The organism is Micromonospora sp. ABR4_055, assembly GCF_056160425.1.
The window spans coordinates 1-50,174 of sequence record NZ_JBSWXD010000025.1 but is presented as its reverse complement, the minus strand read 5'-3'; the positions used below and the strand labels follow the sequence as shown (position 1 = coordinate 50,174).

46 protein-coding genes and 1 pseudogene are annotated in these 50,174 nt (G+C 71.3%); 24 read left to right on the top strand and 23 right to left on the bottom strand.

Annotated elements, in window-relative coordinates; all coding sequences use genetic code 11:
• Nucleotides 1-1,050 (top strand): IS110 family RNA-guided transposase (locus ACXAHD_RS09185; RefSeq protein ID WP_475049760.1); only part of this gene is annotated, 1,050 nt, incomplete at its 5' end.
• Between the two features lie 53 nt (nt 1,051-1,103).
• On the opposite strand, the gene ACXAHD_RS09180 is transcribed toward ACXAHD_RS09185, so the two are convergent.
• The 7 genes from ACXAHD_RS09180 to ACXAHD_RS09150 are packed head-to-tail and all read right to left on the bottom strand — an operon-like array spanning nt 1,104 to nt 7,562.
• A complete protein-coding gene (locus ACXAHD_RS09180) occupies nt 1,104-1,970 on the bottom strand; it encodes a type II secretion system F family protein (RefSeq protein WP_289213661.1) in 867 nt (288 codons plus the stop codon).
• Nucleotides 1,970-2,872 carry a type II secretion system F family protein gene (locus ACXAHD_RS09175; RefSeq protein WP_475049765.1) on the bottom strand — a complete coding sequence of 301 codons (903 nt, stop codon included), beginning with the start codon at nt 2,870-2,872 and terminating at the stop codon, nt 1,970-1,972. The genes ACXAHD_RS09180 and ACXAHD_RS09175 overlap by 1 nt, the downstream gene beginning before the upstream one ends.
• Nucleotides 2,873-2,874: 2 nt before the next feature.
• Nucleotides 2,875-4,665: a TadA family conjugal transfer-associated ATPase gene (locus tag ACXAHD_RS09170; RefSeq protein WP_289211700.1), complete on the bottom strand. Its 1,791-nt coding sequence runs from the start codon at nt 4,663-4,665 to the stop codon at nt 2,875-2,877.
• Nucleotides 4,655-5,455: a CpaE/TadZ family protein gene (locus ACXAHD_RS09165; protein WP_281552293.1), complete on the bottom strand. Its 801-nt coding sequence runs from the start codon at nt 5,453-5,455 to the stop codon at nt 4,655-4,657. The genes ACXAHD_RS09170 and ACXAHD_RS09165 overlap by 11 nt, the downstream gene beginning before the upstream one ends.
• A gap of 3 nt (nt 5,456-5,458) precedes the next feature.
• Nucleotides 5,459-6,112 carry an SAF domain-containing protein gene (locus ACXAHD_RS09160; RefSeq protein WP_289211701.1) on the bottom strand — a complete coding sequence of 218 codons (654 nt, stop codon included), beginning with the start codon at nt 6,110-6,112 and terminating at the stop codon, nt 5,459-5,461.
• Nucleotides 6,109-7,041, bottom strand: a complete 933-nt coding sequence (locus ACXAHD_RS09155; RefSeq protein WP_289211702.1) for a hypothetical protein — start codon at nt 7,039-7,041, stop codon at nt 6,109-6,111. Before ACXAHD_RS09155 ends, ACXAHD_RS09160 begins: the two co-directional genes overlap by 4 nt.
• Nucleotides 7,035-7,562, bottom strand: coding sequence for a hypothetical protein (locus ACXAHD_RS09150; RefSeq protein WP_281555763.1), 528 nt, complete (start codon nt 7,560-7,562; stop codon nt 7,035-7,037). Before ACXAHD_RS09150 ends, ACXAHD_RS09155 begins: the two co-directional genes overlap by 7 nt.
• Before the next feature lie 619 nt (nt 7,563-8,181).
• On the opposite strand from ACXAHD_RS09150, the gene ACXAHD_RS09145 reads away from it, so the two are divergent.
• Nucleotides 8,182-9,024, top strand: a complete 843-nt coding sequence (locus tag ACXAHD_RS09145) for a prepilin peptidase (protein WP_281552296.1) — start codon at nt 8,182-8,184, stop codon at nt 9,022-9,024.
• A gap of 18 nt (nt 9,025-9,042) precedes the next feature.
• Here ACXAHD_RS09145 and ACXAHD_RS09140 read toward each other — a convergent pair whose 3' ends face one another.
• The 4 genes from ACXAHD_RS09140 to ACXAHD_RS09125 form a co-directional block, all read right to left on the bottom strand.
• A complete protein-coding gene (locus ACXAHD_RS09140) occupies nt 9,043-9,411 on the bottom strand; it encodes a hypothetical protein (RefSeq protein WP_281552297.1) in 369 nt (122 codons plus the stop codon).
• Nucleotides 9,412-9,456: 45 nt separating this feature from the next.
• Nucleotides 9,457-10,764 carry a helix-turn-helix transcriptional regulator gene (locus ACXAHD_RS09135; protein WP_281552298.1) on the bottom strand — a complete coding sequence of 436 codons (1,308 nt, stop codon included), beginning with the start codon at nt 10,762-10,764 and terminating at the stop codon, nt 9,457-9,459.
• A 129-nt stretch (nt 10,765-10,893) separates the two neighbouring features.
• Nucleotides 10,894-11,256: a type II toxin-antitoxin system VapC family toxin gene (locus ACXAHD_RS09130; RefSeq protein WP_289211703.1), complete on the bottom strand. Its 363-nt coding sequence runs from the start codon at nt 11,254-11,256 to the stop codon at nt 10,894-10,896.
• A 26-nt stretch (nt 11,257-11,282) separates the two neighbouring features.
• Nucleotides 11,283-11,528: a hypothetical protein gene (locus ACXAHD_RS09125; protein ID WP_416593363.1), complete on the bottom strand. Its 246-nt coding sequence runs from the start codon at nt 11,526-11,528 to the stop codon at nt 11,283-11,285.
• 115 nt (nt 11,529-11,643) lie between these two features.
• On the opposite strand from ACXAHD_RS09125, the gene fdhD reads away from it, so the two are divergent.
• The gene (fdhD, locus tag ACXAHD_RS09120; RefSeq protein ID WP_289211704.1) at nt 11,644-12,492 is read left to right on the top strand and encodes a formate dehydrogenase accessory sulfurtransferase FdhD; all 849 of its coding nucleotides are present in this window, start codon (nt 11,644-11,646) and stop codon (nt 12,490-12,492) included.
• A gap of 539 nt (nt 12,493-13,031) precedes the next feature.
• Nucleotides 13,032-13,550 carry a hypothetical protein gene (locus tag ACXAHD_RS09115; protein ID WP_281552302.1) on the top strand — a complete coding sequence of 173 codons (519 nt, stop codon included), beginning with the start codon at nt 13,032-13,034 and terminating at the stop codon, nt 13,548-13,550.
• Between the two features lie 158 nt (nt 13,551-13,708).
• Here ACXAHD_RS09115 and ACXAHD_RS09110 read toward each other — a convergent pair whose 3' ends face one another.
• Entirely contained in the window at nt 13,709-14,863 is a 1,155-nt protein-coding gene (locus tag ACXAHD_RS09110) for a DUF4192 domain-containing protein (RefSeq protein ID WP_289211705.1), read from the bottom strand.
• Nucleotides 14,864-15,038: 175 nt separating this feature from the next.
• Between ACXAHD_RS09110 and ACXAHD_RS09105 the strand changes: the two genes are divergently transcribed.
• The 10 genes and pseudogenes from ACXAHD_RS09105 to ACXAHD_RS09060 all read left to right on the top strand — a co-directional run.
• Nucleotides 15,039-15,932: a fructosamine kinase family protein gene (locus ACXAHD_RS09105; protein WP_281552304.1), complete on the top strand. Its 894-nt coding sequence runs from the start codon at nt 15,039-15,041 to the stop codon at nt 15,930-15,932.
• 25 nt (nt 15,933-15,957) lie between these two features.
• Nucleotides 15,958-16,992 (top strand): GTP 3',8-cyclase MoaA, encoded by a 1,035-nt coding sequence (gene moaA, locus ACXAHD_RS09100; protein ID WP_289211706.1) that lies wholly within the window; start codon nt 15,958-15,960, stop codon nt 16,990-16,992.
• 38 nt (nt 16,993-17,030) lie between these two features.
• Complete coding sequence (locus ACXAHD_RS09095) at nt 17,031-17,270, top strand: MoaD/ThiS family protein (RefSeq protein WP_475049752.1); 240 nt, start codon at nt 17,031-17,033, stop codon at nt 17,268-17,270.
• A gap of 14 nt (nt 17,271-17,284) precedes the next feature.
• Nucleotides 17,285-18,568, top strand: coding sequence for a metallophosphoesterase (locus ACXAHD_RS09090; protein WP_281552306.1), 1,284 nt, complete (start codon nt 17,285-17,287; stop codon nt 18,566-18,568).
• 99 nt (nt 18,569-18,667) lie between these two features.
• The gene (locus ACXAHD_RS09085) at nt 18,668-21,991 is read left to right on the top strand and encodes a UvrD-helicase domain-containing protein (RefSeq protein ID WP_475049749.1); all 3,324 of its coding nucleotides are present in this window, start codon (nt 18,668-18,670) and stop codon (nt 21,989-21,991) included.
• Nucleotides 21,992-22,187: 196 nt separating this feature from the next.
• Nucleotides 22,188-23,153, top strand: a complete 966-nt coding sequence (locus ACXAHD_RS09080; protein ID WP_281552308.1) for an LppU/SCO3897 family protein — start codon at nt 22,188-22,190, stop codon at nt 23,151-23,153.
• A 145-nt stretch (nt 23,154-23,298) separates the two neighbouring features.
• Nucleotides 23,299-24,069: an LppU/SCO3897 family protein gene (locus ACXAHD_RS09075; RefSeq protein ID WP_281552309.1), complete on the top strand. Its 771-nt coding sequence runs from the start codon at nt 23,299-23,301 to the stop codon at nt 24,067-24,069.
• 189 nt (nt 24,070-24,258) lie between these two features.
• Complete coding sequence (locus tag ACXAHD_RS09070; protein WP_281552310.1) at nt 24,259-25,563, top strand: ATP-binding protein; 1,305 nt, start codon at nt 24,259-24,261, stop codon at nt 25,561-25,563.
• Between the two features lie 91 nt (nt 25,564-25,654).
• Nucleotides 25,655-26,221 (top strand): DoxX family protein, encoded by a 567-nt coding sequence (locus tag ACXAHD_RS09065; RefSeq protein ID WP_281552311.1) that lies wholly within the window; start codon nt 25,655-25,657, stop codon nt 26,219-26,221.
• 247 nt (nt 26,222-26,468) lie between these two features.
• A pseudogene (locus tag ACXAHD_RS09060) lies at nt 26,469-27,953 on the top strand (glycosyltransferase 87 family protein); the annotation flags it as partial.
• 52 nt (nt 27,954-28,005) lie between these two features.
• On the opposite strand, the gene ACXAHD_RS09055 reads toward ACXAHD_RS09060, so the two are convergent.
• From ACXAHD_RS09055 to moaC, 4 genes are all read right to left on the bottom strand, one after another.
• Nucleotides 28,006-28,413 (bottom strand): molybdenum cofactor biosynthesis protein MoaE, encoded by a 408-nt coding sequence (locus tag ACXAHD_RS09055; protein WP_289213663.1) that lies wholly within the window; start codon nt 28,411-28,413, stop codon nt 28,006-28,008.
• 26 nt (nt 28,414-28,439) lie between these two features.
• Nucleotides 28,440-29,702 (bottom strand): molybdopterin molybdotransferase MoeA, encoded by a 1,263-nt coding sequence (locus ACXAHD_RS09050; protein WP_475049744.1) that lies wholly within the window; start codon nt 29,700-29,702, stop codon nt 28,440-28,442.
• 73 nt (nt 29,703-29,775) lie between these two features.
• On the bottom strand, nt 29,776-30,282 hold the full coding sequence (locus ACXAHD_RS09045) for a MogA/MoaB family molybdenum cofactor biosynthesis protein (protein WP_281555766.1): 507 nt from the start codon (nt 30,280-30,282) through the stop codon (nt 29,776-29,778).
• Nucleotides 30,255-30,746, bottom strand: a complete 492-nt coding sequence (gene moaC, locus ACXAHD_RS09040; RefSeq protein WP_289211707.1) for a cyclic pyranopterin monophosphate synthase MoaC — start codon at nt 30,744-30,746, stop codon at nt 30,255-30,257. The genes ACXAHD_RS09045 and moaC overlap by 28 nt, the downstream gene beginning before the upstream one ends.
• 483 nt (nt 30,747-31,229) lie before the next feature.
• Between moaC and ACXAHD_RS09035 the strand changes: the two genes are divergently transcribed.
• From ACXAHD_RS09035 to ACXAHD_RS09010, 6 genes are all read left to right on the top strand, one after another.
• A complete protein-coding gene (locus ACXAHD_RS09035; protein ID WP_475049740.1) occupies nt 31,230-33,764 on the top strand; it encodes a putative bifunctional diguanylate cyclase/phosphodiesterase in 2,535 nt (844 codons plus the stop codon).
• Nucleotides 33,765-33,876: 112 nt separating this feature from the next.
• Entirely contained in the window at nt 33,877-35,226 is a 1,350-nt protein-coding gene (locus ACXAHD_RS09030) for a glycosyltransferase 87 family protein (RefSeq protein WP_475049762.1), read from the top strand.
• Complete coding sequence (locus tag ACXAHD_RS09025) at nt 35,223-35,648, top strand: fluoride efflux transporter FluC (protein WP_475049737.1); 426 nt, start codon at nt 35,223-35,225, stop codon at nt 35,646-35,648. Before ACXAHD_RS09030 ends, ACXAHD_RS09025 begins: the two co-directional genes overlap by 4 nt.
• 28 nt (nt 35,649-35,676) lie before the next feature.
• Nucleotides 35,677-36,048 carry a fluoride efflux transporter FluC gene (locus tag ACXAHD_RS09020; RefSeq protein WP_281552315.1) on the top strand — a complete coding sequence of 124 codons (372 nt, stop codon included), beginning with the start codon at nt 35,677-35,679 and terminating at the stop codon, nt 36,046-36,048.
• Between the two features lie 97 nt (nt 36,049-36,145).
• A complete protein-coding gene (locus ACXAHD_RS09015) occupies nt 36,146-36,778 on the top strand; it encodes a phosphoribosyltransferase (protein WP_475049733.1) in 633 nt (210 codons plus the stop codon).
• 25 nt (nt 36,779-36,803) lie between these two features.
• Nucleotides 36,804-37,172 carry a TFIIB-type zinc ribbon-containing protein gene (locus ACXAHD_RS09010; protein WP_281552317.1) on the top strand — a complete coding sequence of 123 codons (369 nt, stop codon included), beginning with the start codon at nt 36,804-36,806 and terminating at the stop codon, nt 37,170-37,172.
• Between the two features lie 83 nt (nt 37,173-37,255).
• Here the strand turns inward: ACXAHD_RS09010 and dnaB are convergent, their stop codons facing one another.
• A complete protein-coding gene (gene dnaB / locus ACXAHD_RS09005) occupies nt 37,256-39,598 on the bottom strand; it encodes a replicative DNA helicase (RefSeq protein WP_475049729.1) in 2,343 nt (780 codons plus the stop codon).
• 430 nt (nt 39,599-40,028) lie between these two features.
• On the opposite strand from dnaB, the gene ACXAHD_RS09000 reads away from it, so the two are divergent.
• Together ACXAHD_RS09000 and ACXAHD_RS08995 are read left to right on the top strand one after the other, a co-directional pair.
• Nucleotides 40,029-41,984 (top strand): hypothetical protein, encoded by a 1,956-nt coding sequence (locus tag ACXAHD_RS09000; protein WP_475049726.1) that lies wholly within the window; start codon nt 40,029-40,031, stop codon nt 41,982-41,984.
• An 80-nt stretch (nt 41,985-42,064) separates the two neighbouring features.
• Entirely contained in the window at nt 42,065-43,327 is a 1,263-nt protein-coding gene (locus tag ACXAHD_RS08995) for a hypothetical protein (RefSeq protein WP_475049723.1), read from the top strand.
• A 71-nt stretch (nt 43,328-43,398) separates the two neighbouring features.
• Here the strand turns inward: ACXAHD_RS08995 and rplI are convergent, their stop codons facing one another.
• From rplI to ACXAHD_RS08970, 5 genes are all read right to left on the bottom strand, one after another.
• Nucleotides 43,399-43,848 (bottom strand): 50S ribosomal protein L9, encoded by a 450-nt coding sequence (gene rplI, locus ACXAHD_RS08990; protein WP_281552321.1) that lies wholly within the window; start codon nt 43,846-43,848, stop codon nt 43,399-43,401.
• Nucleotides 43,849-43,862: 14 nt separating this feature from the next.
• Nucleotides 43,863-44,102 carry a 30S ribosomal protein S18 gene (gene rpsR, locus ACXAHD_RS08985; RefSeq protein WP_091551811.1) on the bottom strand — a complete coding sequence of 80 codons (240 nt, stop codon included), beginning with the start codon at nt 44,100-44,102 and terminating at the stop codon, nt 43,863-43,865.
• Nucleotides 44,103-44,145: 43 nt separating this feature from the next.
• On the bottom strand, nt 44,146-44,679 hold the full coding sequence (locus ACXAHD_RS08980) for a single-stranded DNA-binding protein (protein ID WP_281552322.1): 534 nt from the start codon (nt 44,677-44,679) through the stop codon (nt 44,146-44,148).
• A gap of 82 nt (nt 44,680-44,761) precedes the next feature.
• The gene (rpsF, locus tag ACXAHD_RS08975) at nt 44,762-45,052 is read right to left on the bottom strand and encodes a 30S ribosomal protein S6 (protein ID WP_123606670.1); all 291 of its coding nucleotides are present in this window, start codon (nt 45,050-45,052) and stop codon (nt 44,762-44,764) included.
• A 242-nt stretch (nt 45,053-45,294) separates the two neighbouring features.
• Nucleotides 45,295-45,552 carry a hypothetical protein gene (locus tag ACXAHD_RS08970; RefSeq protein WP_281552323.1) on the bottom strand — a complete coding sequence of 86 codons (258 nt, stop codon included), beginning with the start codon at nt 45,550-45,552 and terminating at the stop codon, nt 45,295-45,297.
• A 152-nt stretch (nt 45,553-45,704) separates the two neighbouring features.
• On the opposite strand from ACXAHD_RS08970, the gene ACXAHD_RS08965 reads away from it, so the two are divergent.
• Both ACXAHD_RS08965 and ACXAHD_RS08960 read left to right on the top strand, forming a co-directional pair.
• Nucleotides 45,705-46,496: a deoxyribonuclease IV gene (locus ACXAHD_RS08965; RefSeq protein ID WP_281552324.1), complete on the top strand. Its 792-nt coding sequence runs from the start codon at nt 45,705-45,707 to the stop codon at nt 46,494-46,496.
• Complete coding sequence (locus ACXAHD_RS08960; RefSeq protein ID WP_281552325.1) at nt 46,493-48,505, top strand: procyclic acidic repetitive family protein; 2,013 nt, start codon at nt 46,493-46,495, stop codon at nt 48,503-48,505. The genes ACXAHD_RS08965 and ACXAHD_RS08960 overlap by 4 nt, the downstream gene beginning before the upstream one ends.
• Here ACXAHD_RS08960 and ACXAHD_RS08955 read toward each other — a convergent pair.
• Nucleotides 48,440-50,068, bottom strand: a complete 1,629-nt coding sequence (locus ACXAHD_RS08955; protein ID WP_281552326.1) for a glycosyltransferase family 87 protein — start codon at nt 50,066-50,068, stop codon at nt 48,440-48,442. The genes ACXAHD_RS08960 and ACXAHD_RS08955 overlap by 66 nt on opposite strands.
• Nucleotides 50,069-50,174 lie beyond the last annotated feature (106 nt).

The following is a 50,174-nucleotide window of genomic DNA, read 5'->3' as shown; positions in this document are numbered from 1 at the left end:
AAGATCGGTATCGAGACCGATCGGGGCCCGTGGGTGCAGGCGCTGGTCGCCGCCGGGTACACGGTGTACCCGGTCAACCCGTTGCAGGCGGCCCGCTACCGGGAACGTCTGGCGGTGTCCCGGGCCAAGAGCGACGCCGCCGACGCGCACATGCTGGCCGACATGGTGCGCACCGACTCGCACCAACTGAGCCCGATGGCCGGAGACTCGGCGGACGCCGAGGCGGTCAAGGTCGTCACCCGGATGCACAAGACGCTGATCTGGGAACGCACCCGTGCTGTGCAGCGGCTGCGGCACGCGCTGCGGGAGTACTTCCCTGCGGCGTTGGAGGCGTTCGAGGACCTCGACGCCGCTGACACCCTGCAACTCCTCGCGAAGGCCCCTGATCCGGCCAGCGCCGCCCGGCTGAGTATCAGCCAGATCAGCGCCGCTCTCAAACGGGCCCGGCGCCGTGACGTCGCGGCCAAGGCCGCGTCGATCCAGGCGGTGCTGCGTGCCGAGCACCTCGGCCAGCCGGCCGTGGTCACCACCGCCTACGCCGCGTCGGTGCGCGCCCTGGTCGCCCTGCTGGTCACTCTCAACGAGCAGGTCAAGGCCCTGCAAGGGCAGGTGGAGGACCATTTTGGCCGGCACCCGGACGCTGAGATCATCCTGTCCCAGCCCGGACTGGGTGCCGTCCTCGGCGCCCGGGTGCTCGCCGAGTTCGGTGACGACCACGACCGCTACGCCACCGCGAAGGCCCGGAAGAACTACGCCGCGACCAGCCCGATCACCCGCGCGTCCGGGAAGAAGAGGACCGTCGCGGCCCGGTTCGTCCACAACGACCGGCTCATCGACGCCCTGATGACCCAGGCGTTCTCCGCGTTGAAGGCCTCGCCGGGTGCCCGCGCCTACTACGACCGGCAACGTGCCCGCGGCGCCAGCTACAACGCCGCGCTGCGCCAACTCGCCAACCGGCTCGTCGGCATCCTGCACGGATGCCTGAAGACCGGCACCGTCTACGACGAGGCGACCGCGTGGTCGCATCACCTCAGCAAGGCTGCTGCTTGACATTCAAGCTCCTGGGATGTCTTTCGGGGGTCTGGCCGATGGCCGCCGGGCGGTCAGATCCGGGCCAGGAAGGGATAGAGGACGAATCCGATCAGGACGAAAACCAGGAATGCTCCCGGGATGTCGAGCCGGCCGGTGACCGCCTCCGCCCGAGCCAGGTTGTCGGTCCTGATCTGGTCGCGCAACGAGTCGGCGCGGCTCCGCAACGTCTCGTGCACCTGGGCACCTTCGGTGCCCGACGACTGCATGATCGATCCGACGTCACCGAGCTCCGGTACGCCGATCTGGTCGGACAGGTCCCGCAACTCGTCCCAGGGTGAATGCATCTGCAGCTGGGCCAGCCGCAGCGCCTCCCGGATCCGTTCGAAGACCCAGCCGTCGCACACCTTCGCCGCCCGCTCCAACGCCTGCACCGGCCCGTGCGCGGCGGACAGCTGCAACGCGACGAGGTCCAGATAGGTGCAGACCGCCCGGCTGAACTCCCGCCGGGCCTGCCGGGCCTTGCTGACCACGTCCTGGTGGGCGATCAGCGCGGCCGCCGTCGCCAGCACCAGGCCGGCGGCCACCGGTACGGCGACCGGCAGGTCGATGCCGACCACGCCGAGCGCCATGCCCAGCACCGGTGGCGCGACCAGCCCGATCAACGCCGACAGCAGCAGCGACAGGGCGTACTGCTCCGGGGTCCGGCCGAGCAGGGCGAGTTCCTTGTGCGGTGGCCGCAGCCACCGGACCACGCCGGTCAGCCAGGCCAGATCGCTGTCGGCGGCGACCACACCCGGCCGGCCCTGGGTGTGGTGCAGCCGGCGCAACGCCGGCGAGAGGGCCGGCGTGGCCGGGCTGGTCTCCCGCAGCAGCAGGAACAACCCGAGGCCGACCAGCGCTCCACTGACCACCGCGACGGTCAACTGCCAGTTGAGGATCATGACAGCACCTCGTCGGGGTCCGGGGCGGCGAGGAACCGGGCCGGTCGGGGCGGAATGCTCATCTGCCGCACCCAGACGAGCAGCGCGACGAACAGGCCGCCCAGCGCGACCATGACCAGTTGGCCGGTCGGCGTGCCGTACGGCGCCATGTAGTCCGGGTTGACCAGCCCGTACCCGAGGACCAGCAGGGTCATCACGGTCAGGAACCGCACCGCGAACCGGGGCTGGGTGCGTTTGGCCTCCACCTCGCGGCGAGTGGCGACCTCGGCGGCGGCCGCGTTCGCGATCGACCCCAGGACGTCACCGAGCCGCTCGCCCCGGTCGGTGAGGTGCAGGATCAACGCCGCCACGACCTGGTCGCAGACCGGGTCGCCGATCTCGTCGGCGAACGTCAGCAGCGCGGTCCGGCCCAGCCAGCCGGCCTGTAGCCGGGACGCCAGATCCCGTACCTCCGGGTTGATCTGCTCAGGAGCGGTGCTGACCGTGCCGATGATTGCCTGCTGCAGGCCCTGGCCGGTGCCGGAGACATCCTTGAGTCGGCGGGTCCACTCGCCGACGGCTTCGATCCGGGCGATCGCCCGCCGCTCCGCCTTGCCGACGCTGAACAGCCACGGCGCCCCCGGCACGGCGACCGCGACCAGGATGCCGGCCACCGGCAGGCCGGTGATCAGGAAGGCGAACGCGCCGACCAGCCCGGCGGCGACCAGCAGCGCCTGATGCTGGCGCTGCTCACGGCGGCTGGCGCCGGAGCCCAGCCAGAGCCGACGCACCAGCAGCCCGGCGCGCGACGGCGGCCCGGGTGGCCGGCTGGTGCCGATCAGCGCGACGACGGCGAGGACCAGGCCACCGATGCAGGCCGCGCCGGCGATGACCGCGATGATCTCGATGTTGGCGGGCAGGTTCACCGCTGCCCCCGCAGGACGGTGTGCCGTGGCCGACGCCAGGCACCGACGCCGGCCTCGATGTAGCGGGACAGCATCCGGGCGTCGTAGCCGACCCGCAGCAGCTGCTCGCGGATCCGTTCCGGCAGGTGCCGAGGAACCGCCCGGCCGTCCGCGCCGGGGCCGAAGACGGTGGTGGTGGCGATCCGACCGCCCTCGCCGACCCCGATCACCTCCTCGACGTGCGAGACGAACCGGTGTTTGCGTCCGCCGATGCCGGTCTCGTCCTCGACGGTGACGTAGACGATCAGGTCGAGGGCGTTGCCGGCCATCCGGCGGGCCTGGTCGACGGTCATCTCCCGGCCGTGCGACAGGGCCAGCTCGACGATCCGCTCGCCGACCCCCGACGGGGTACGGGCGTGGATGGTGCACATCGAGCCACGGCTGGTCGTCATCGCCTGCAGCATCGGCACGATCTCCCGGGACCGGACCTCACCGACGATGATCCGCAGTACCCCCATCCGCAGCGAGACCGGGATCAGGTCGGCGATGCTCACCTCACCGGCCGGACGGCCGTCGAAACCGCGTTCGCCGTGGCCCTCGCGGGCCTCGAAGCTCATCACCGCCCGGTGCCGATCGGTACGCCGGGCCGGCAGCAGTTCCCGGCTCTCCTCCAGCAGCACGTACGGCTCGTCGGGTGGGATCTCGTCCATCAGCGCCCGGATCACGGTGGTCTTGCCGGCCCCGGCCAGCCCGGCGACCATGATGTTCAGCCCGGCCCGCATCGACGCCCGCAGGAAGTCACGGACCAGCACGTCGATCATCTCGTCCAGGTCGGGCCGGCCGCCGGCCACGTCGTCGAGGCTGATGTCCAGAGTGTTGTGCTTGCGGATCACCGCGTACGGGCGGTGGCTGACCAGGTAGACGGCGGCCAGCCGGCTGCCGTCGGGCAGTTGCAGGTCCAGCGTCGGCTTCGAGGTGGACAGCGACCGTTCGGTGGCCCCGGCCCGCCGGGCGGCCGCCTGCAGGATCTCCACCAGTTCGTCGTCGCTGTCGGCGATCGGGGCGTGCCAGTCCACCTGCCCGTTGCGCCGGGTGATCCGCACCTGGTCACAGCCGAGGATGTGAACCTCTTCGATGGTGTCGTCGACCAGCAGGGTCTGCAGCCGGCCGAGCCCGACGAGTTCGGCGGTGACCTGGTCGAGCAGCACCCGTTCCTCGTACGCGGTCAGCGGGGTGCCGGCCCGGCGGACCTGGTCGGCGTACTCGGCGACGACCGCGACGGCGAGCCGGGCCCGCTCGACGTCCTCCTCGTCGATGGTGAACTCGCGACCCCGCTGCCAGCGGGTGAGCCGGGTGCTGAGCTCCCGGCGCAGCTCGCGGACCAGCGCGAAGTCGGTACGCGGCCGGGCCAGCGCACCGGTGCCGGTGGTGTCGGGGGTGGCCGGCGGCGTGGTGGGTGGAGCCAGCGCGGTCGGCGGCAGGGTGGCCGGGGCGGCACCGGGCTGGATGCCGGGCCGGGGTGCGCCCGTGGGCCGGGCGGTGGGCGGCGCGCTGACCGGGACGACCAGGGGCCAACTGTGCCGCGCGCTGTGGCCGTGCTGCGCGGGACGCAGCGGCACGCCGCTGTGCCGCGTCGCGGCGGGCGGTACGGCTTCGCCGGGGGCGGCTTCGCCCGGAATGCCGTTCGGACCGAGTGGCGGGGTGATCGAGGTGAGCGGGTCCGGCCGGTCCCGGGCCGGCCGCTGCGGCCGGCCGGCGGTGTTGTCGGACTCGTCGCGGGGATCGCTCAGAACTGGCTCAAATCGCATTCGGCACCCCTTCCGGCGTTGCCCACCGCAGCCGGGCCTGCCGTCGCTCGATCAGCGAACGGACCGGGACCTCCAACGCGCCGGCCGCCCGCAGCAGCGGCCGGTTGAGCTTGACCGTGCCGCCGTGGCTGAGCACCTCGGCGGTACGGGGGTCGGCCGGCAACCGGGAGATCACCGGCAACTGCAGGGCCCTGCTGATCTCGGCGCGGCTGTGGCCGTCACCGACCAGCAGCAGCCGCAGTGAACCGGGCGGCACCCGGTGCTCGGCGAAGTCCCGCTCGATGGTGGTCACCGCCGCCCGGGCGCTGGACAGGTCGGGCAGGTGCGCGGCCGCCACCACCAGGACGACGGTCGCCGCCCGCAGGATCGGCCACGGTGGATTAGCGACGTAGAGCCGACCACAGTCGACGATCACGTCGTACGGTGGACGGCCGCGTTCCAGGCCGACGAAGAAGTCGGCGAACCGTTGCCACAGAGGGGTGACGCTGCCGATCTGCGTCGGGTCGACCACGCCGGGCAGCAGCAGCCGCTCCCGACGGGGGGCGTCCAGGTCGACCAACTGGCTCCAGAAGGCCTCCTCCAGGTTGCCGTCGCGCAACTCGCTGACCGCCAGTTCCCCGATCCCCCGCCGGCCCTCCAGGGCACCGCCGAGGTAGCCGGCCATCAACGTCCCGCCGGCCGGATCGCACTCGGCGAGCACCACCCGGTGGTGCCAGGCGAGCGTGCAGGCGAGCGCGCTGGTGGTGACGCCGGGGGAACCCTTGGCGGAGACGAGCGCGACGATGGCCATCCGTCAGGCCGCCGGGGCCAGCACGACCGCGATCCTGTCCTCGGCGGCGAGCACCACCACCGCCGGCACGTCCCGTGCGGCGAGTGCCAGGTAGGCGATGATCCCGCTGCGGTCGTCGGCGGCCACGTCGATCACGGTCGCGTCGAATCGGGTGACCGCGTTCTCGCTGGCGTTACGGGTCGGGGTGCCGACGAGGATCAGCTTGTCGCCGGGGTTCAGCTGCCGGGCCGGCACCTGGTCGGCCCGCAGTCCGAGGGCGATCTGCTGCTGGTCCGGCCCGATCATCGGCTCGTTGGTCAACTGCGCCGGGGTGAGCAGGCTGCCGGGCACCAGGGCGACCGCGGCCCGCAGCCCGACGACCTGGTCGAGCTGGCTGGCCGGCACCGGCTTGATCGCCTGCCCGCCGGCCACCTGCACGGTCACCAGGTCGTCGGCGGACAGGACCGTACCGACCGACACGTCCCGGGCGACCGCCAGGTAGGAGCCGGTGGCCCGGACCGAGGTGACCGCGAAGGCGGACCCGAGCCCGCCGAGGGCGATCAGCAGCACCGCCAGCCCGAGCAGGCCGGGCCGGACCCGTCGCTGCCGGACGATCTTCGGCGGGGTGACCGGCGCGTCGACGCCGCCTTGGCCGGTACGTGTCGTCGCCACGGTCATCGCCGTACCACCTGCAGTTCGTCGATCTCGATATCAATGGGGTCGCTGATGACCGTCGGGCTGGCGAAAATGTCCTGTTCGACCCCGTTGATGAACCAGGTGACGTCCCAACTGACCGTTGCGGTGACCTGGTAGCCGCCCGGCGTCGGGTAGCCGTTGTCGTAACCGCAGCCGGGGTTCCAGGGGTTGTCGACCGCCGGGTCGTACGCGTCGAAGACCTCGTCCCGTTCGCAGCTGAAGCTGTCGCCGTTGCCCATGTTGAAGGTGATCTCGTCGACCTCGGCCAGCACCCGGACGCTGACGTCGCGGTCCGCCTCGTCCTCATCAAGCGGGCCCCAGACAATGTCGGACTCTTCGGACCACACCCAGACCGGCAGACCGACCAGGCCGGGCTTGTCCGGGTCGGGCGCGGTGTGGATGACCGGCTTCTCGAATTGGATCCGGGCGTACGCACGGCGACGCAGCTCGTACGGGTCCGGTGGCGCCTCGTAGCCCGACGGCGGGTCGTCCAGCCACCTGACGATTTCTGAGACCTGCCCGGCGACGCAACTCACGTTGTACGCGACCTGCCCCGGCTCGCCGCCCGGCGGCTGCGGCTCGGCCCGCATGTAGTAGCACTCGTCCTCGCGGTTGAACCAGCCGACGATGTCGTCGTAGCAGGGCAACTCGACGCCGTCGCGGTAGCACGGGCCGGCCCCGCCGTCGCCGCCGTTGTTGCCGCCGCCGTTGTTGCCGCCGCCGTCGTGGCCGGGGCCGCCGGGCTGCTCGACCCAACCTTCGCATTCGGCCTGGGTGACGCCGCCGCAGCCGCCACCGGACGACTGTGCGGCAGCCGGCCCGGCGGCGGTCAGCCCAGCAGCGGCCAGCAGGGCGACTGCGGCCAGCCCGACGAAGGTACGGCGGCCGATGGCAGCGACGCCGGTCAGCATGGCTGGTCCCGGTGTGCGACACCCCGGCTGATCAGCCAGCGACCGTCGTCGTAGCGGGTCGCGGTGGCGGTGGCCAGGTAACGACCCACCTCGGTGCCGGGAACGACCGTGTCCGTGTCGTTGGCGTAGACCATCCGGTAATTCGTCGCGTCCAGGCAGTCCTGGATGTCAACCGTCATCGGCACCGAATCGAGATTGATGTCGGTTATCGTGGGATCGGAGGTTAGTGAGCCGATGCGCACGGCGCCGTGCTCCTTCGCGTCTCGAATGCTCAGCCTGACCCGGGTCAGGAGTGGGTCGCCGAGATACTTCTTCAACTCGGGGTGATGGGGGTCGGCCGCGTGTTCGGCCTTCTCGGCGGCGGCGAGGTAGCCGTTGTACGCGGCGAGCGCGGCTTCGGCTGCCTCGGCGGCGGCCGGGTCGTCGGTCGCCGCCGGTGCGCGCAGTGGCGGCAGGGTGGCGGACTGCTCGCTGGCGCAGCCGGCGAGCGCGGCAGTCGCGAGCACCGACGCGGCGAGCATCACTGCTGGCCAGGGGCGCTGACTTGGCCTCACGTCCGTCCTCCTCGGTGCCCGCCGGGCCGGCCAGGGTGGCGCAGGGCGACAAGCACTATTGCCAACATCGATGTGTTGGGGTGTTGCCGTACTGTCCGTTGGAATGATCCAGTGCTGCCTCCGGCTGGTCCGGCCAGGTGTCGACCGACGCATTTCCGCCGGTCGGTCGGATGTTTCCCGGCGGTAGTGCATCGCTCAAGGGGGGAGCATAGGCTGACGCCCGCGACAGCAACAGGGGCAATTCAGAACAATACTCAGGGTTACGATCTTCGAGTCCGGTCCCGGTGGAGGGTGGCGCGATGCCCGGTCATTCCGATCACCGCCCCAAGACGCATCCGCGTACGTCTGTCAAGTGGACAGTGGTGATCGAAAACCGACAGTCTCCATCGCGAATTGCCAGCCTGGGCCGGATTCTGTCCCATTTGGAAGTCGACGGTCGACCCGGCCATCGTCGACCAGCAGACCGACCACGGTGCGAGCCGGAGTCGGTCGACCGGGTCCCGCCAGCCCGATCGACACCAAGAGTAAGCGATCATGAAAACACGGACCGTGACCGGCGTCGTGGAGGCCGGGAGAGGGCGCAGGGATGATCACCGGTAACGAGCGCCCGATCGGGACCGAGCCGGCACCGGCCCCCGCCGGAGGACGGCCCGGCCAGGCCGGCAAGCTGCTCCGCATACTGCTGGTGCTCCGCGTACTGCTGGTGCTGCCCGTGCTGCGCCGGGCCGCCGCCGTCCACTCGGTGGCACCCGGCGAACCGTGGCGGACCGGCTGTCCACGGTGCGGCACGCCGTTCGGCGCGGCCGGCCGGCCGGGGTCGTTTTCCCCGCCGGCGTCGGTGTCCCCGCTGGCCAGATGCGGCGGCTGCGGTGCCCGGGTCGGCCCGCTGCCGTTCGCCGTCGAGGTGGTCGCCGTCGCGGCGCTGGCGGCGTTGATCTCCGCCGGCCTTCCCTGGCCGGTCCTCCTGGCACTGATGTGGTGGGCCGCCTGGATGGTCCCGCTGGTCTTCGTCGACCTCGCGGTGCACCGGCTGCCGGACCGGCTCACCTACCCGGCCGCCGCCGGGACCTGGGCGCTGCTCGGCGCGGCGGTACTGCTGGGTGAGCCGTCCGATGCCTGGCTGCGGGCCGTCATCGCCGGTACGGGCGTCGCGGTGCTGTTCGCCGCCACCACCCTGGCGTTCGGTGCCAGGGGGTTCGGGCTGGGCGATGCCAAACTGGCGCTCAGCGTCGGCGCGGTGCTCGGCTGGTTCGGTTGGCCGATGGTGCTGCTCGGGCTGCTGGTCGCCTTCGTCGGTTCGGGCGGCGTGGCGGTGGTCCTGCTGGTCGCCCGGCGGATCCGGTGGACCCAGCAGCTGCCGTTCGGGCCGTTCCTGGTGCTCGGAGCCGTCGTCGGGGTACTGCTGGCCGGTCGACTGCCGGCGGGCTGAGCACAACCTCACCCCGACTCACGCCGAAATGCAGATCCGCTCGACATGCTCGAAGATGTCCGCGTCGGTCTCCTGCTGCCAGGCTGGCAACGCGTCCCAGTCGGCCACGTACGACGGCTTCGGGTCGTCGAAGTGCTTGTGGATCTGGGCGATCCAGCACAACGCCACAAAACGCCCCTTCTGCTCCCGGCTCAGCTGCGCTGTGCAACCGGAACTGACCTGCACGAAGTCGTGAATCTGGCCGAACACGGCCGAAGCGGCCTGTCGCTCCCATGCGGGGGTGGCCTCCCACGGGGCGACGTAACCGGGCTTCGGCTCGCCCGGATAATGCCGGAGCACCCCGGCTGTCCACGCCTCACGGAAGTGGCGACCCCGCTCGTCGGTCATGATCGGCCCTGATTCCTCTCGTCTCGTCATCAGATCATTTCGCCGTCAGGCTGCAGCCGTCAGCAGGCCGGTTATCCGGTCGTTCAGCTGTGCGACCTGAGCATCAGCCAACAGGGCCGGCGTGAGTTGGCGCTGGAAGCCCTGCACCTTCCGGCCCAGGTAACCGACGGAGTGGGTCTGCTCGGCGATGCCGACAGCTTCGCTGCCGTACCGGAGCATCCGATCGATGTCGGTACGTTGAGCGCTCAGCAAAGCAAGATCGGCCAGGATGCCACCCCGACGACGCGGCGACATCGTGCCGTCGCTGGCCGCAAAGAGCGCACGCTCGGCCAGATCGACCTGCCCCAATGCAAGGTGACAGGCGCCTCGCTCCTCACATATCCGGCTTCCATCGAAACGCAGCCAGCCACCAGGACTGGCCGGGCCGTTGAGACCGTGCACCTGCTCAGCGGTATCCAAGGCGTGTTCGCAAGCTTCCCGGTCGCCCAGTCCTGCGAACGCCTGAGCCTGCACAGCTGCGACCCAATGGCGGGTGGACAGTTGACTATCGCCACGTTGGGCGATCCGTGCTGCGGCGTCGAGCACGGTCACGGCCCGGCTGTACTGCTGGTCGTACAGGTTGACGAACGCCTGCCGGGTCAAGGCGCAGGCCCAGCGGTCGTAGGAACGCGACTCACGACCCGCCGACGCCGCCAACGAGTAACAATGTGCGGCCTCGGCGTACTGGTCGGCGTCGAAAAAGATCTCGCCCGCCAGTTGGAACAGGTCGCATGCCAGCACGCACAGCCTGCGGTGCTCGGCCCCCGTAGGTGCCCGGTCGAGCCGGTCGACCAGCACGGCGGCCTGCTCCTGGACCAATGGGTAGACGAGGCGCTTGGGCCTGGTCAGCCCGAAGACCTGCCACAGGTGGGCGTTGAGTTCTGCGTATTGATCCAGGTCACCGGCCTCATGAGCCAGGGTCGCCGGAAGCAGAGCCGCCCCGTGGCTTCCAGTTGGTAGCGCCGTGAGGGCGCCCGCGACGCTTATCAGGCGGAGAAGTTCGCGGCGATGCATGTCGTCGAGTACACCTGTCGGCTCTGACCGTACCGGAACCGGGCCGGCGGCGGTTGGTCGAGGTGTAGGAACAGGAGGAGACAGGTCCTCGTCCCCACCCATTAGCCAGTGGTCGAGCTGCTCTGCCGTTACCTCCAGGATCTTGCACAGCTTCAACCGCGTATACGGATAGGGGGTGGTGACGCCGTGTTCGAGTCGGGCGATCGTCGTACGGTCCACGCCGATCTTCTCGGCGAGAGTCTCCTGGCTGAAACCGAGCGCCTTCCGACGCTCGACGAACCGGCGGCGCTTGACTGCCACAGGCACCTCCGTCCTTTGGGACTCCCGTTCCAGCGTACGGGAGGCTGCGCTTGACTGAGCCGTCCGTCGCCCCCAGATGCGTCACAGATGCCTCGGAAGCACCCGGGCTCCGTGTCGTGCCGACGGGTTTCAGAGGCGGCGGATCACCAGCCCTGGCTTGACGTCCGAGGCAGCCGACAGGTGCGCGATGTCCTCCGGGTCGCTGGTGAAGACGATCGCGCCGCAGGCAAGCGCGATGGTGACCACGCTGGCGTCGACCACGTCACGCGTACCGGCCTTCCCGCACAACACCCCGGCCGATTTGGCCAGTTCCAGACCGACTGGAACGATTTCGCAGCTGCTCAGGAACCGTCCGAGCTGGACCTGCCGGCGGGCATCTCGCCAGGCCTGGCCGACCACGACGGAAGGGACGAGCAGACGTCGCCCTTCCTCGACGGCCAGATGGTGTATCGCCCAGATCCGTCGGTTATTGCTGCCGATCGCCAGCAGCACCCCTATGTCGTAGACGTAGGGGATGGTCACGCGGCGGCCCGGCCGGGCGCGCTGAGCGCCTGGGCGTCGGCGGCAGCCATCTCCGCGCGTGCCGCAGCAATCTCTTCTACGGTGAACGCACCGTGCTCGGCCTGCCAGTCGGCGACCAGCCGCCGCCCGACCCGCCGCCGGAGCTCACTTTCCGCAGCGCTCGCCACCAGCCGCGACAGAGGGACGCCATCCTCGCGAGCAGCCTCGCCGAGCGCCTCGACCAGTTCCTCGGGGAGGGTCACAGTCACCTTCTTCGCCGCCACACATACACCATACAGCGATATGGCGGCGCCTGAGGCGAGTGCTGCCGCCCTCCCGGCCGGTTCGGCACCTGCGAACCGGGGCAGGATGGGGTGCATGGGCAGGGCGAACGAGCGACGCAGCGTGCTGCGAATCGACGTCGGCGGCGGGCCGACCCGGCGGGTCCGTCGGATGGACACCGTCGCCGGGGAGGAGCCGCTGGAGATCCGGGTCGGCCCGGCCGGTGCGGCGCGGCGTCCCCCGCTGGCCGTCACCATGCGTACGCCGGGAAACGATATCGACCTCGCGATCGGCTTCCTGCTGACCGAGGGTCTGATCGGGGTTGCCGAGGACGTGGTGACCGCCCAGCTGTGCGCCGGCACCGACACACCGAACACGTACAACGTGGTTGACGTGACGCTCGCCGGGCATGTTCCGCCGCCGCAGACCGACCCGTCCCGCAACTTCTATACCACCAGCTCATGTGGGGTCTGCGGGAAGGCGAGCATCGACGCCGTCCGCACCCGGTCCCGGTTCGACGTGGCTGCCGACCGGGCCACGTTCAGCCCGCAGACCCTGGTCGGCCTGCCGGACCAGCTGCGCGCCACCCAGCAGGGCTTCGACCGCACCGGTGGGCTGCACGCCGCCGGCCTGTTCACCGCCGACGGGCAGCTCCGGGCGGTACGCGAGGACGTCGGCCGGCACAACGCCGTCGACAAGCTGATCGGCTGGGCGGCCCGGAAGGACCTCCTGCCGCTGCGCGGTCATCTGCTCCTGGTCTCCGGGCGGGCCAGCTTCGAGCTCACCCAGAAGGCGTGGATGGCCGGCATCCCGGTGCTCGCGGCGATCTCCGCGCCGAGCAGTCTGGCGGTCGCCCTCGCCGAAGAGGCGGGGATGACCCTGGTCGGGTTTCTGCGCGGATCGACGATGAACGTCTACGCGGGCACCGACCGCCTCACCGACTGAACCGGACGTGGTCGACGCTGCCGTTCGCCGTACGACCCGCCGGACTCCGCGTGCCCGATAGGTTCACGTCTGTCGCCGGTTCTCCTGGATCCAGCGCTCGACGTCCGACTTCAGCCCACACCGGACCCATTGCGAGGGCTGTGGTCGTTCAAGGTCAAATCCAGCTGGTGCCCGGAATGCCGGCGTACGACGTCAGCAACTCGGCTACCGGGTCATCCGGCACGGCTCACCCTGACCGGCGCACCCCGACACTCACGATGCCGGGATCACCATGATCAGTTGAAGGTGAGATACCTTTCCCGTCGGCTGAAGGTATCTCACCTTCAACTCGCGGCGTCAGCGATCCGCGAAGCCGGGGAGCAGAGGATCTGTGTCGTCGGCTCCGTACACCTCACTTGCGGACGTACCCGGACGTGTACTGCGACCGCACGGCCAACGGCGCGCACTCGTGACGCGCGCCGCGTTTTCCCCGCAAGATCCCTGCCGTGTCTATGCTCGGCCCTGAACAGCGCAGACAGCCTCAGATCGGAGACGGGGACATGCAGGTCGCCGAAGTCCTGGAGGTGCTCGAAGCACTGTTCCAGACCAGCAGGCACCCGGAGATCACCGACGTCCGTCGGTACGGGCAGGACACCGAGCCCGGCGGCAATTCGCCAGCCGGGGTACGGGTCTACTACTCGACGGGATCGACCGGGATGCTGTGGGCGGCCGTCGGCAAGCCCGCACCGGCACCGGCGTCGTTGCCGGCCGAGATGCCCGCACCTCGCGAGCGGGCGCGTCGCACGCTCGCGTTCGCCGTCCAGCTGCTGGACTTCGCCCGACCCGAGGAGTTCACCTCGTGGGAGCCGTGCGCTTTCACCGGGGTGCACAGCTCCCCGTCCGGGGTGAAGATCACCTGCCGGGACGGCGGCGCCGTCTTCCTCCGGGCGACCGCCACCACCGGACCGGGCGGCATCGCAGGCGAACCGCAAGAAGACCCGTACCCGGACTATCAGATTCCGGAAGGAGTCCGTTCATGGCGCCAGGAGGTAGGTGCTCGGTCTGCGGTCAGCAGGTGACCACCGCCCCCGGCCAGCCCGCACCGCTGCACCAGGGCCCGGGGAAGCCGAACCAGATGTGCCGGATCGGGGCAGCCTACGTCCTGACACCGGCGCGACCGCGGAAGACCCCGGGGCGAGCCCGGGGTCTTCCGCATCATGCCCGCGCGGTGGCGGGTTCACGGGCGGCGTCGGCCGGCGGGGCGGGCCCGGTCGAGCCGCTCGCCGCTGGGTCGACGGCGTGGGCGGGTGTCGGACCGGCCCTTACGCCCGCTGCGGTCCGGCTTGGGCCATGGGCCAAGTGCCGCCGGCGGAATGCCACGAACCAGGACGTCGTCCATCAGTTTGGCCATCGAGTAGCCGGGTTCGACGTCGAGCGCCCGGTCGAGGGCAACCCGGGCCAGGGCTCCGTTGCCGGCCCGCCAGGCGGCGAAGGCCAGCAGGCTGGCCGGCCCGGCGGCAAGCTCCGGCTCGGCCCGGCGGGCGATGTCCTGCCAGAAGGTGACCTGCCACAGCTCGTCGGTGACCCGCTCCCAGGCGTAGTCGCGCACCTCCAGGTCGGTCAGCAGCAGACTGAGCCAGGCGATGTCCTCGTCGGTCGGGGCGATGCCCCGGCCCTGCCGTTCCAGCAGCATCCGTACCGTTTTCTCTCCGGCCCGGCGCAGCGTGCGGGCACCGAGCAGGTCGGCCGGCGGGGCGTGGTCGACCAGCGCGGAGCGGCGGGTCCGGGCGCGTTCGGTGGCGGCCCGCATCGCCGCCCGGGCCGGGCCGGTGACCGGTTCCACCTGGCGACGCAGCGCGGCCCGGTCGGGCAGGGCGACCTGCCCGGCGACGGTGGCCGCGACCGCGACCGGGTTGATCTCGGCGTCGAACCGGTGGCCCTCCGGCGGGCAGCAGGTCGGATCGTCGCAGAAGGAGGACCAGTAGCGACCGTCGGCCACCCGCAGCGCGTCAAGCAGCACGGTGCCCTGTCGGCGCAGCGCGTCGGTGGTGTCCCGCAGGACCGGGTCGACGGTGTCGGCCGGACCGTAGCCGAGCACGACGGCGGCGCTGACCTGCTGACGATCGACGATGGCGGTCAGCTGGGCGGTTGCCGCCGCGCGGACGTCGGCCGGGACCGTGGCGTCGGGCAGGTCGGCGCGGGCGGCGATGACGACCGTGTGGTCGCGCATCCCGACCACCACCACGCTGTCGGCGGGGTGGAAGCCGATCAGGTAGGGCACGGCGGCGATCAGGTCGGCGGGTTCGCGGACGGTGAGCGCGGCGCCCTGAGACGTCCCGGCGGCCGGGTCGGGAACGGAATCGGGGGCGGGTACCGGTTCGGTAGGTGTCATGCCGGAAACTGTCGCGCCGGACGGTGACCGGTTGTGGCCGTCCCGACCCGACCTGTGGACGACACGCCAGGTTATCCACAGGCACGCAGAGTAGTTTCCCTGGTGACGGCGTTTCTGCTCACCACTGGTTGCGCCACTGAGCTGGACGGCAGGCGGCGCGGGTTACCGTGCCGCCATGGATCTGGCGTACCTGCGGGCCCACCCGGAACACCTGCCGACCTTCCTCACCCATCAGCGGATCCGGGAGACGCCGGTCTCTGGCGGGTCGATCTGCGCGGCGAGCCGGCTCACCCTCGACGACGGCAACTCGGTGTTCGCCAAGTCCTGGCCGGAGCGGTCCGCCAGGCCGTTGCCGGACGGCCTGTTCGCCGCCGAGGCGGCCGGGTTGCGTTGGCTGGCCGCCGCCGGCGGGGCACCGGTGCCGGAGGTGCTGGTGGCGCTGCCGCAACTGCTGGCCCTGGAGTGGGTCGAGCCGGGCGACGCGGACCCGGCCGCCGCCGAGCGGTTCGGCCGGGAGCTGGCGATCACCCATCGGGCCGGCGCGGCCGGGTTCGGGGCGGACTGGCCGGGGTTCGTCGGCGCGCTGCCGCAGGACAACGAACTGGTGACCGACCGACCCTGGTCGGCCTGGTTCGGGCAGCGCCGGCTGCTGCCGTACCTGCGGATGTCGGTCGACAACGGCGCGCTCACCGCCGCCGAGACCGGCCTGGTCGAGCAGGTGGTCGACAACATCGACGGGTACGGCGGCGACGAGCCGCCCGCTCGGATCCACGGCGACCTGTGGCCCGGCAACCTGCTCTGGGGTGCGGACGGGCGCTGCCGGCTGGTCGACCCGGCGGCGCACGGCGGGCACCGGGAGACCGACCTGGCGCAGTTGGCGCTGTTCGGCGGCGCCCCGCACCTGGATCGGATCCTCGACACCTACCAGGAGCAGTGGCCGCTGGCCGACGGGTGGGCGGCCCGGGTGCCGGTGCACCAACTGCACCTGCTGCTGGTGCACACCGCCCTGTTCGGGGCGGCGTACCGCTCGGCCGTCGCGGACGCGGCCCGCGCCGCGCTGCGGTCCTGACGCACCGGCGCGCTACGGTCGGCGCATGGCATCGAGCGCACGGCCCGCCGACGGCCGGCTCACCGATCGGTACGGGCGGGTCGCCACCGACCTTCGGGTGTCCCTGACCGACCGGTGCAACCTGCGCTGCTCCTACTGCATGCCGCCGGAGGGTCTGCCCTGGCTGCCCAGCCCGGACATCCTGACCGACGACGAGGTGACCCGGCTGATCGGGGTCGCGGTGTGCCAGCTCGGGGTGACCGAGGTGCGGTTCACCGGCGGCGAGCCGCTGCTGCGCCCCGGGCTGACCCGGATCGTCGCCGCTGCTGCGGCGCTGCGGCCCCGACCGGTGCTGTCGTTGACCACCAACGGGATCGGTCTGGACCGCTTGGCGCCCGGCCTGCAGGCCGCCGGCCTGGACCGGGTGAACGTATCGTTGGACACCCTCGACCCGCAGCGGTTCGCCCAGTTGGCGTACCGCCGGCGGCTGCCCGACGTGCTCGCCGGGCTGGCCGGCGCGGCGGCGGCCGGGCTGACCCCGGTCAAGATCAACGCGGTGCTGCTGCGCGGGGTCAACGACGACGAGGCCCCGGCGCTGCTGCGGTACGCCCTGAACCGCGGCTACGAGCTGCGCTTCATCGAGCAGATGCCGCTGGACGCGCAGCAGTCCTGGGACCGCGACCGGATGGTCACCGCCGCCGAGATCCTCGACCGGCTGCGGTCCGAGTTCACCCTGCTGCCGGATCCCGCCGAACGGGGTGCCGCACCGGCCGAGACCTGGCTGGTGGCCGGCGCCGAGCGGTCGGACGGCAGCCCGGCCAAGGTCGGGGTGATCGGCACGGTGACCCGGCCGTTCTGCGGTGACTGTGACCGGACCCGGCTCACCGCCGACGGGCAGGTACGCGACTGCCTGTTCGCCCGGAAGGAGTCGGACCTGCGTGGCGCGTTGCGGTCCGGGGCCGACGACGACGAGTTGGCGCAGCGGTGGCGGCGGGCGATGGCCGGGAAGCTGGCCGGGCACGGCATCGACGATCCGACGTTCCTGCAGCCGGCCCGGCCGATGTCGGCGATCGGCGGCTGACCGTGGGCGACCCGACACGGGATGGAGCCGAGCAATCGGTGACGGTGCGTTACTTCGCCGGGGCGCGGTCGGCGGCCGGGCGGACCACCGAGTCCGTTTCGGCCGGGCTGGACCGGGCCGGGCTGGTGGCAGAGCTGACCGGTCGGCACGGCGACCGGTTGGGTCGGGTGCTGGCGGCGGCGAGTTTCCTGGTCGACGGCGTCGTCTGGCATGATCGTCACACACCGTTGCCGGCCGGTGCCACGGTCGACGTGCTGCCACCGTTCGCCGGCGGCTGAGGAGGACCGCGTCCGTGCTCGCCGTACTCGGGTTCGTCACAACGCTGACCCTGATCACCGGCCTGATCCACGGTTACCTGTGGTGGCGGCTGGTCCGGGACACCACCCGGCCGGGGCGGTGGCGACGGGCCGGCACGCTGCTGGCCGTCGGGTTGGCGGTCCTGGTGCCGGTGACGATGGTGAGCACCCGGTCCGCCGGGATGTCCTGGCTGGCCTGGCCCGGCTACGTCTGGCTGGCGGTGATGTTCTACCTGCTGGTCGTCCTGCTGGTGCTGGAGCCGCCGATGCTGGTGGCCCGGCTGGTCGGCCGGGCCCGCAGCCGCCAACTGAGCAGGGTGGGCACGGTGCCGGTGACCGTACCGGCCGAGACGTCCGCCCCGCCGCCGGCCGAGCTGCCCGGCGGCCGGCCGGCCGACGACTCGGTGCCCGACCCCGGCCGACGGCTGTTGCTCGCCCGCAGTGCCGCAATCTTCGCCGGGCTGACCGCGACCGGCGTCACCGGCTACGGCATCCGGACCGCTCTCGGCCCGCCCCGGCTGGACCGGGTGCAGGTGCCGATCGCCCGGCTGCCCCGGGCCATGGACGGCCTGCGCATCGCCACCGTCTCGGACATCCACATCGGCCCGCTGACCGGGCCGGCGCACACCGCCCGGATCGTCGAGCTGATCAACAGCCTGGACGCCGACCTGGTCGCGGTCGTCGGCGACCTGGTTGACGGCACCGTCTCCGAGCTCGGCGGCACCGCCGCCCCGCTGGCCGACCTGCGCGCCCGCTACGGCAGCTTCTTCGTCACCGGCAACCACGAGTACTACTCCGGCGTCGAGGAATGGGTCGCCGAGGTGGACCGGCTCGGCCTGCGGGTGCTGGTCAACGAACGCCGGGAGATCGTCACCCCGGGCGGGGTGCTCGACCTGGCCGGGGTGAACGATCCGACCGCGGAGACCGCGCGGCCGGCCGGGCCGACCGCCGCCGGGTCCGGGCCACTGGCCGGCCCGGACTACGACCGGGCGCTCGGCGACCGGGACCCGGACCGCCCGGTGGTGCTGCTCGCCCACCAGCCGGTGCAGGCCCACGAAGCCGCCCGCTACGGCGTCGACCTGCAACTGTCCGGGCACACCCACGGCGGTCAGATCGCCCCGTTCAACCTGGCGGTACGGCTGGTGCAACCGGTCGTCTCCGGCCTCGCCACGGTCGACGGCACCCAGGTCTACGTCACCAACGGCGCCGGGTTCTGGGGTCCGCCGGTGCGGGTCGGCGCGCCGCCACAGGTCTCCCTGGTCGAGCTGCGCAGCGAGTAGGAGCGCAACGGGTCAGCCGGCGGCGAGTGAGAGTCACGTCTCGCGGGTTTCCGCGCGTGGCGACACGCCGGGCGGCCCGGTCACATGACAGGATGCGGCGTGCCCCCGTACCGCGCCGTGCCCTCTCCCGGCTCCGCCACGGGACCCGGGCCCTTCATCGCCGACCTGCACATCCACTCCCGGTACTCGCGTGCCTGCAGCCGGGACCTGAACATGTCGAACCTGGCCTGGTGGGCCCGGCGCAAGGGCGTCAGCCTGCTCGGCACCGGTGACTTCACCCACCCGGCGTGGTTCGAGCATCTACGGGAGTCGCTGCGCCCGGCCGAGCCGGGCCTGTACCGGCTCAGCCCGGAGGCCGAGCGGGACGTCGCCCGCCGGCTGCCGTCCCGGCTGGCCAGCGAGGCCGAGACCAACCCGGTGCGGTACATGCTCAGCGTCGAGATCTCGACGATCTACAAGCGCGGGGACCGGACCCGCAAGGTGCACCACCTCATCTACCTTCCGGACCTGGACGCGGTGGCCCGGTTCAACACGGCGCTGGGCCGGATCGGCAACCTCGGCTCCGACGGCCGGCCGATCCTCGGGCTGGACTCCCGCGACCTGCTGGAGATCACCCTGGAGGCGAGCGCGGACGGCTACCTGGTGCCGGCGCACATCTGGACGCCGTGGTTCTCCGCGCTCGGCTCCAAGTCCGGCTTCGACGCGATCGCCGACTGCTACGCCGACCTGGCCGGGCACATCTTCGCCGTCGAGACCGGGCTGTCGTCGGATCCGGCGATGAACTGGCGGGTGTCCAGCCTCGACGGCTACCAACTGGTGTCGAACTCCGACGCGCATTCGCCGCCGGCGCTGGCCCGGGAGGCCACCGTGCTGGACAGCGCGCTCGACTACTACGCGGTACGTGAGGCGCTGCGCACCGGCGACGGGCTGGTCGGCACCATCGAGTTCTTCCCCGAGGAGGGCAAGTACCACGCCGACGGGCACCGCAACTGCGGCGTCAACTGGGCCCCGGAGCAGACCCGACAGGCCGCCGGTCGCTGCCCGCAGTGCGGCAAGCCGCTCACCGTCGGGGTGCTCAGCCGGGTCGAGGATCTCGCCGACCGGCCGCACGGGCACCGGCCGGCCAACGCCAAGCAGGTCACCCACCTGGTGGCGCTGCCGGAGATCGTCGGTGAGATCAACCGGGTCGGTGCCCGGTCGAAGACCGTCGAGGGCCAGGTGGTCAACCTGGTCGCCGCGCTCGGCCCCGAACTGGACATCCTGACCAAGGTGCCGGTGGACGACATCCGGCGGGTCGGCGGCGAACTGCTCGGTGAGGCGATCACCCGGCTGCGTCGCGGCGAGGTCCGCCGGGTGCCCGGCTACGACGGCGAGTACGGGGTGATCACCCTCTTCGCGCCCGGGGAACTGGCCGCCGGCGGTGGTGCCGGTCAGCCGGAGGCGCTGTTCGACGTACCCGTGCCGGCGCAGCGCCCGGCCGACGGGCCGATGGCCGCCGACGAACCGGCACCGGCCGGTGTCCGACGCGGCGGACAGTCCAGGGCCGGGACCGGACAGTCCAGGGCCGGGACCGGACAGTCCAGGGCCGGGGCCGGCCGGTCCGGTTCCGGTGGGCGGCCGACGCGGCCGGGCCGGTCCGGGCGGTCCGGGCAGGAGCCGGCGGCACCGCCGATCCCGCCGCCACCGACGCCGTCGCCGCACGAGCCGTTCGAGCCGATGCTGGCCGGCATGGAGGAGGTCGGCACCGGACTGCTGGACCGACTCGACGCGATGCAGCGGGTCGCCGCGTCCGCGCCGGGCGGGCCACTGCTGATCGTCGCCGGGCCGGGTACCGGCAAGACCCGGACGCTCACCCACCGGATCGCGTACCTGTGCGCCGAGCTGAACGTCTTTCCGGAGCGCTGCCTGGCGATCACCTTCACCCGCCGGGCCGCCGAGGAGCTTCGCCACCGGCTCGACGGACTGCTCGGCCCGGTGGCCGAGGACGTCACCGTGGCCACCTTCCACTCGCTGGGGTTGACGATCCTGCGGGAGAACCCGAAGGCGGCCGGGTTGCCGGCGACGTTGCGCATCGCCGACGACACCGAGCGGGAGCTGGCCCGCGCCGAGGCTGGCGAGGACGACGCCACGTACGCCAAGCTGCTGCGCGCGGCCGGCCTGGTCGACCTGGACGAGCTGGTCACCCTGCCGCTGCGGCTGCTGCGCGAGGACCAGAAGCTGGTGGCCCGCTACCGGGACCGCTGGCGGTGGATCTTCGTCGACGAGTACCAGGACGTCGATGCCGACCAGTACGAGCTGCTGCGGCTACTCAGCCCGGCGGACGGCAACCTGTGCGCGATCGGCGACCCGGACCAGGCAATCTACTCGTTCCGGGGGGCCGACGTTCGCTACTTCCTGCGCTTCTCGGAGGACTTCGTCGACGCCCGGCTGGTCCGGCTGGCCCGAAACTACCGGTCGGCGGCGCCGATCCTGGCCGCCGCCGTGCAGGCCATCACGCCCAGTTCGCTCGTCCGCGGCCGGCGGCTGGAGCCGGCCCGACTCGATCCGCAGGCACCGCTGATCGGGCTCTACCCGGCCGGCACGGCCGCCGACGAGGCGACGTTTGTGGTGCGTACGGTCGACGAACTGGTCGGCGGGATCTCGCACCGCTCGTTGGATTCCGGGCGGATCGACGGGCAGACGTCGTCGGTGTCGTTCTCCGACATCGCCGTGCTGTACCGCACTGACGCGCAGTCCGGCCCGATCGTGGACGCACTGACCCGGGCCGGTGTCCCGGTGCAGAAGCGGTCGCACAACCGGCTGCGGGACCGGCCGGGGGTGACGGCGATCGCCCGCGAGCTACGGCACGCCGGTGGCGGGCTGGACGGTTCGCTGGCCGCCCGGGTCCGGCTCGCCGGGCAGGTGCTGGCCGACCGGCTCACCACGCCGACGCTGGACCTGCCAGCCGGGCCGCAGCTGTCGCCGCCGGACATCTGGTCTGCCGTGGAGTTGCTCACCCCGCTGGCCCGCCGCTGCGGCGACGACCTGCCGATGCTGCTGTCCCAGCTGGAGACCGGCGCCGAGGTGGACGCGCTGGACCCACGGGCCGAGGCGGTGACCCTGCTCACCCTGCACGCGGCGAAGGGCCTGGAGTTTCCGGTGGTCTTCCTGGTCGGCTGTGAGGACGGCCTGCTACCGCTGCGCTTCCCCGGTGCTACGCCGACCGACGACGACGTCGCCGAGGAGCGGCGGCTGTTCTTCGTCGGCCTGACCCGGGCCCAGGACCGGCTCTACCTCTCGCACGCCCGCCGCCGGGTCCGGCATGGCAGCGAGCGGGAGACCCGGCCGACGCCGTTCCTGGACGCGATCGACGCGGGGCTGTTCGACCGGCTCGGCGACGAAGGGCCGCGCCGTCCCAAGGACCGCCAGCTGCGCCTGCTGTAGGGGCTGGTCAGACCGCCGCCGGCCCGGTCACTCGCGACCGCCGGACCTGGTGCAGCGTCGGACCATCATGCGGTTGGCCGACGGTTGGCGCGCTTCGGGGAGGTGAGCTGCTGGGGTGCTCACGCTACGGTGACGTCTGTCATCGCCGACCCGAGCGGACAGCCGGGGCCGGAACCGCCGCGCAGGAGGACAGGAAATGTCGCAATACGGACCGCCCGGCGGGCCGTACCCGGGTGAGCAGCCAGACCGGTGGCCCGAGCATCGGCAGCCGTCGGAGCCGTACCGGGAGCCGTCCGATCCTTGGGGCGGACCGCCTGGACCCTGGGGTGACGCGCCTACCGAGGCACCAGGCCAGCAGTGGCACGGCGGCGCACAGCCGGACTGGCCGACCGGGCAGCCTCCGCCCGCCGCTCCCGACTGGCAGGGGTACGGGCAGCACACGTCGGCCGGCGACCAGAGCTGGCATTCGCCGACCCAACCTGCCCAGCGCTGGGCCGGGGCCGACGACCAGACGTGGCAGCAGTCCGGCGGTGACCAGCCGTGGCAGCAGCCGGGCGGGGGTCAGCCGTGGCAGCAGCCGGGCGGGGGCCAGCAGCCGTACCCCGACGGCGGCCAGCAGCAGCCGGGCCCGGCACCAGCGTGGGAGCCGGCTGCAGAGCCACGCCGTTCCGGGCGTGGTGGGTTGAGCGGTGGACTGCTCGCCGTGTTGATGGGTCTGACGGTGCTGCTCTGCGGCGGCGGCGCGGCCGGCATCTACGTTCTGACCCGCGACGAGACGCCGGACACCGGGGTGGAGTTGACGGCACCGACCTCCGAGCCGGACGCCGCACCGTCCGCAGCCCCGTCGGAGCAACCCGAGCCGACGGCTGAGGCCGACCAGCCGAGCCCCACTCCGACACCGACCTCGTCGAACGACGCCCGGTTCGTCGACGTGGGGCAGTGTGTCCGCAACGATGCCGAGGCGGAGGAGGAGACGCCGGTGCTCACGATCACGGATTGTGACCCCGGCGCGTACGAGGTGCTCGCCCGCTTCGATGGCGTCACCGACGGCGAAGACGACGCGAAGACCAAGTGCGCGGACGTCGAGGGCTATACCAACTGGTACTTCTTCAACAGCCAGCTGGACGCCCTGGATTTCGTGCTCTGTCTCAGGCAGCGGTGAACTGACCGGTGAGGCTGCCGCCGGATGGCAGCCGTTGGTTACCGTTCCGGTAGCACAGTTGATCCGCTGGACCCCTGCCCGGCGGGTGAGATCCGTGCCAGGCGGGCAGCGCCCCGTCTGATCCAGCGACGACGCTAGGGAGATCATGTCCAGCTACGGTCCGCCGGGCTACCCCGGTCCGGGACAGCCCGACGACCCCGCCGGTCAGTCCGGTTACCCGCCCCCGGGTTCCGGATACCCGCCTCCGGGCTCCGGTGCCCCTGATCCGACCACGCCCTACTCCTCGCCGTACCAGCCCGGCGGTTACCCACCGCCGACTTCCGGTGGCGGCGCCTACCCACCACCGCCGACCTCGGGTGGCGGTGGCTACCCGCCACCGCCCGGATCGGGTGGTGGCTTCCCACCGCCACCGCTACCGGGTTGGGGTCCGCCGCCGCCCGGGATGCCCGGTGCCCCACCGCCCAAGAAGTCCCGCACCGGGCTCATCATCGGGCTGGTGATCGGCGCGGTGGTGTTGTTGCTGCTGCTCTGCGGCTGCGGTGTGATCGGGTTGTTCGCGCTGACCGACAGCAGCACCTCGACCGCCGGCGAGGAACTGCCGACGGTGGACGTTTCGACCGACACACCCGACGATCAGCAGGGCGAGGACGCCGATTCGGCGCCGCTGCCCGGCGGCAGCGACGACCTGATCGTGGTGGGCGACTGTGTGGTCAACGACGGTTCGGAAGAGGACGCCGTCCTGCGCAAGGTGGCCTGTGAGCCGGGCACCTTCGAGGTGCTGTCCCGCATTCCGCTCACCACCGACACGGAGCGCTGTGACGATCCGATCTTCGGCCACCCGGACACCGACACCACCTACACGCACGACACCGGTGAGCAGGTACTCAACTACGTGCTCTGCATGAAGGAGCTCTGACCGGAGACGTTCTCGACCAGTGACTAGGGCTCTCTAGCGTGACAGCTAGAGAGCCCTAGTCACTGGTCGACCGTCGGGCAGGGCCCGGCGGACGGGCCGTCCGCGGGGCCGGCAGGACGTCGGCCGACACGATCGGGACCTATACCCGGTTCTAGCGCAGACGCTAGACGGCCCGATACGGTGCCAGACATGGATCCGATCCGGAATCCGTACGCCCCCGGCGCCGGCCAACGTCCACCCGAACTCGCCGGTCGCGGCCGCGAGCTCGACGTCTTCGACGTGGTCCTGGAACGCGTCGCCCGAGGCCGGCCAGAGCGCAGCCTGATGCTCACCGGCCTACGCGGGGTGGGCAAGACCGTCCTGCTCAACGCGCTCCGTTCCCAGGCCATCGCCCGGCTCTGGGGCACCGGCAAGATCGAGGCCCGGCCTGACCAGTCGCTGCGCCGCCCGGTCGCCGCCGCCCTGCACATGGCGGTACGCGAGCTCGCACCCCGGCACCGGGCACCCGAGCGGATCGACAACTTTCTCGGCGTACTGAAGGCCTTCGCGCTACGCGCGAACCCGCCGGCCGCCGGCGGACGTGGCAACGCGCAGCCTCGGCTGCGCGACCGCTGGCAGCCGGGCATCGACGTGCCGGCGGCGACCGGGCGGGCCGACTCCGGCGACATCGAAATCGACCTGGTGGAGCTGTTCACCGACGCCGCCGCGGTGGCCACCGACGTCGGCACCGGGATCGCGCTGTTCATCGACGAGATGCAGGACGTCGACCCGACCGACGTCTCCGCGCTCTGTGCGGCCTGTCACGAGTTGTCGCAGCTCGGCGGGCCGCTGATCGTCGTCGGAGCCGGGCTGCCGCATCTGCCGGCGGTGCTCTCCGCCGCCAAGTCCTACTCCGAACGGCTGTTCCGCTACCAGCGAATCGACCGGCTGGACCGAATCGCCGCCGACCAGGCGCTCACCGCGCCGGCCGCCCGCGAGCAGGTCGAGTACGAGGCGAAGGCCCTTGACCTGCTCTACGACAAGTCCGGCGGATACCCGTACTTCGTGCAGGCCTATGGCAAGGCGACCTGGGACCATGCCCCGCGCTCGCCGATCACCGCCGCCGACGTGCGGGTCGCCGCGCCGGAGGCGGAAGCGGAGCTCGCGGTCGGGTTCTTCGGGTCCCGGTTCGAACGGGCTACCCCGGCGGAGCGCGAGTACATGCGGGCGATGGCCGTGCTCGCCTCCGCGGACCCGGGGGACGGCCCGGCACCGGCCGTCGAAGGTGCCGACGACGAGACGGGCGATGGACCGCCGGACCCGGCGGCGACGGCGGACATCGACCCGGCGGTGTCGACCGCCGAGATCGCCCGGTCCCTCGGCCGGAAACCGGCCAGCTTGTCGCCGGCCAGGGACGCCCTGATCAAGAAGGGGCTGATCTACTCGGGCGAGCGCGGCACGGTCGCGTTCACCGTGCCGCACTTCGGCCGCTACCTGCGCACCCAGCCCGGCTGACCACGCCCGGTGCGGCCCGGCACCCCGCCGCTACCCGACAGCTCACCGGTTTGCCGGGTAACAGACCGCCCAACCGGGTATGACAAGGAGCATGAGACCCGTACGCACCACTGCCCGCGCCCTGCTCAGCGGCATCTTCATCGTTAGCGGCGCCCGTGCGGTGACCAGCCCTGCACCGTACGCCGACCGGGCCAAGACGGTCACCGACCGGGTCGCTCCGATGATCGAACGGGCCGCGCCCCGGCTGCCGACCGATACCGAGAGTCTGGTCCGGCTGCACGGTGCCACCCAGCTCGCCGGTGGCCTGCTGCTGGCGACCGGCCGGCTGACCCGGCCGGCCGCGGCGGTACTGGCGGCCTCGCTGGTGCCCACCACGGTGACCGGCCATCCGTTCTGGTCGGCGACGGAACCGACCGAACGACAACTCCATCAGGTGCACTTTCTCAAGAATCTGGGCCTTCTGGGCGGGCTGCTGCTCGCTGCGGCCGATACTGAGGGTCGACCGGGCCTACGCTGGCGGACCAGCCGGGCCGTCCGGCAGAGCCGGCGGTCGATGCATCGGAGCCGGCAGTCGGTGCGCCGGGCGGTGCACTCGGCGCGTCGGGACGCCCGGATCGCGGTCCGGTCCGCCGTCACCGCCCGGCGACTGCCCGGGTGACCGATAGATCCGCCGAACGACGACCCCGATCGATGGCCGGTAAAATCGGACTTCAGCGCGTAGTTGGGCACCGAAAACCACGAAACAGATAGAACACAGCACACAGCGTTAACAAGGTGGAAATATCGCGAACTAGTGTGGGATCGGACACGGTAGGGTAACGCGCCCGCCTCCGGACGCCGATGCGTTCTAGGCTCGGACCGGCACTGGGGCAACTCTGCACTCAACGACCGGGGGTGGGTAGATCATGGTGGCGGACGTCCGTTCCCGGGTCCGTCGTCTCGCTCCGCTGGGTCGGCGTCGTCTCGCACCGCTGCGCCGTCTGGTACGTGACGTCGAGCGCGGCACGCTCGTGCGCATCGGCCTCGTCGCGCTGACCTGCTACGCCGCCTGGTATGCGATCGGCATGTTCGGCCGACCGTACAACTTCTTCGACATGCGCATCTACCACGGCGCGATCATGTGGTGGGCCAACGGCGGCGACCTGTACGCATTCATCGCGCCGGAAACCACCCTGGGCTTCACCTACCCGCCATTCGCCGGCCTCACCATGCTGCCGATGGCGGTTGTTCCGATGATCACCGCCGGCTGGCTCAACATCGCATTCGGTATCGCCGCCCTCACCATCGTGCTGGCGGTGCTGCTCAGCCCGATCGCGGACCGCTGCGGTTGGCCGCGCTGGTTCACCGTCGGTCTCGCGGTGCCCCTCGCGGTGGCCATCGAACCGTCCCGGGAAACCCTCGGCTACGGGCAGGTGAACCTGCTGCTGTTCGGCCTGATCATCGCCGACCTGGTCGCGTTGCGCTGGCGCGCCGCGCCCACGTCGCACCGGCTGGCCACCGGCGGCCCACTGCGCCGGATCTTCTTCAGCGGCATCTGGGCCGGCGCCGGCATCGGTCTGGCCAGCTCGATCAAGCTGACCCCCGCCCTGTTCATCGTCTACCTGCTGATCACCAGGCAGTGGCGGGCGGCCGCCACCGCGATCGGCACCGCCGCCGCGGTCACCGTCGGCGCGATGATCGTCGCCGCCGACGAGTCAGCCACCTACTTCACTTCGGTGCTGTGGGACACCGGCCGGGTCGGGGTGTCGGACATGACCCCGAACCAGTCGCTGGCCGGTCTGCTGGCCCGGCTCTACGACTCGATGGAGACCCCCGGCCTGCTCTGGATCTCTTTCGCCCTGCTGTTGCTGGCACTCGGGCTGTCCCGGGCCGCCCACGCCCACGCCGACGGCGACGAGTTGACCGCGTTCACCCTGATCGGCCTCACCGCCAACGTGATCAGCCCGATCAGCTGGTCGCACCACCTGGTCTTCGTGATCCCGGCGATCATCGTGCTGGCCGACGCGGCGCTGCGGCGACGCAGCGCCAGCAAGGGGCTGATCTCGCGGCGTACCTACCCGCCCACTGGCGCCGGTATCAGCGGCGTGGCCGGCCTGCGGACCCCGATCTGGTTCCCCGCTCTCACCGGGATGCGGCACGCCACCGCCGCGATCGCGCTCTACCTGCTCTTCCTGGTGTCACCGATCTGGCCGTACGAGCACCAGTTGCCACAGGTCTCGCACTACCACGACGGTCTGTTCGGCGTACTGATGGAAAACTCGCTCGCCCTGGCACTGATCACGCTCGTCGCGGCACTGCCGTGGCGGCCGGGAGCCGAACCGGCGTTCTACACCGACCCGCGACCGCAGATCCGGCACCGCCAGCCGGCCGGTCCGACCGGCACCGGGCTTGCCGATGCCCGGACCGGCACCAGGCAGTCCGATGCCCGGACCTCCGGTCAGGTCAGGGACAGTTGACCCATTCCTCGGTGCCGTCGGCGAAAATCTGCCGCTTCCAGATCGGCAGCCGGGCCTTCGCCTCGTCGACGAGCCGGGCGCAGGTGGCGAAGGCCGCCGCCCGGTGCGCGGTGCTGACCGCCGCCACCAGGGCCACGTCGCCGACGGCAAGCGGCCCCAGCCGGTGTGACACGGCGACGGCGTGCACCGCCGGATCGGCGGCCACCTCGTCGGCGACCTCCCGCAGCACGTCCTCGGCGCTGGGATGGCCCTCGTACTCCAGGCTGAGCACCGACCGGCCGTGGTCGTGGTCGCGGACCACGCCCTGAAAGGAGACCACCGCGCCGGCCCGTGAGTCGGCGACCGCCGCCGCGTGGGCGGCCAGGTCGAGCGGTTGCGAGGTCACTGACACCAGAACAAAAGGTCGGGTGGTTGGAACGGTCACGGCAGACGCTCCCCGGGCAGCAGTGGCAACGGTACGACGGGCACATCGTCGTCGGGGCGGCCGCTGCCGCCCGGCGGGATCACCGCGAAGCCGGCGGCGGCGGCCAGCCCGCGCAGCATCGCCGACCCGACGTGCCGCAACGGGTACGCGGTACCGGTCACCGGATCGACCCGTACCAGGGCAAGGTGGGTGAAGTCGCCACGGCCCGGTACCGCCGCCCCCAGCCGGTACCGGGTCAGCGTCGGCAGCGGCCTGCCCTGCAGTCCGGCGAGCAGCGGCGCGACCAGTGACGCCAGGGCGACGATCGCGGACTGCGGGTTGCCGGGCAGCCCAGCGACGAACCGGTCCCGCCCGTCGGCACCAGTCACCCGGGCGACCAGCATCGGGAACCCCGGTCGGACCGCGACCGTGTTGACCACGTACTCGGCACCGAGTTCGGCCAGCGCCGGATGCAGGTGGTCCACCGGGCCGTGCATGGTGCCGCCCGTGGTGCAGACCAGATCGGCGCCGGCCAGCGCCGACCGCAGCCCGTCGACGTGCGCGGCGAGGGTGTCGGCGACCGGCCCGGTCACCGCCTCGGCAGGCAGTTCGCAGCCGTACCTGCGCAGCCATCCGGGCACCGCCGGGCCGAGCGCGTCGCGCACCCGACCGGCGCCGGGCGGCCCGGTGGTCAGCAGTTCGTCGCCGAACACCAGCAGGCCGGCCCGGATTCGCTGATACACCGGCAGATCGTCGTAGCCGCAGGAGGCGGCGAGGCCGATCACCCCGGGGTCGACCGGCGTACCGGCCGGCAGCAGCTCCTCGGCGGCCGACGCCTCTTCGCCGGGCGAGCGCCACTCCGGCTGCGGCCGCGGCTCGCCGCGTACCAGTCCGGTGTCGTCGCGCGTCGACTCCTCGACCCGCAGCACGCTGGTGGCCCCGGCAGGGACCATCGCGCCGGTGGCGATCTGCACCGCGGTGCCGTCGTCGGACAGTTCCGGCGGCACTCCGCCGGCCAGCACCCGGCCCACCACCCGCCACGGGGCGCCGCCGCGTACCGCCCAGCCGTCGACGCTGGCAGTGCGGAAGGCCGGCAGGTCGGTCAGGGTGGTCAGCGGCCCGGCGAGGGTGGTCCCGTCGGCCTGCGGCAACGGCAGCCGGACCGGCGGGCGGCGGGCGGCCCGGCCGGCGGCGTGCACCAGGGCGCGGGCCTGCCCCCAGTCGACAGGTGGATGCCCGGCGGCCGGGGCGGCCGTGCCGGTCGTCGGTTCGGCGCTCACCGGCCGAGCCTATCCGCCGGCCGGCCACGGCCGGGGGTGCCGGTGGCGTCGACCGGGCCGGGGTGCGGTGGCGTCAACTGCGGGGGTGGTCGCCGCCGGCCAACTGGTCGAGTGCGTGGCGCAGGATCGGCCCGAGCACGGCCAGGCCGTCGCGGGCACCGCCGGTGGAGCCGGGCAGGTTGACGATCAACGTACGACCGGCAACCCCGGCGATGCCCCGGGACAGCGCTGCCGTCGGCACCGCCGACCGGCTGACCGCCCGGATCGCCTCGGCGATCCCCGGGATCTCGTAGTCGAGCACCGAGCGGGTCGCCTCCGGGGTGCGGTCGGTAGGGGTGATTCCGGTGCCGCCGCTGGTCACGACCAGATGGACCCCGTCGGCGACCGCCCGGCGCAGCGCCTGCGTCACCGGTTCGCCGTCGGCGACGACCAACGGTTCGTCGACCTGGCAGCCGAGGTCACGCAGGCCAGCGACCAGCAGCGGACCGCTGGTGTCGGAGTAGACGCCGGCGGCGGCGCGGTTGGAGGCGACCACCACCCGGGCATGCGGGCTCACGACCGGCCCGCCGGGCGGTGCCAGTCGCCGGTCTTGCCGCCCTCCTTGGAAAGCAGCCGGACGTCGTCCAGCACGGCGGCCGGGTCGACTGCCTTGATCATGTCGATCAGGGTCAGCCCGGCGGTGGCGACCGAGGTGAGGGCCTCCATCTCGACCCCGGTCCGGTCGGCGGTCCGCACCGTCGCGGTGATCTCGATGGAGTCCGCGGTCAGCGCCAGGTCGACGACCACACCGTGCAGCGCGATCGGATGGCACAGCGGGATCAGGTCGGGGGTGCGCTTGGCACCCATGATGCCGGCGATCCGGGCGACGGCCAGCGCGTCGCCCTTGGGTAGGCCGTCGCGGCGCAGCAGTTCGATGACCTCGCCGGTGGTACGCAGTCGTCCCGCTGCCACGGCACGGCGGACGCTCGGCGGCTTGGCGGTGACGTCCACCATCCGCGCGGCGCCTGTCTCATCGACATGGGTCAGGTTCGGTACCTCGGTCACCTGAACGAGCCTATCGAGCAGACCAGTCGGCCCTGGCTCGACCGCCACGGTTGGCGGCAGAGTTGGCATCGGGCCGGTGGTACCGGCGACCTGCCGGCCCGGATGTCACCTCCCAACTTCTCCACCGAGCCGCACTTCCGGATTACCTTCGCGGATACCTACCACAGCTCTCAAATCGTGCATGCCTAAGGAATCCATAAGGTTATGAGCGAACCTGTTCGAGTGCATTCCGTCGGCGATCAATAACCAACGGTGACAAACTCCCGCCATCTTCACTAATCATGCGCATATGGACATTTATCCGTATGCAAGTGCCATATCGCAACTCTATGGTTCTCCTGTCAGCAAGAGCCGGCAGCAACAACTGCCCAATCGAGTGGAGGGGAAGAGCATGCGCAGCAACGAATGGTACTGATACTGTCGTCTACCGATGACGAGCAGTAGTTCTGCGGGACACGCAGCGCAACAAGATCAGGAACGGGTGTGACCCGCATAGTTCGACGCGACAACGAGACCGATCGGCAGCTGGTGCTGCTCGTCGGTCTCGTCGCCGTTTGTGCGGTGGCCGTCGGCGCCTCGTCGCTCTACCTTGTCGCCGGGTCACTGGTCAGCACTCCCGACGAATTGGCGCTCGTCGCCGCCCTGGTCTTCCTCGCCGCGGTCGGGGTCACCGTAAAATGGTTCGTCCGTATCCGGTCGACGGCCCACGCCATCGCCTGGAGCGAAGTCGCCATCCTGGTCGGACTCGCGGTGGCACCCGCCACCCTGGTGGTGCTCTGCACCGGCCTCGGTGTCGGCCTCGCGATGATCGTGCAACGGATAGCCCGGATCAAGGCGATCTTCGCCGTCGCGAAGAACATGCTCGTCGCCGCCGCCGCTGGTGCCGGCCTGCACACGCTGAACTGGGATCCGGAGCTGGCGATCTACAGCGCGGCGTTCTTCGGGCCACTCGTCACCGCATATGTAGTGGCGGTCGTGCTCGACGAGGTGCTCACCATCCCGGTCATCGCCCGCGCCACCGGAACCGGGCTCTGTGCCATCTTCCGGCACAACCTCGGACTCCGGGTCTCCAGCGCGGTGATCCGGTTCCCGTTGATCGTCGCCATCCTGCTGATCCTCAAGGCGGACCAGTGGCTGCTGGTGACGATCCCACCGGTCGTGCTCTGCATCCACCTTGCCTACGCCGGACATGCCAGGGCCCGCGACGACCAGCAGGCCTGGCAGCGGCTCGCCCGGGCCACCGACGCGCTCAACGTCGTCGACCTCGACGCGGTGCTGTCCATCGCTGTGGTGCAGGCCGCCGACCTGTTCTCCACCGACCGGGTCGAGGTCGAACTCAACGAACCTGCCCGGCTGGTCCAGGGCAACAGCGACGGTGTGCAGTACGACGGCCCCACCGGCAGCGCCCCCACCCCGCACATGCGGACCGTGATCGCCGTACCGCTCGCCGGTCCGGGCAGCACCCTCAGTGTCGGCACCCTGCGGCTCTGCCTGACCGGGCCGGTCAAGTTCTCCGACCGGGAGCACTACACGCTGCGTACCTTCGCGTCCGCGCTGTGCACGGCGGTCCGCAACGCCTCGCTCTACCAGCAGTTGAACCAGGTCGCCGAACGGCACGCCCGCGAGGCCGCACAGGACGAACTCACCGGGCTGGCGAACCGGCGCCGGTTGATGGAGCACGGCGTCGAACTGCTCGGCAGCCGGCGCACCAGCGGGATCACCGCGCTGCTCCTCGTCGACCTCAACCACTTCAAGGAGATCAACGACACGCTCGGCCACGGCGCCGGCGACAAGGTGCTGATCCAGGTCGCCCGGCGACTGTCCGCGAACGTGCAGCCCGGTGACCTGGTCGCCCGGCTCGGCGGCGACGAATTCGCCGTACTGCTGACCACACTGCCGGCTCCCGCGATCGCCGCGCACCGGGCGGACGCGCTACTCGCCGCGATCTGCGAACCGATGGAACTCGACGGCATGCGGATGAACGTCGAGGCCAGTGGCGGCATCGCCGTCGCACCGGGCAGCGGCGGAATGGCCGAACTGCTGCGCCGCGCCGACGTGGCGATGTACCAGGCGAAGCGGTCCGGCGGCCGGACCGCCGTCTACGCCCGCAGCCGGGACACCGCCGACGTCGGTCGGCTGGCGCTCGGCGGAGACCTGCGTCGGGTGGTCGCCCAGCACGAGTTCAACGTCGACTTCCAACCGATCGTCGACCTCGGCACCGGGGAGGTGATCGCCGCCGAGGCGCTCGCCCGCTGGCAGCACCCCGACCGGGGGCGTCTCGACCCGAAACGCTTCCTGGAGACCGTCGAACGCTCCGGTCTGCTCCCCGCCTTCGCCGACGCGGTCCTGGAGCAGTCCCTGATCGCCGCCGCCACCTGGCACGAAGCCGGCTTCGCGCTGCCGGTCGCGGTCAACCTGTCCCCGCGCAGCCTGCTCGACCGGCGGTTCCCCGGTGCCGTACTGGCCCGGTTGCAGGCCCACGACGTCCCGCCCGACCGGCTCATCCTGGAGCTCACCGAGACCCTCACCCTCAGCCAGCTCGAAGTGGTCGACCAGGTGCTCGGCCAACTCCGCGACGCCGGAGTACGGCTCGCCCTGGACGAGTTCGGCACCGGCTACTCGTCGCTGTCCATGCTGTCCCGGGTGCCGGTGCACGAGCTCAAGATCGCGCGTTCGTTCGTAATGAGCATGGAGACCTCCTCCGAGGCGGTCGCCGTCGTCCGGTCGACCGTCGACCTCGGCCGCAGCCTCGGCCTGGCCGTCGTCGCCGAGGGTGTGGAGAGCGAGCCACAGCGTCGCGCGCTGTGGACGATCGGCTGCACCGCCGGTCAGGGACATCTGTTCGCCCGACCGATGCCGGCCCACCGGCTGCTCACCGCGCTGCAGTGCGGTTCCGGCGGCCGCCCCGGCAACCTGGCCAGTCCACTGCACGACGAAGGCGCCGTGATCCGGATCGGCCAGACCCGCCGGGCCGGCCAACGGCACCGGAACGAGAAGGTACCGCACCTGCCAGCCTGACCGTTCTGTCAGACTTGCCGGCGTGACCGTCACGGCGGCCGGATCCGCAGCTCGCCAGCGCCGCCCGGCTGGCCCGGCCCGGCGGTGGCGGGCTGCCGCCGCCCGCCGCTGGCTGCAACTGGACCGGGGCGCCGGTGGCCTCGTCGGCGACCTGACGCTCTATCTGCTCTCCGCAGCCTTCGCGGCAGTCACGGCGGTCGCCTCCACTCTCGCCCCACACCGAGCCTGGGGGGCCGTCGCCGTTGTCGGATACGCGGCCGCCGCCCTCGTCGTGGTCGGCCAACTCGCCGTCCGACGCACGGCCCGCCAGCGGCTGACCGGCGGCGGCACCGGCGATTGGCAGCCCACCGGCAGGGCCACCCGGACGTGGCTGACCGGCGGCGCCGCCCGCGCGTGGCTGACCGGAGTCACCTGGGCGGCGGTGGTCGCGGTGCCCCTGGTCATGCAGGCCGAGCAGCGGGCCGATGGACGCACCGACCGGGCCCAGGAAGAGGTGGTTGTGGTCGACGACGGCGGCGCCTCCCGGCTACTCGCCGACGGCAGCCCGTACCTGTCCGAACAGCAGATCGCGGCGCTGCCGGCGGACGAACGGCTGCTCGGCTACCTGCCGTACCAGCCCGGGATGGCGATCTTCGGGCTGCCCCGGGCGCTGGCCGGCACCGGTTGGTGGACCGACGCCCGGATCTGGTTCGCCGTCGCCACCGTCGCCGCCCTGGCCGCGGCCCTCACCCTGGCGCGCCGCCGTGCCGGCCCAGCTAGCGATCGGGTACTCGTGCGCGCCGCTCAGCTCAGCACCGTACTGCCGATCGCCGCGCTGGCCATGAGCACCGGCGGCGACGACCTGCCGGTGCTGGCCCTCGCCCTGCTCGCCCTGGTGCTCTGCACCGGCGGCCGGTACGCGGCGGCGGGGACGGCCATCGGCGCGGCGGCCGCGCTCAAGCTGTTCGCCTGGCCGATCCTGCTGGTGCTGCTCTGCCACGCCGCCACCCGCGATCGACGGGCCGTGGGGCGGGTCGCGGCTGGCGGGATCACCCTGCCGCTGCTCGCCCTGGTGCCGGTGGCGGTGGTCGACCACGCCGCGCTGATCCACAACGTGCTCGGCTTCCCACTCGGTGCCGGCATGGTCTCCAGTCCGGCTGCCTCGCCGCTGCCCGGCATGCTGATCTCCACCTGGATGCCCGGCGGGCGGATCGTCGCTGGCGGGTTGCTGCTGGCCGTCGGGCTGGCCATCGCGGTACGGCTGGTCCGCCGGCCGCCGCGAACCGCCGCCGCGGCGGCCCTGATCTGCGGCCTCGGCCTGCTGGCCGCGACGCTGCTGCTGCCGTCGACCCGGTTCGGCTACCTGCTCTACCCGGTCGCCCTGTTCAGCTGGGTCCCCGTGCTCCGGGTCGCCGAGGTGCAGGCGCAGGCATTCGCGCCGGACCGTGACGAGCCGTTGCCGCCGTACGGGCCAGGCCGATGATGCCCCGGGGATCGACGGCACCGCTGGTCCTCGCCGCGGTAGCAGTCGGCGGCGCGGTCGGGGCGGCCGCCCGCTTCGGCATCGCCGCCGGCTGGCCGGGCCCGGTCGAAGCCGGACCGCCCTGGCCGACCCTGGTCACCAACCTCGTCGGATGCGCGTTGATCGGTGTCCTGATGCGGGTGGTCACCGCCGTGCCCCGGCCGCACCGGCTGCTCCGGCCGTTCCTCGGTGCCGGCGTACTCGGCGGCTTCACCACGTTCTCGGTCCAGACCCTGGAGGTCGCCGACCTGCTCGCCGCCGGACGGCCCTGGCTGGCCGGCGGCTACACGCTCGGCACCCTGGTGGGCGCGCTGGGCGCGGTCTGGCTCGGCGGCGCGACGGCCCGGCCGCTCGCCGACCGGCTCGCGCGGCGGGTCCGGTGACCAGCCCCGACCGCTCGGAAGGTACGGGATGAGTCTGCTCCTGGTGATGTGCGGCGGGGCGGTCGGCGCGCTGGTTCGCTACCTCACCGACCGGGTCGTGGTGGGACTCGGCCGGCCCAGCTTCTGGGGCACCTTCCTGGTCAACCTGGCCGGGGCCGCGCTGATCGGCCTGCTCGCCGGAGCCGGACTGGCCGGGGGCGGCTGGCCGGCCCGGCTGCTCGCCACCGGCCTCTGCGGCGCGCTGACCACCTACTCGACCTTCGCCTACGAGGTGGTCCAGCTGGCCGGCGGCTCCGGCCGGGAGCGTTGGACGGCCGCCGGCTACGCCACCGGAACCCTGCTGGCCGGATTCGCCGCGCTACTGGTCGGCCGCCTGGCCGGCGACATCCTGGCCGGGTGACGGCGACCGTCGGTGTGGAAAGGGTGACGCCGACCGTCGGTGTGGAATCCGCCGACCGCGCGGCGGGCGGGCGGGAAACGGCGTACACCTTGAAGACATGGAGATGGAGTACCGGGACCGCCGCGACGCAGGGGAGCAGCTGACCGGGCAGCTGGCGCAGCTGCGGGGACGACCGGACGTTGTCGCCCTCGGGCTGTTGCGGGGCGGGGCACCGGTCGCGGCGGTGATCGCCGACCAGCTCGACGTGGCGTACGACGTGCTGGTCATCCGCAAACTCGGCCTGCCGTCGGCGGCCGAGGTCGCCTTCGGCGCGATCGGGCCGGGCGGGGTGCGGGTGCTGAACCCGGAGATCGCCGACCAGCTCGACCCGGGACAGATCGCCCGGATAACCGCCGAGGAGACCATTGAGTTGCGCCGCCGCGAGCAGCTGTTCCGGGGCGACCGGCCGCCGCTGGACCTACATGGCCGGACCGCCGTCCTGGTTGACGACGGGTTGGCCACCGGCGCGTCGGCCCGGGCGGCGGTCGCGGTGAGTCGAAGCCTCGGTGCGGACCGGGTGGTGCTGGCGGTGCCGGTCGGCTCGGCCGAGGCGATCGCCACGCTCCAAGCCGTGGTCGACGAGGTCGTCTGCCCCCTGCGACCGACGGACTTTCGCGCCGTCGGTCGTTACTACCAGGATTTCCACCAGGTGTCCGACGACGAGGTCGCCGCGTTGCCAGTCGGCAGGTGAGGATCGGAGCCGGTACCGTCGAGTCATGCAGATGAACTGTCCCAAGTGTCACGGCGCCATGCGGCAGTACGAGCGCAGTGGGATCACCGTCGACCAGTGCACCGAGTGTCGCGGCATCTTCCTGGACCGGGGCGAGCTGGAGCGACTGCTGGACGCGGAGGCAGCCTGGAACGGTGGTGCCGGCGGCCAGCAGCCGGGTCAACCACCCCGCCCGGCACCGAGTCCGGCCGGCGGTTATCCGCCGCCTCCGCCGCCACCGCCGGTGCACCATCAGCCCGGCTACCCGCCGCCGGCCCCGGCCTACCCGCCGGCTCCCGCGTACGGGCACCACGGCTACCACGGACACTACCGGCACAAGCGGCAGAAGAGCTTTCTCAACCAGCTCTTTGACTGAGCCTGTTCCCCGGCGGTCCGGAACTGCGCTGGTCCGGGCCGCCGCGCGGCCGGCAGCGCGGCGGCCGTCCCGGGCAAGGTGGCTCAGATCGCCATGTCGACGAACCGGGAGAGGTGCAGCTGGGCGGCGACAGTCACCGTGTCGGTCGGCCCGTTACGGTGCTTGGCGACAATGAAGTCCGCCTCGCCCGCCCGAGGCGACTCCTTGTCGTAGTAGTCATCTCGGTGCAACAGAATGACCACGTCCGCGTCCTGCTCGATCGACCCCGACTCACGCAAATCAGACAATTGCGGCCGCTTGTCGGTACGCTGCTCCGGGCCACGGTTCAACTGACTGACCGCGATCACCGGGCACTCGACCTCCTTGGCCAGCAGTTTGAGCCCACGGGACAGATCCGCGACCTCCTGCTGACGGCTCTCGGTGCGTTTCGGTGAGGTCATCAGCTGCAGGTAGTCGACGACGATCATTTTCAGGTCGTGCCGCTGCCGAAGCCGCCGCGCCTTGGCCCTGATCTCCATCAGGTTCATGTTGGGCGTGTCGTCGACGAAGAGCGGCGCCTCACTGATCTCGCCCATCCGACGAGCCAGCTTCGTCCAGTCGTCGTCGGAGAGCTGGCCGGAGCGCAGGACATGCAACGGCACCTTCGCCTCGGCGGAGAGCAGCCGCATGACGATCTCCACCTTGCTCATCTCCAGCGAGAAGATCGCGCTGGCGTGGCCGGCCCGGATCGCCGCGTTGCGGGCGAAGTCCATCGATGCGGTCGAGTTGTGCGTCGGGATCATCGTCCGGCCGGCGAGATAAAGATGGTCAGGGTTGTCCACGGTGACGCAGCGCACCGGCACGCTGCGGACCGGTCGGATCGAGGTGACCCGTCGCTGCTGGTCGTCATGAGTGTGGATGGTCACCGTGTAGACGCTGGACGGCGAGGTCATCCGGCCCTGGACGGTGCCTGCCGACACGGAGCAGTGCAGACCGAGGCTCGCCACCAACTCGCGTACCGTCTCAACCATCAGACGCGAAGTGGTCCGGTACTCGTCCAGCCCGCCGGGGTTGCGGGTGCCGGCGGTGTCCAACAGGCCGGTCAGCAGCGCCCGCCGCTGCCGCTCGGAACTGCGCAGGTACGCGTCGGGGATTCGCCGGTCGGCCTGGCGGTGGTCGGCAGCCGGGTCACCACCGGCAAGATCGACCCCCAACTGGTACGGCGGCACCGGCAGGTCGTCGCGGTCGGGCAGCGCCAAGGCGTGGCAGTTCGTGACGGTGACCTCGGGGCGCTCCGCTGGTGACCGGTCGAGCAGGTCCAGGATCTCTTCGGTGGTCAGTACCTGGGTGGACCGTGCAGGTGCGGACTGGGCCGGTCGTGGCCCGGACCGGCCGGCCGACGCCAGAGCGGCCGAGACCGGCACCGGGGTGACAGCAGCCAGCGCCGCGCCGGCCGCTACCGGTACCGGCACGGCGGGCCGATGCGTCACCTGCCAGAGGTGGTCACCGTCGGCGACGATCACCGAGCCGTCGGAGAACTCGACCTGGTAGGACCGCCCGCCGAGCAGGACGGCAGAGGTGCCGACGACCGTGGTGGGTCGACCGGTGGCGTCGAGTAGTCGGTCACCGACCACGACCTCACCCATGGTGGTCCAGCCGGTCGGGGTGGGCAGCGGGGTGTCCAGCGCCAACGCCTTGCCGAGGCCGGGTCGGCCGGCGACGATGATCAACTGTCCGGGGTGCAGCCCGTTGAGCAACCGGTCCAGGTCAGTGAACCCGGTGGGCACCCCGGTCATCATGCCGGCCTGGGCACCTACCGCCTCGATCTCGTCGAGGGTCGGCTGCAGCATGTCGGCCAGGACCGCGAAGTCCTCGCTGACCCGCCGTTCCGTGACGTCGTATACCGCCTGCTGAGCGAGATCGACGACGTCGTCGATGTCCCGGCCACCGCCGGCGGCCGAACCGTACCCGAGCTGCACGATCTTGGTGCCGGCCTCGACGATGCGGCGCAGCACCGCGCGCTCGGCCACGATCCTGGCGTAGTAGGAGGCGTTGGCCGCAGTCGGCACGCTTGCGATCAGGGTGTGCAGATACGGCGCACCACCGATCCGGCCGAGGTCACCCGAGTTGGCGAGCGCGGCGGAGACGGTGATCGCGTCCGCCGGCTCGCCTCGCCCGTACAGGTCCAGCACCGCGTCGAAGACCGTGGCGTGGATCGGGCGGTAGAAGTCATGCGGTTTGAGGATCTCCACGACGTCGGCGATGGCGTCCTTGGAGAGCAGCATTCCGCCGAGGACACACTGTTCGGCGGCGACATCCTGGGGCGGCGTGCGGTCGAAGGGCTCACCGCCGGTGGGCGGACCGGGTGGCTTAACCGGTGGGCCGGGCGGGCCGGTCGGGCGGGCCGGTGGCCGGGGCTCGGTCTGCAGGTCGTCCGTGATGGACATCCGGGCGCCCCCCTTCACTACATCACTGCCGCGAGTCAACTGCGCGGGTACGACATCGTCTGCTCGTGCGTCGTCGACGACCTGCGGTCGGCCCACCAGGGACCGGGCGACCGGGGGGCGTCGCATCGGCGTGGGAGGGCTCCGGGAAACGATACGGACTTGCGGCGGCATGCCCAAACACGGCGGTGGATGAACCTCTGGACAAGCTGTGGACAGGATGGCGCAGGCTGTGCACAACCTTGTGCACAGCCTGTGGAAAACTCGCCGCCAAGCCGGCGATAAGCCCTCTGAGCTGGGACTTCTCGATCCACAGCCGGTGGACAATAATCTGCACCGGGCTGCCCGCCGGGCTACCGGCTACTATCGGGCGGGAACTGATTCGCCGGCCCAGCCGATCACGGCTCGATAGCGAAGGGGCGAGGCTCCGGCGGTGGACTACCGGGAGTGGGAGTACGGCGACCGCCCTCCACGCGAGCGGCGGTCGGCTGCCCGGTGGCCCGACGACACCGATACCGACCCGGTCACACGCTCTCGTCGACCGCAGCGCTACGACCCGACCGAGGATGACGAGGCACCACGCGGCCGGCGCCGCTACGAGGACCGACGCGGCCGCTACGAGGACCGACGCGACAGTGCGCGGCACCAGGCCGACCGGGGCAGCCCGGCTACGGACCGGTGGGCGCTGCCCGCCGGCCCGACCCCGCCAACAGGTGAGCCGGTCCATCGGGATCCGCCGGCTGGCCACGCCGGGCGGCACCGCGACGAATCGTGGCAGATTCCTGAGCAGCCGGTACGGGGCCGTCGGTCCCGTGACCGTCCGGCGCTGCCAGCGGCCGGGCCCGAGATCGACGCCCACGACTGGGACCGGCCTCGGCGGGCACCGGGCCGGCGCCGCGCGGCCGAGGACCCGATCTCCGGCAGCCCGGTGTCCGGCGATTCGGCGGGCTGGCGGCGTGAGCCGCCCGATAGTCGTTCCGGTCCGGTGTCGGGCGCAGGTCCGCTCGACCCGGACGGTCCAGCCACCGCGCCGCCCGCGACCTGGTCGAGCGCGCCAGCTCGATGGTCGACGCCGCCGAGTGATCCAGGTGACCCTGGTGACCGGGAGGGTTACGGCGGCCGCAGTCGCCGATCGTCTCGTCGTAGCGGCCAGCCGTCCGACGCTGACCGGCCCGGTCGCCGACGGCGCGACCGCGACGACATCCGGCGTCGCCTCGACGACGACCACGCTGCGCAGTGGCTACGCGACGACGAGCCCGCCAGCAGATGGTCCAGCGCGACGGACCACACCAGCGAATGGTCCCGGGATGCCGACCACACCAGCGAATGGTCCCGGGGTGCCGACCACACCAGCGAATGGTCCCGGGGTGCCGACCACACCAGCGAATGGTCCCGGGGTGCCGAGCGCACCGGCGGGTGGCCGCGAGGTGCCGAGCGCACCGGCGGGTGGCCGCGAGAGGCGGACCAGGCCGGGCGATGGGACCGGCCGGCCCGCCGCGAGATCGAACCGCCCCGGCGGGAGTTCACCGACGAGACCGGCACCTGGCCGCGGGCCGCGTCCTCGCCGCGGGCGATCGGCGCGGGCCCGGCGCAGCCGCCCACCCGTCGGGCCCGGGAGTTGGGCCGCGGGGCGTACCGCCCGGAACCGGTCGACAGCTGGCGCGAGATCGGCGACCAGACCGATCAGTGGCACCGGGGCGACGACCCGGAGAGCTGGCCGGCCGGTAGCCGCACCGGGGCGCGCAAGAGACGCGCGGCCGAGGTCGGCGACGTCGCCGACGTCGCCGACGTCCTTCCGCCGGTCGATCCGTGGCCGCAGGTCGAGCCGGGCCGGGAAGGCACCTTCTGGTCGGGGACCCGGCTGGCCGCAGACGACCCCAGGTGGGTGGAGACGCCGGCTTCGGCACCCCGGTCACCGATCGCCCTGCCGAGCGCGCCCCGCTCCCGGGTGCTGCCCGAGCAACGACCACGGCCGCGGTACGAGCCCCCGTCGCAGCGGCGGTTGACGTACCGGATCGACGACGAACTGATCGACGCCGACCAGGGCGGCTATCTGTCCTCGCTGCTGTACACGGCTGCCTGGTACGCCCTGCCGGTGGTGGCGTTTCTGATCTGGAGCCTCACCCTGGACGGCACCCCGGCGACCAACGACTGCGTTCTCGGGGTGGACGGCGACTGCCTCTCCGCTCGGGCACAGGCGATCAACTCGCTACTGGCCGCTGCTCCGGCCTTCGCGTACGCGTTGATGATCTCGCTGGTCCTGGCGGTGACGATCAGGTGGGTCAGCGGCACGTGGCGCGCCTCGAGTGTCGGCCTGGCGGCGGCGGTGATCGGCGGCGGCATGTCGACCGTACTCGCCAGCGCTATCACCGGCCAACCGATCGGCTGACGCCGGATCTACCGGGCGGGTCCCGGATCCCCGACTGTTCGCGCTGGTCGTCGCGGGTGCCGTGCTCCTAGGATCGACCGGTGTTCAGCCGCAGCCAGAGGATCAACCTGACCGTGACCGGGCCACTGCTCGCCGTACTAGCGACGGTGCTGGTGACCGGGTGCGGCGCGGCCGGCGACGACGCTGCGGTCGATGACGGCCCTACTGCCAGCGGGGCGCCGTCCGAGGCGTCGTCCGGTACCGCCGTGCCGGCCGCTACCCCGTCGGATGGCACGCCACCACCGTCCGGCGCGGCGGGGCTGGGTGCGGCACCGATGCCGTCGAAGGCTCCCGACCGGCCGCCGGTGGCCGGTCCGGCAGCCGGCAACCCCGACGGACGAGCTCAGGTGCCGGCGCGGGCCCGCGCGGTGGACACCAGCCGGCCGACCCGCACGATCGGCGACGGTACGTCGGCCAGCTGCACCTCCCAGGCGGTCGTCGAAGCGGTCGCGGCCGGCGGAATCATCACCTTCGCCTGCGGGCCTAAGCCGGTGGTGATCACGATGGACCGGACGGCGAAGGTCCGCAACGCGGCCAGTCGGCAGGTGGTGCTGGACGGCGGCGGGCTGGTCACCCTCAGCGGCGACGGACAACGACGAATTCTGTACATGAACACCTGCGACGAGGCGCAGGGCTGGACCACCTCGCACTGCAACGATCAGGACCATCCCGAACTGGTCGTGCAGAACCTGACCTTCGCCGACGGCGATTCCACCGGTGAGCAGGTCGACGGTGGTGGCGGCGGCGCAATCTTCGTCCGGGGCGGCCAGTTCCGGGTGGTCAACTCCCGGTTCGTCGGTAACCGCTGCGACCCGACCGGACCGGACCTCGGGGGCGCGGCGATCCGGGTGCTGGACCAGTGGCAGGACCAGCCGGTGTACGTGGTGCAGAGCACCTTCGGCGGGGCGCCCGGCGACGGCGGGGTGTGTGCCAACGGCGGAGCGTTGAGCAGCATCGGTGTCTCGTGGACCGTGCTGAACAGTGTGCTGACGCACAACTCGGCGACCGGCAACGGTGCGAATCCAGCCAAGCCCGGCACCCCGGGCGGCGGTAGTGGCGGGGCGATCTACGCCGACGGCAACCGGTTCACCGTCTCCATCGCCGGCACCGTCATCGCCGACAACGAGGCGCGGGAAGGTGGCGGGGCCATCTTCTTTGTCAGCAACGACCGGTCCGGCACGCTCGAACTGACAGATTCAGTGCTGCGCCGCAACACCAGTCACGGTTTCGCCACCGCCGGCTACCCGGGCATCTTCTACCTCGGGTCTGGGGATCCGGTCGTCGTCTCCAGCACTTTGCGCTGAACATGGTTCAGGGGCCACACCGTCTGGTGTGACCCCTGAGCCGGATGTCTCGCGCGCTGTGCCTGCCGGAGCTACCGGGCCTGCAGCACGCTGAGGTCGAACTTGGCGGTGACGTCCGGGTGCAGCTTGACTTTCACCGGGTAGGTGCCGACCGACTTGATGTGGCCGGGCAGTTCCAGCCGCCGCCGGTCCAGGACCGGACCACCAGCGGTACGGACGGCGTCGACGACCTCGGCCGGGGTGACCGAGCCGAACAGTCGACCGCCTTCGCCGGCCCGGGCGGTCAGGGTGACCTTCAGGCTCTCCAGTTGACCTCTGACCTCGTTGGCGTGCCCGAGGTCGCGGATCTCCCGGGCGGAACGGGCCCGCTTGATCGAGGTGACCTGCTTCTCGGCACCCTTGGTCCAGGAGATCGCGAACCCTTGGGGGAGCAGGTAGTTACGGCCGTAGCCGTTCTTCACCTCGACGATGTCCCCGGGGGAGCCGAGCCCAGACACCTCCTGCGTGAGGATGATCTTCATATCGGTGCCTCCGCTCAGCGGGCCGTCGTGGTGTACGGCAGGAGCGCCATCTCGCGGGCGTTCTTGACCGCACGGGCGATCTGCCGCTGCTGCTGGGAGGTCACTCCGGTCACCCGCCGGGCACGGATCTTGCCCCGGTCGGAGATGAACTTGCGCAGCAGCGCGGTGTCCTTGTAGTCGATGTAGGTGATCCCGTCCTTGTCGAGCGGGTTCACCTTCTTCTTCGGCTTGCGAAGTGCCGCAGCCTTGGCCATTGCTCGTGCTCCTGGTTTGCGATCGCGGGCGTTGGAAGCCATATCAGAATGGAGGTTCCTCGTCGAAGTTCCCGCCGCCCGAACGGGCGGACGAGGCGGCCGGCGCGGCCGTGGCCCATGGGTCGTCGAAGCCGCCGCCCTGGTTGCCACCGCCGCCAGAGCCGCCAGAGCCGCCGAAGCCGCCACCGCCGGAGCGGGACATCTTCTGCACCTTCGCGGTGGCGTACCGCAGCGACGGGCCGATCTCGTCGACTTCCAACTCGATGACGGTCCGCTTCTCGCCCTCACGGGTCTCGTACGACCGCTGCCGCAGCCGACCCGAGACGATCACCCGGGCACCCCGCTGGAGCGACTCGGCGACGTGCTCCGCCGCCTGGCGCCACACCGTGCAGGAAAGGAAGAGCGGCTCGCCGTCCTTCCACTCGCCGGAGGCGCGATCCATGTACCGGGGGGTCGAGGCCACCCGGAACTTGGCGACCGCTGCTCCCGACGGAGTAAAGCGCAACTCAGGGTCATCGGTCAGGTTGCCGATGACCGTAATGGTGGTATCTCCTGCCATGACCATCTCCTCGCGCACTCGGTCGACGTCCTCGTCACCAGGCTGCCAGAGCCGTGTGACAGGACCGACGAAGGCTGTCGGGCGGACCGGTGGGACGCGGTCAGCGCGTCTCCGGCCGAATGACCTTGGTGCGCAGCACCGACTCGTTGAGTCGCAACTGGCGGTCGAGCTCGGCGACAGCATCCGGGGTGGCCTGCAGATCGATGACCGCGTAGATGCCTTCCGCCTTCTTGTTGATCTCAAAGGAGAGGCGACGGCGGCCCCAGACGTCGAGCTTCTCGACCGAGCCTCCGGCGGTGCGGATCACGTTGAGGTACGTGTCGAGCGAGGGCGCGACCGTACGCTCTTCAAGGCTGGAATCGAGGATGACCATGATCTCGTAATGACGCAAGACGTACTCACCTCCTGTGGGCTGACGGCCACGGTCCTTCCGTGGCAGGAGGTCCAGCGTCGTGACGCCGACGACCAGTCAGGCAACTGACGTCGACGTAACCGGACAAGAATAGCCGGCTGAGCGTACGAGCCGCGGGGCGCCCCCTGTCCGCATTCTTTGGGTGGGACCTGGGGAGGAACGACCACACCGACGAGGTTGGACGTGAGGCGCCCCGCGGAGCCTGTGCAGTTGTGCGCTGGTCAGGGCAGGTGCTTGAACCTCTGCCCGTGTTGCACAACTATAACCCTTATTGCCGCTACAGACACGCCTATCACGGCAATTAGCGCAAGGAGCGCCAATAGTCCGATTGGATGATCTTGTCCGGTCAGACCGGCGAGCCAGGAGGCCGCCACACCGTGCGCGAGCGACAGTTCTATCGGCACGTACTCTCCCAGCACGAACGTCGGTGCCGGTCCCAGCACGAAGACGTCGGTGCCGGCGCCGACCGGCGGAGACACCGGGCCGGTTCTCTACCCGGAGCAACGACCGCGGGTGGCGGCGGTGACGCGACCGGCTCGCCGGGCTGCCGGCCCACGTCCACCGGTACGAACCGGTGGTCGCACCAACCGCCGGTGCCCGGATCGTCAGGCTTGCCACGTAGGCTCGGCCCATGCGTATCGGAGCCCACGTCGACCCCAGCGACCCGCTCACCGCAGCCGCCGACCGCCGGGCAGACGCGGTCCAGTTCTTCCTCTCCGACCCGCAGGGCTGGAAGGCCCCGCAGCCGCGCACCGACGCGGATCAGCTGGCCAGCTCGGACGTGGACCGGTACGTGCATGCTCCGTACGTGATCAACGTCGCCACCTCGAACAACCGGATCCGGATTCCGAGTCGCAAGCTCCTGCTGAGCCATGCCACCGGTGCCCGCCAGGTGGGGGCGAAGGGTCTGATCGTGCACGGCGGCCACGTCAGCCGGGGCGACGACGCGGCGGTGGGTTTCGACAACTGGCGCAAGACGTTCGCCTATGCGCGGGACCAGGGCGGCTTTCCGGTTCCGGTACTGATCGAGAACACCGCAGGCGGCGAGAACGCCTGCGCCCGACGGTTCGACGCGCTGGCCCGACTGTGGGACACGATCGGCGAGTTCGGTCCGGGTTTCTGCCTGGACACCTGCCACGCCCACGCCGCAGGTGAGGATCTGCTCGGCATCGTCGACCGGATCAAGGCGATCACCGGCCGGATCGACCTGATCCACGCCAACGGGTCCAAGGACGCCTTCGACAGCAGCCGGGACCGCCATGAGAACCTCCAGGCCGGCATGATCGACCCGGAACTGATCGTCGCGGTGATCCGATCCGCCGACGCGCCGGTCATCGTCGAGACTCCGGGTGGCACCGACGGCCAGGCGGCGGACATCGCCTTCCTGCGTGATCGGCTGGGGCAGCAGGACACGACCCGATGACCGGCAAGCGAGCAGCCGCCGACGGCGACCAGGCCAGCACGGCCGACCCGGTCCGCCCCGACCCGGCATCGACCAACGGCACCGAACAACAGCTCGACGAAACGACAGCGGGCCGGCCGGAGGCCGAGCCGACCGACGACCCGCCGGAAACCAAGCCTGAGCCGACCGACGACCCGCCGGAAACCAAGCCTGAGCCGACCGACGACCCGCCGGAAACCAAGCCTGAGCCGCCTGCCGATCCGTTCACTGCGTTCGGTCCCGCGCCGCAACGCCCGCCGGGTCGGCTGGTGCGGGCCCGGCGGGCCGTCGTCCGGGTACTGATCCACGAATGGAGCCTGGCCACCGTCGCGGCGCTCGTCGTCGCGGTGGCGATGACCTGGCCCACGCTGCGCTACCCGCTCTACACGATCCCGCAGGACACCTGGGATCCGACCTTGCAGGCCTGGCAGATGGCCTGGTCCGGGCACATCCTGCTGACCGACCCCACCCAGCTGTGGCAGTCGAACACCTTCTACCCGCAGTCGTGGAGCTTCGCCTTCTCCGACACCCTGCTCGGCTACGCGCCCGCCGGCATGATCGGAGAAGGGCCGGTAGCGGCGGTCCTGCGCTACAACATCATCTTCGTGCTGGCCCACGCGCTGGCGGCGCTCGGCGCGTACGCGCTGATCCGCCAGCTCGGCACCGGGCGGACCGCGGCAGCCGTCGGTGCGGCCGGCTACGCGTACGCGCCGTGGCTGCTGTCCCAGGCCGGGCACCTGCACATCGTCTCCAACGGTGGCATCCCGTTGGCGCTGGCCATGCTGGCCCGGGGGCACGGCTGGTCACTGCGGTACGGCTACCGACCGCAGCGGCGCAGCGTCAGCTGGGCGCTGGCCGGCTGGCTCACCGCGGCCTGGCAGGTGAGCCTCGGATTCGGTATCGGACTGCCGTTCATCTACATCCTGGCGGTCATCTGCCTGGTCTCACTGGCCATGTACCTGGTCCGGCGTACCTGGTTCTGGCCGCAGCGGAAGCCGTTCGGAGCCGTACTGCTGCTCACCGACCTGGCCGGCGGCGCGCTGTTCACCGCCGTCGGGGTGCTGCTGGCGATCCCGTACTTCCGGGTCGCCGAGCTGCACCCGAACGCCGCCCGGACCATGGACGACCTGGCCGCGTACTCGCCGCCGGTGTCCGGGTTCTTCACCGCGCCGGCGGAGTCGCTGATCTGGGGCGACCGGCACGCCGACGCCCGCGCGGCACTGCCCTGGCATCCGGAGATGACCCTGCTGCCCGGCTTCGTGCTGTACGCGCTGGCGCTCGCCGGGCTGGTGCTGTCCATCTGGACGTGGCGGCAACGGTTGTTGCTGCTCGCCGGGGTGCTGCTCACCGGGATCCTGGCGATGGGCAGCAGCTTCTTCGACGGCACCTACAGCTACGGTCTGCTCTTCGAGTACGTACCCGGCTGGGACGGGATTCGCACACCGGGCCGGATGATGTTGTGGACCACGCTGCTGCTGGCGATCCTCGCTGCCGGCGCGGTGGCGGCGTTCGTCGGCCGAGTCGACGACATCGCCCGGCAACGGGTTACCGAACGGCCCGGCGCGCTGCTGCGGCTGGCTACCCTGCTGCCCCTGCTGCTGGTCCTGGTAGAGGGGCTGAACGTCACCCCGCACCCGGAGGTGCCCGAGCAGCCGCAGATCATGCGGGTCGACGACGGTCCGATCCTGGTGCTGCCCAGCAGCCAGAATCTCGACCAGCACGTGATGCTCTGGTCGACGACCCGGTTCCAGCCGGTGGTGAACGGCGGCAGCGGCTTCACTCCGGACCAGTTGGCCGAGGTACGGGAGGTCACCCGGACGTTCCCCGACCGGTCCAGCATCGGGTACCTGCGGGAGCTGGGCGTACGCACCGTGGTGCTCCGGCGTGACCAGGTGCTTGGCACGCCGTGGCAGACCACCGTCGACCTACCGGTTGACGGGCTCGGCATCGACCGGGTCGACATCGGCGACACCGTCGTCTACCGGCTGTGATTCTCCGGCTGCCGACCGGGGTTCGCGTTCGTCGTTGAACCAGCGGCGGACCCTGGGCACCCAGCCGGCGTCCGGCGCGCCGTCGAAGACGCCACCGTCCGGGTCGTCGGAGTAGTTGCGGCGCACGACGTCCTGCTCCGGCTGGAGGATGTCGCGGATCACGAACACGCACAGCGCCACCACCGTGCCGAGCCGCAGCGTGGCGGCCAGCACGAAGACCCCTTCCGGAATGACCTGGCTGCCGGTCGCGGTGCCGAGCAACTGCCCGTAGAAGGCGAGGAAGTAGCCGACCTCGGCGGCCTGCCAGGCGAGGAAGGCACCCCAGCGCGGCCGGGCCAGCACGATCAGCGGCAACAGCCACAAGGTGAACTGCTGTGACCAGACCTTGCTGAAGATGAGGAACGCCGCGACCACCAGGAAGGCCAACGCGGCCAGCCGGGGCCGGCGCGGCGCGAACACTCCCAACGCGCCGATGCCGAGGCAGGCCAGACCGAACAGGACGTACGACAGGGTGTTCAACGTCGGAATGTGGTCGCTGAGCCACTGGAACGGGCCCTGGTCGCCGGGCGTGCCACCGGCCCACTTGCCGTCCAGGTAACGTCCGATGTACCAGAGCGTTCCCCAGTCGATCGGCCGTTCGGAGTTGAGTTCGAAGAACCGCCGCCACCCGTCGTGGGCGAAGAGGTAGACCGGCAGGTTGACCGCGACCAGGGTGCCGACCGCCGCGACGATCGCGGTGGCGGTGGCCCGGATCCGGGCCGACCGCAGGCCGAGGACGAGGATCGGTCCGAGCAGGAACAGCGGCCACATCTTGGCGGCGCCGCCGATGCCGAGCAGTACGCCAGCGAGCAGTGGGCGTTGCCGCACCCAGGCGAACAGGCCGAACATCGCGAACCCGATCGGCAGCATGTCCCAGTTGACGGTGGCGGTCAGCACCAGCGCAGGGGCGAGGGCGAACATCGCGGCGTCCCACGGCCGGCGGCGGCGCAGGGCGAGGATCGCCGCCACGGCGGCCACCCCCAGCGCGCAGAGCACCAGGGCGTTGGCGTTGTAAAACCACATCGCCTGGTTGAGCTCGGGCCGGTCCGCGCCGAGCGCGTGCACCGGCAGCCCGAGTACGCCCATGAAGTAGCCGGTCACCACCGGGTACTCGACGGGGTGGTCGAAGTAGGGGATCTTGCCTTCGTTGAGCCCTTCGGCGTAGTAGAGGGCGAGCACGTCGGTGTAGCAGAACCGGGTGTACTGGACGTTGTCCTGCCAGGCACCGTCCATGCAGGGCGACTTCTGCACCCAGTGCGCGGCGAGACTGAGGCAGATCAGTGCGAGCACGATCCGGGCGGCGGTCCAGAACCGGCCGGGCCGACCGGCGGCACGGTCCTGCCCGGCGGCGTGCCGGCCCAGCGGACCACCGATCGCTTCAGAGAGGCCGCGGACGAACCGGTCAGCGCGCGACGGGTGGTCGACTGGCGGCCGCTCGACCGTCTCGCCCTCGGCTGCGGTGGCCGGTCCGGGTTGCTCGGCCCGCTCAACTCCATCGATACCGTTCGGCGAGTGCACGCTCATGAACAGGCATCCTGCCGTACTCGACCTGCTTTCGTCTGCCCAGGACCGGCATGTCGAGTTCAGCTAACTACCGCGCCGGCCGGTGACCAGGTCAGTTGACCTGGTC

What these genes read in the sequence shown, in the direction of transcription:
- ACXAHD_RS09170 (WP_289211700.1), bottom strand. Translation starts at nt 4,665, where the DNA reads ATGCGATTTGAGCCAGTTCTGAGCGATCCCCGCGACGAGTCCGACAAC.
- ACXAHD_RS09165 (WP_281552293.1), bottom strand. Translation starts at nt 5,455, where the DNA reads ATGGCCATCGTCGCGCTCGTCTCCGCCAAGGGTTCCCCCGGCGTCACC.
- ACXAHD_RS09160 (WP_289211701.1), bottom strand. Translation starts at nt 6,112, where the DNA reads ATGACCGTGGCGACGACACGTACCGGCCAAGGCGGCGTCGACGCGCCG.
- ACXAHD_RS09155 (WP_289211702.1), bottom strand. Translation starts at nt 7,041, where the DNA reads ATGCTGACCGGCGTCGCTGCCATCGGCCGCCGTACCTTCGTCGGGCTG.
- ACXAHD_RS09150 (WP_281555763.1), bottom strand. Translation starts at nt 7,562, where the DNA reads ATGCTCGCCGCGTCGGTGCTCGCGACTGCCGCGCTCGCCGGCTGCGCC.
- ACXAHD_RS09145 (WP_281552296.1), top strand. Translation starts at nt 8,182, where the DNA reads ATGATCACCGGTAACGAGCGCCCGATCGGGACCGAGCCGGCACCGGCC.
- ACXAHD_RS09140 (WP_281552297.1), bottom strand. Translation starts at nt 9,411, where the DNA reads ATGACCGACGAGCGGGGTCGCCACTTCCGTGAGGCGTGGACAGCCGGG.
- fdhD (WP_289211704.1), top strand. Translation starts at nt 11,644, where the DNA reads ATGGGCAGGGCGAACGAGCGACGCAGCGTGCTGCGAATCGACGTCGGC.
- ACXAHD_RS09115 (WP_281552302.1), top strand. Translation starts at nt 13,032, where the DNA reads ATGCAGGTCGCCGAAGTCCTGGAGGTGCTCGAAGCACTGTTCCAGACC.
- ACXAHD_RS09110 (WP_289211705.1), bottom strand. Translation starts at nt 14,863, where the DNA reads ATGACACCTACCGAACCGGTACCCGCCCCCGATTCCGTTCCCGACCCG.
- ACXAHD_RS09105 (WP_281552304.1), top strand. Translation starts at nt 15,039, where the DNA reads ATGGATCTGGCGTACCTGCGGGCCCACCCGGAACACCTGCCGACCTTC.
- moaA (WP_289211706.1), top strand. Translation starts at nt 15,958, where the DNA reads ATGGCATCGAGCGCACGGCCCGCCGACGGCCGGCTCACCGATCGGTAC.
- ACXAHD_RS09080 (WP_281552308.1), top strand. Translation starts at nt 22,188, where the DNA reads ATGTCGCAATACGGACCGCCCGGCGGGCCGTACCCGGGTGAGCAGCCA.
- ACXAHD_RS09075 (WP_281552309.1), top strand. Translation starts at nt 23,299, where the DNA reads ATGTCCAGCTACGGTCCGCCGGGCTACCCCGGTCCGGGACAGCCCGAC.
- ACXAHD_RS09070 (WP_281552310.1), top strand. Translation starts at nt 24,259, where the DNA reads ATGGATCCGATCCGGAATCCGTACGCCCCCGGCGCCGGCCAACGTCCA.
- ACXAHD_RS09065 (WP_281552311.1), top strand. Translation starts at nt 25,655, where the DNA reads ATGAGACCCGTACGCACCACTGCCCGCGCCCTGCTCAGCGGCATCTTC.
- ACXAHD_RS09025 (WP_475049737.1), top strand. Translation starts at nt 35,223, where the DNA reads ATGATGCCCCGGGGATCGACGGCACCGCTGGTCCTCGCCGCGGTAGCA.
- ACXAHD_RS09020 (WP_281552315.1), top strand. Translation starts at nt 35,677, where the DNA reads ATGAGTCTGCTCCTGGTGATGTGCGGCGGGGCGGTCGGCGCGCTGGTT.
- ACXAHD_RS09015 (WP_475049733.1), top strand. Translation starts at nt 36,146, where the DNA reads ATGGAGATGGAGTACCGGGACCGCCGCGACGCAGGGGAGCAGCTGACC.
- ACXAHD_RS09010 (WP_281552317.1), top strand. Translation starts at nt 36,804, where the DNA reads ATGCAGATGAACTGTCCCAAGTGTCACGGCGCCATGCGGCAGTACGAG.
- dnaB (WP_475049729.1), bottom strand. Translation starts at nt 39,598, where the DNA reads ATGTCCATCACGGACGACCTGCAGACCGAGCCCCGGCCACCGGCCCGC.
- rplI (WP_281552321.1), bottom strand. Translation starts at nt 43,848, where the DNA reads ATGAAGATCATCCTCACGCAGGAGGTGTCTGGGCTCGGCTCCCCCGGG.
- rpsR (WP_091551811.1), bottom strand. Translation starts at nt 44,102, where the DNA reads ATGGCCAAGGCTGCGGCACTTCGCAAGCCGAAGAAGAAGGTGAACCCG.
- ACXAHD_RS08965 (WP_281552324.1), top strand. Translation starts at nt 45,705, where the DNA reads ATGCGTATCGGAGCCCACGTCGACCCCAGCGACCCGCTCACCGCAGCC.
- ACXAHD_RS08960 (WP_281552325.1), top strand. Translation starts at nt 46,493, where the DNA reads ATGACCGGCAAGCGAGCAGCCGCCGACGGCGACCAGGCCAGCACGGCC.
- ACXAHD_RS08955 (WP_281552326.1), bottom strand. Translation starts at nt 50,068, where the DNA reads ATGAGCGTGCACTCGCCGAACGGTATCGATGGAGTTGAGCGGGCCGAG.